The organism is Cellulomonas sp., from assembly GCF_036279715.1.
Classification (GTDB): domain Bacteria; phylum Actinomycetota; class Actinomycetes; order Actinomycetales; family Cellulomonadaceae; genus Cellulomonas_A.
On sequence record NZ_DASUIR010000051.1, the window covers coordinates 1 to 47,704 of the forward strand.

Consider the following 47,704-nt stretch of genomic DNA (forward strand, 5'->3'; position numbering starts at 1 on the left):
GTGCCGGAGATCCTGACGGCCCTGGCCGCGCGCGGGACGGGCCGGGCGTGAGTCCGTCGCGCCCCCGGCAGCCGTTGCCGGGACGTCCTGCTCGACCGCGGCCGGCTCCGCCGCGTGTCGCGCCTCCCGCCGCCGACCCACCCCGCACCGGGGCGACTCCGGCGGCAGCCGGACGGGTTCCGCCGCCGGCTGTCGCGCCGCTGCGCGTCCCGAAGAGCAGCGAGGCAGCGCCGAGGACGGGAGCGACACCGGCAGCCGGGCGCTCCACGCCTGCGCCAGGGCATCGCAAGGCCGTCGCGAACGCACGCGGTGCTGCCCGCGGGGCAGGCCCGGGCCGGGACGTCGCCGCGCTGCTCGAGCCGTCGGTCACGACGTACGCGGCCGGACGCGGTGGTGGCGTCGTCCCGGTGCGTCCGTCGGTCGTGTCGACCGGTTCGGCAGCCCGGTTCGCTGAACGGGCGCGGGCGCGGCGCACCATCGCGCGTCGGCAGGTCCTCGGCGTCGGCGGCGGTGTGGTCGGGATCGCCGCGGTCGGCTGGCTCCTCTTCGTCTCACCGGTGCTGGCGCTCGATCCGCACGACCTCACGGTGACGGGGGCGGGCACGGTCGTGGCGGTCGACCAGGTGGCCGCCGTCGTGGCCGCGCGCGCGAACACCCCGTTGCCGCGACTGGACACGGTCGGCCTGCGCGACGCGGTCCTCGAGGTGCCTGGGGTGCGCGAGGCGCGCGTGACCCGCCACTGGCCGCACGGCATCGTCGTCGAGCTGGTCGCGCGCGAGCCGGTCGCGGCCGTCCCGGAGACGGCGCTCGCCGACGCGGCGGCACCGGCCGCGGGGTTTGCGCTGCTCGACATGGACGGGGTGCAGGTCGGTCGCGTCGACGCGGCGCCCGCCGGACTGCCGGTCGTCGACGTGCCGGTCGGGGACAAGCACGCGCTCGCGGCGGTGCTCTCGGTGCTCGAGGCCCTGCCGGCCGACCTCCTCGCGGAGGTCGGGCAGGTCTCGGCGCAGACCCAGGACACCGTGACGATGCAGCTCCGGGACGGTGCGAAGGTCGAGTGGGGGAGCGCCCAGCAGGCTCCCCTCAAGATCGCGGTGCTCCAGGCGCTGCGCAAGGCTCCGTCGAGCGCGGGAGCGCACGTCTACGACGTGTCGGCGCCGACGCTCCCGGTCACGAGATGACACGAACCGCCGCGCTGGGGTCTCGCGACACGCCCGGCGCGCAAGGATCTCGCCGACACGCGCGGCGCGGTCGTTGCTCCTGGGCCCTGGCGCACCTAGCGTCACGCAGTGACACCATCTGACATAACTATAACCCTCTAGTTGAGGGTGAAGGTTCCACCGGCCGGCACGGCGTGTCGAGCACGGCCCCGGCAGCACCTGGCGAAGAACGAGAGGCACCCATCGTGGCAGCTCCGCAGAACTACTTGGCGGTCATCAAGGTCGTCGGCATCGGCGGTGGCGGGGTCAACGCCGTCAACCGGATGATCGAGGTCGGGCTCAAGGGTGTCGAGTTCATCGCGATCAACACCGATGCCCAGGCGCTCCTCATGTCCGACGCGGACGTCAAGCTCGACGTCGGTCGCGAGCTGACGCGCGGGCTCGGCGCGGGCGCCGACCCCGAGGTCGGGAAGCGCGCCGCCGAGGACCACACCGACGAGATCGAGGACGTCCTGCGCGGGGCCGACATGGTCTTCGTCACGGCCGGCGAGGGCGGCGGCACCGGGACCGGCGGCGCGCCCGTCGTCGCGCGGATCGCCCGCTCGCTCGGTGCTCTGACGATCGGTGTCGTCACGCGTCCGTTCACGTTCGAGGGTCGGCGCCGCTCGGTCCAGGCCGACACCGGCATCGAGTCGCTGCGCGCCGAGGTCGACACGCTCATCGTGATCCCGAACGACCGGCTGCTGTCGATCTCCGACCGGTCGGTGTCGGTGCTCGACGCGTTCCACTCGGCCGACCAGGTGCTCCTCTCGGGGGTCCAGGGCATCACGGACCTCATCACGACGCCGGGCCTGATCAACCTCGACTTCGCCGACGTCAAGTCCGTCATGCAGGGCGCCGGGTCGGCACTCATGGGTATCGGCTCGGCCCGCGGCGAGGACCGTGCGGTCCAGGCTGCCGAGCTCGCGATCTCCTCCCCGCTCCTCGAGGCGAGCATCGACGGCGCGCACGGCGTGCTGCTCTCGATCCAGGGTGGCTCGGACCTCGGCCTGTTCGAGATCAACGAGGCCGCGCGCCTGGTCCAGGAGGCCGCCCACCCCGAGGCCAACATCATCTTCGGTGCGGTCATCGACGACGCGCTCGGCGACGAGGTCCGCGTCACGGTCATCGCCGCCGGGTTCGACGGCGGCGCGCCGCTCACCCGCCGTGAGGGACGTGGCCTCGGCCAGGTCAGCGGCTCGACGTCGGTCCCGCGCCAGGCGACCGCGCCGTCGGTCCCCTCGCACGCGGTCTCGCAGCCGCGCCCGGTCGACCCCGACGACGACCTCGTGCGGGTCGGTTCGGCGGCGTCGAACGGTGCCACGTCGCACCCGGGCTACAGCGGTGGCGTCCCGGCGTTCCTGTCGAGCGACCCGGAGGCCGCCCCGGAGACGGGTCAGCTCGAGGTGCCCCGCGTCGTCGACGCGGACCCGTCCGCGCGTCGCGTGAGCGACGACCTGGACATCCCCGACTTCCTCAAGTAGCCGTGCCGGGGGCCCCGGGCGCGCTGCCCGTCGTCGAGGTCGACCTCGGGCCAGGGGTCCGTGCGGGGTTCACGACCCGGTCGGGCGGCGGCAGCGTGCCGCCCTGGGATGCGCTCAACCTCGGGCTCGAGGTCGGCGATGCCACCAGGTCCGTCCTCGCCAACCGTGAGCTCGTCGAGCGCTGGGTCGGCGCCCGTGTCGCGTTCGCCTCGCAGGTGCACGGCGCGGACGCCCGGGTGCTGGCCGGTCCACCTGCACCCTCGGCCACGTCCGTCGGGCTCTACGACGCGCTCGTCTCGACCTCGTCGTCGGTCGCCGTCGCCGTCCTGGTGGCCGACTGCGTCCCGATCCTGCTGGCGGACGTCGAGGCAGGAGTCGTCGGTGCCGTCCACGCGGGGCGACGCGGGCTCCTGGCGGGCGTCGTCCAGTCCGCCGTCGAGGCGCTCGTGGGCGCCGGGGCGCGGCGTGACCGGCTGCGTGCGGTCGTCGGTCCGTCGATCAGCGGCGCCGCCTACGAGGTGCCCGAGGCCATGCGTGACGAGGTCGCAGCCGAGCTGCCCGAGACCTGGGCGACGACGGCGTGGGGCACACCCGCCCTCGACCTCCCGGCCGGGGTCACGGCAGTGCTCGCGCGCGCGGGCGTCGAGGACGTCAGGTGCCTGGGCATCTGCACGACGACGGACGACAGGTTCTACTCTCACCGCCTGGCCCAACGCCACGCCGGCACGACGGGCCGGTTCGCCGGGGTCGTTCGCCTGGAGGGGTGAACTCGACGCAATCCGGACTGCCCGTGCGTGTCGCGACAGGTGTGCCGACCGGCGTTGCTAGCGTGATTTCGCTGGGAGTATCTGTACGGGATGGGGAGACCGCGATGGCCGGAGCACTGCGCAAGACGATGCTGTACCTCGGCCTTGCCGACGACCGGGGCGAGCACGACGAGTACGTGGACGAGTACGACGACCAGGAGGCAACGGTGCCGCACGAGTTCGAGGCTCAGGTCACGCCGCTGCACCGGCCGGTCGCGCGGGTTGCGGACCCGGCGCCCATGACCGGTGAGCTGCGGCGGATCACGACGATCCACCCCCGTTCGTACAACGACGCACGCAAGATCGGCGAGGCGTTCCGTGAGGGCACGCCGGTCATCATGAACCTCTCGGACATGGACGACGCGGACGCCAAGCGTCTCGTCGACTTCTCGGCCGGTCTGATCTTCGGTCTGCACGGCGCGATCGAGCGGGTCACCAACAAGGTGTTCCTGCTCTCGCCGTCGCACGTCGAGATCATCGGCGAGGAGCCCCCGCCGGCTGCCGAGCCGGCACGCCCCGGATTCTTCAACCAGAGCTGACACGTGCGCCTGATCATCGAGATCCTGCGCCTGGTCGTCCTGGCGTTCTTCTTGCTGCTGCTCGTGCGGCTCGTGCTGGACTGGGTGCAGTTCTTCGTCCGAGACTGGCGGCCGAGCGGGCCTGTCCTGGTCGTCGCCGAGGCGACGTACACGGTGACCGACCCGCCGTTGCGGTTCCTGCGCAGGCTGCTGCCGCCGCTCGCGATCGGCAACGTGCGCCTTGACCTGGCGTTCCTCGTCCTGATGCTGCTCTGCTCGTTGCTGCTGTCCGTTCTGGCCTGATTCGCCCCCAGATGCACACCTGGTCGAGCGGCCAGACGTGCGCGTGAGGCAGGTCCGAGAGATGCGAATGTCCTGGCGGGTCGCGTGCGAGACCGCCAATGTCCGCTACCGTGAGCCGAGGCGGTCGGTGACTGCCCACCGGCTTGACCAAGCTCGACCGAAGAGGTGACGACGATGGCACTGCTGACCGCAGACGACGTCCTGAACAAAAAGTTCCAGGCGACGAAGTTCCGCGAGGGTTACGACCAGGACGAGGTCGACGACTTCCTCGACGAGGTCGTCAACACTCTGCGATCCGTTCAGGGTGAGAACGACGACCTCAAGACGAAGCTCGCCGCGGCGGAGCGGCGCATCGCCGAGCTCAGCCGGGCGGGTGCCCAGCAGGCGGCCCCGGCCGCCAAGCCGGAGCCCGTGCATGAGCCCGAGCGCGTCGTGTCTCCGGCGGTCGTCGCGCCGGCGCCCGTCGTGGTCGCCCCCGTCGCTCCGCAGCGGACCAACGAGCCGGAGTCGGCCACGGGGATGCTGGCACTCGCGCAGAAGCTGCACGACGACTACGTCCGCAGCGGCCAGGAGGAGAGCGACCGGCTCATCTCCGAGGCCAAGTCGCAGGGTGCGCGCATCGTCCGCGAGGCCGAGGAGACGTCGGCCCGCACACTCGGTCAGCTCGAGCAGGAGCGGTCGCTCCTCGAGCGCAAGATCGACGAGCTGCGCGTCTTCGAGCGCGACTACCGGACGCGCCTGAAGAGCTACCTCGAGAACCTTCTCGGCGACCTCGACAACCGCGGCAGTGCGCTCCCGCCGCGCAGCGGGCAGAACGCGCAGCCGTCCGGTGACGGCGCGCGGATCTGATCGACCGACCGACCAGCAGTCACCTCACGACACACCACGCAGGTTCGTCCTGCGTGGTGTGTTGTGTCATGTCACCGGGTCACCTACCCTCACGTGACTCCCACAGAGAGGGTGCTCGTGACCATCAACGACTCGCTCAGCGCTGAGCCAGGCGCTTTCGACCTGCCGGACCTCGCCAAGGCGGTCCGTCAGTTCCCGGTCCGTGACGGCGAGAAGCCATGGACCGCCCGGGAGGTCCGGGCGATCGCCGACGAGCTCATCGGGCATGTGCGCCGACTCGGCTCCGAGCTCGCGTCCGCCGACGCCGACCTCTCCGAGCTCCTGCGCAACTCCGGCGACGGGGCGGGCGACGATCAGGCCGACTCGGGTTCGAGCGCGCTCGAGCGCGAGCAGGAGCTCACGCTCGTCAACAACACGCGCGACCTTCTCGTGCAGTCCGAGCACGCGCTGACGCGCATCGCCGCGGGGACCTTCGGGACCTGCGAGTCGTGCGGCAAGGCGATCGGCAAGGCGCGCGTCCAGGCGTTCCCTCGCGCGATCCTCTGCGTCGAGTGCAAGCAGCGCGAAGAGCGTCGCTGACGCGCCCGTAGACTTCTCCTCGATGTCGTCCATGCCAACAACTGAGCTGACCGTTGCCCCGAGGCGGGACGGTCCACGTCGTCGACTGGTCGTGCTGGTCGTCGTGCTCACTGCGGGTGTGCTCCTGGTCGACCAGGCGACCAAGGTGTGGGCGTTGGCGAACCTCCTCGAGACGGTCCGCCGCCCGTTGCTGGGCGACCTGCTCGGGCTGAGGCTCGTGTTCAACCCCGGCGCGGCGCTGTCGATCGCTACGGGCATGACGTGGGTCCTCACGCTCATCGCGTGCGCGGTCGTCGTGGTCGTCGTGCGGGTGTCGCGGCGCCTGGGCTCGACCGGCTGGGCCATCGCCCTCGGGCTGCTGCTGGGCGGCGCGCTCGGCAACCTCGTCGACCGCCTGACCCGGGAGCCCGGCATCGCTCGCGGTCACGTCATCGACTTCATCGCCTACGCCAACGTCTTCGTCGGGAACGTCGCGGACATCGCCATCGTCACGGCCGCAGGTCTGGTCGTGATCCAGGCGCTGCGCGGCGTGCGGCTCGACGGGACCCGTGAGCACGCCGAGCCCAAGCCCGAGGCGCCCGGAGCCGATGGCTGACACGCGATCGCTGCCCGTGCCGGACGGCCTCGCGGGGGAGCGCGTCGATGCCGGCCTGGCACGCCTCCTCGGCCTGTCGCGCACGGCGGCGGCGGAGCTGGCCGCCGCCGGAGCCGTCCGGGTCGACGGGCGCGAGCTGGGCAAGTCCGACCGGCTCGTCGCCGGCGCGTGGCTCGAGGTCGACCTGCCCGACCCGGCGGACCGCGCACCGGCTGTCGTTCCCGAGCCGGTCCCCGGGATGCGCATCGTGCACGACGACGAGGACGTGGTCGTGGTCGACAAGCCCGTCGGCGTCGCAGCGCACCCGTCGCCGGGCTGGACCGGTCCGACGGTGGTCGGCGCGCTCGCCGCAGCCGGCTACCGGATCTCGACGTCGGGGTCTGCGGAGCGGCAGGGCATCGTGCACAGACTCGACGCGGGCACGTCCGGGCTCATGGCCGTCGCGAAGAGCGAGCACGCGTACACGGTGCTGAAGCGTGCCTTCAAGGAGCGCACGGTCGAGAAGGTCTACCACGCGCTCGTGCAGGGCCACCCGGAGCCGACGACGGGCACGATCGACGCGCCGATCGGGCGGCACCCGAGCTCGGACTGGAAGTTCGCGGTCGTCGCGGACGGCAAGCCGTCGGTGACCCACTACGAGGTGCTGGAGATGCTCCCGGCGGCGTCGCTCGTCGAGGTCCACCTCGAGACCGGCCGTACGCACCAGATCAGGGTGCACTTCGCGGCGCTGCGCCACCCGTGCGTCGGCGACCTGATGTACGGCGCGGACCCGGCCCTCGCGGCTCGCGTGGGCCTGTCCCGGCAGTGGTTGCACGCGATGCGGCTGGGGTTCACCCATCCGTCGACGGGGTCCTGGATCGAGCTGACCAGCCAGTACCCGGACGATCTCGCCACGGCCCTCGAGACGTTGCGCGACGGGTACCGGTAGGCCGGCGCCGGCGGCAGACATGTCGGCGGGGCGACCTAGACTGGCCCGCATGGCACCGGCTGGAGGATCCGACTTCGTTCACCTCCACACGCATACCGAGTACTCGATGCTCGACGGCGCCGCCCGCATCGAGGACCTGCTGACCGAGGCCGAGCGGATCGGCCAGAAGTCGCTCGCGATCACCGACCACGGCTACCTGTTCGGCGCCTTCGACTTCTGGTCGCGTGCCCGCGCGCACGGCATCAAGCCGATCATCGGCATCGAGGCGTACGTCACGCCGGGCACGAGCCGCTTCGACCAGACGCGCATCAAGTGGGGCGAGGCGCACCAGGCGTCCGACGACGTGTCGGCGCGCGGTGCGTACACGCACATGACGCTGCTGTCGCGGACGACCGAGGGCATGCACAACCTGTTCCGGATGTCGTCGCTGGCCTCGCTCGAGGGTCAGATGGGCAAGTGGCCGCGCATGGACCGCGAGCTGCTCAGCCGCTACTCGGCCGGGCTCATCGCGTCGACGGGCTGCCCGTCCGGCGAGGTGCAGGTGCGGCTGAGGCTGGGCCAGTTCGACGAGGCCGTGCGCGCTGCGGGCGAGCTCCAGGACATCTTCGGCAAGGAGTTCTTCTACGTCGAGCTCATGGACCACGGCCTCGACATCGAGAAGCGCGTCATCAAGGACCTGCGCCGGGTCGCCGAGGTCATCGGCGCCCCGCTCGTCGCGACGAACGATCTGCACTACACGCGCCACGAGGACTCGAAGGCCCACGAGGTGCTGCTGTGCGTGCAGTCGGGCTCGACCCTGGCCGACCCGGACCGGTTCAAGTTCGACACCGACCAGTTCTACCTGAAGACGTCCGAGGAGATGCGGCGCACGTGGGCCGAGGTCCCCGAGGCGTGCGACAACACCCTGCTGATCGCCGAGCAGTGCGACGTCGAGTTCAACACCGACGCCAACTTCATGCCACGGTTCCCGGTCCCGGCCGGGGAGGACGAGGACTCCTGGTTCGTCAAGGAGGTCGAGACCGGCCTGCGCCGCCGCTACACGTCGGGCATCCCGGAGCCGGTGCGGGTCCAGGCGGACTACGAGGCCGGGGTCATCACCCAGCTCGGGTTCTCGGGGTACTTCCTCGTCGTCGCGGACTTCATCAACTGGGCCAAGGCGCAGGGCATCCGCGTCGGTCCGGGGCGCGGGTCGGCGGCCGGATCGATGGCGTCGTACGCGATGGGCATCACCGAGCTCGACCCTCTCGAGCACGGCCTGATCTTCGAGCGCTTCCTCAACCCCGAGCGCATCTCCTGGCCCGACGTCGACGTCGACTTCGACGAGCGTCGACGCGGTGAGGTCATCCGGTACGTCACGGACAAGTACGGCGAGGACCGCGTCGCACAGATCGTCACGTACGGAACGATCAAGGCGAAGCAGGCGCTCAAGGACGCCTCGCGCGTGCTCGGCTTCCCGTTCGCCATGGGCGAGAAGCTCACGAAGGCGATGCCGCCGCCCGTCATGGGCAAGGACATCACCCTCGCCGGCATCTACAACCCGGACGACTCCCGCTACGCCGAGGCGGAGACGTTTCGTCAGGTCGTGCAGGCCGATCCCGACGCGCAGCGCGTGCTCGAGACCGCGCGCGGCCTCGAGAACCTCAAGCGGCAGTGGGGCGTGCACGCCGCAGGCGTCATCATGTCGAGCGAGCCGCTCATCGACATCCTGCCGATCATGCGCAGGCCGCAGGACGGCGCGATCATCACGCAGTTCGACCAGCCGGGCGCCGAGGCCCTCGGGCTGATCAAGATGGACTTCCTCGGCCTGCGCAACCTCACGATCCTCGATGACGCGCTCGAGAACATCGAGATGAACGGCAAGCCGGCCATCCGCATCGAGGACGTCGCGCTCGACGACGCCGCGACCTATGAGCTGCTGAGCCGCGGCGACACGCTGGGCGTCTTCCAGCTCGACGGTGGGCCGATGCGGTCGCTGCTGCGCCAGATGCGCCCCGACAGCTTCGAGGACATCTCGGCCGTCATCGCGCTGTACCGTCCGGGCCCGATGGGCATGAACTCGCACATCAACTACGCGCTGCGCAAGAACGGCCTGCAGAAGGTCGAGCCGATCCACCCCGAGCTCGAAGCGGCGCTCGAGGACGTCGTCGGCATCACGCACGGCCTGATCGTCTACCAGGAGCAGGTGCAGCGCGCCGCGCAGAAGCTCGCGGGGTACACCCTGGGCCAGGCTGACCTGCTGCGCCGGGCGATGGGCAAGAAGAAGCAGTCGATCCTCGACAAGGAGTTCGTGCCGTTCCAGGCCGGCTGCCGCGAGCGCGGCTACTCCGACGGGGCGATCCAGGCGGTCTGGGACGTGCTGGTCCCGTTCGCGGGCTACGCGTTCAACAAGGCCCACTCGGCGGCCTACGGCGTCGTCTCGTACTGGACGGCCTTCCTCAAGGCGAACTACCCGACCGAGTACATGGCCGGCCTGCTCACGTCCGTGCGCGACGACAAGGACAAGTCGGCGCTCTACCTCGGCGAGTGCCGGCACATGGGCATCACGGTGCTGCCGCCCGACGTCAACTCGTCGTCCGCGAACTTCCGAGCCGTCGGTCACGACATCCGGTTCGGCCTCACCGCGGTGCGCAACGTGGGCGCGAACGTCGTCGACGCGATCGTGCGGACCCGCGAGGCCAAGGGCGAGTTCACGTCGTTCACCGACTTCCTCGACAAGGTCCCCGCCGTCGTCTGCAACAAGCGCACGATCGAGTCGCTCATCAAGGCCGGGGCCTTCGACTCCCTCGGGCACGGACGGCGCGCGCTGCTGCTCGTACACGAGCAGGCCGTCGACTCCGTCATCGGCGTCAAGCGCAAGGAGGCCGAAGGTCAGTTCGACCTGTTCGCGGACCTGCTGGGCGACGACGACGCGTCCGGGGGCTTCTCGGTGACGATCCCCGACCTGCCCGACTGGGACAAGAAGCAGAGGCTCGCGTTCGAGCGCGAGATGCTCGGACTGTACGTTTCGGACCACCCGCTCTCGGGCCTCGAGCACGTGCTGTCGGCCGCGGCCGACGTCTCCATCGCAGCCCTCCTGGCCGACGAGGCGCGGCCCGACGGTTCGACCGTCGTCGTCGCCGGGCTCATCACGTCGCTGCAGCGCAAGATGTCCAAGCAGGGCAACCCGTGGGCCGCGGTCACGATCGAGGACATGGAGGGCTCGGTCGAGATCATGTTCTTCGGCGAGACCTACCTCGCCTACTCGACGGTGCTCGCCGAGGATGCCGTGGTCGTCGTCCGAGGTCGGGTCCGGCGGCGCGACGAGACGATGCAGCTGCAGGCGATGGAGGTGTCTCTGCCGGACATCACCGCGGTCGCGGATGCCCCGATCACCGTCTCCATGCCCGTGTCGCGATGCACCCCACCGGTCGTCGAGCGACTCCGTGAGGTGCTGTCGACGCACCCCGGGGTGACCGAGGTGCACCTGCGCCTCACGAGCCCCGGCCGCGCGACGATCATGCGGCTCGATGAGGGTCTGCGCGTCGAGCGCTCACCTTCCCTGTTCGGGGACCTCAAGGCGCTGCTCGGCGCCGGCTGTCTCCAGGCGGGCTGACGTGCCCGGTCGGACCGAGCGGACCTGGGCTCCCTCGTGCTTGCGCTGACCGCCGACCAGCTGGTCTTCGTCGAGGATCGCCACCTCGCGACGCTCACGACGCTGCGCGCGGACGGCTCGCCCCATGTGGTCCCTGTCGCGTTCACGTGGGACGCCGTGGCGGGCCGTGCCCGCATCACGACGAAGGGCACCTCGACCAAGGCCCGCAACGTCGAACGTGCCGCGGCCGGCGGGGAGACCGCACGGGCCGCCCTGTGCCAGTTCGACGGCCGACGGTGGCTGACCCTCGAGGGGAGCATCACGCTGTCGCGAGACCCGGCGGACGTCTCCGAGGCGGTCGACGCGTACGCGGTTCGCTACCGCCGGCTCGAGTTCCAGCCCGAACGGATCGTGCTGCACCTCGGGGTCGACCGGGTGATGGGCACGGTCCGGTAGTCCTCAGCCGACGACCGACCGGACTGGCCCGTTCGGCTGGTCCACGACCACGACGTCCCCGCGCCGCAGCTGGCGCCCGCGCCGGAACTCCGCCTCACCGTTGACGCTCACGACCCCGTCGTCCAGCAGCTCGCGCGCCTGCGCTCCCGACTCGGCGAGACCCGCGAGCTTGAGGAACTGGCCGAGTCGGATCGACTCGTCGGAGATCGACGTGACGTCGTCGGGCAAGGGAGAAGGTGTGCTCATGAGCACAGTGTCGCGGACGGCAGGCCGTGGCGTCGGCCTGGGTCATGTCGCGGCGTCCATGAGCCCGCACAGGGCCGAGGGTCGGTCGGTAGACTGGGGCCCGTGATCTCTCGGATCGACCTGCGCGGTCGCACCCTGTCCCGCCGCGAGCTGCTCGCGGCCCTCCCGCGCGCCGAGGTGGACGTCGAGGCCGCCACCGCGACGGTCGCGCCGATCCTCGCCGACGTGCGCGCACGCGGCGCTGCGGCGCTGCGGGACCTCGCCGAGCGGTTCGACGGCGTCCGGCCCGAGCACCTTCGCGTGCCCACGCAGGCGATCACCGCAGCTGTGGATGCGCTTGACCCGCACGTGCGCGAGGCCCTCGAGGAGACGATCCTGCGGGTGCGGACCGTCCACGCGGCGCAGCGCCCGGCACCCTTCACGGTCGACCTCGCGCCCGGTGCGCAGGTCCGACAGCGCTGGATCCCGGTCCGCAGGGTCGGGCTGTACGTGCCCGGCGGCCTCGCGGTCTACCCGTCGTCGGTCGTGATGAACGTCGTCGCCGCCCAGGAGGCCGGCGTCGGCTCGCTCGCCGTCGCGTCGCCCCCGCAGAAGTCCGCCGGCGGGCTGCCCGACCCGGTCGTGCTCGCGACGTGCGCGCTGCTCGGGATCGACGAGGTGTACGCGGTGGGCGGTGCGCAGGCCGTTGCGATGTTCGCCTACGGTGCCGCAGGCAGCGACGACATCGACGGCGAGACGCTGTGCGAGCCGGTCGACGTCATCACGGGCCCCGGGAACGTGTGGGTGGCGGCGGCCAAGCGGCTCGTGCGCGGTGTCGTGGGCATCGACGCCGAGGCCGGGCCGACGGAGATCGCGATCCTGGCCGACGGTGGCGCCGATGCCGGCCACGTCGCGTCCGACCTCGTCTCGCAGGCCGAGCACGACCCGCTTGCGGCAGCGGTGCTCGTCACGCCGTCCGTCGAGCTCGCGGAGGCGGTCGAGGCGAAGCTCGCCGACCGCGCCGCGGCGACGCGCCACTCAGCGCGCGTCCAGACCGCACTGTCCGGGACCCAGTCGGCGATCGTGCTGGTCGACGACCTGGAGGCCGGCCTTGAGGTCGTCAACGCGTACGGGGCGGAGCACCTCGAGATCCAGACCGCCGATGCGGCGGCCCTCGCGGAGCGCGTCACGAGCGCGGGCGCCATCTTCGTCGGGCCCTACTCGCCCGTGTCCCTCGGGGACTACATGGCCGGGTCGAACCACGTGCTGCCGACGGGCGGCTGTGCGCACTTCGCGAGCGGCCTCGGCGTGCACTCGTTCGTCCGGGCCGTCCAGGTCATCGAGTACGACGCCGCCGCCCTCAAGGAGGTCACGGACCGGATCGTCGCGTTCGCCGACGCCGAGGGTCTGCCGGCGCACGGCGAGGCCGTCCTCGCCCGGTTCTGACGACTGGCCGCCACGCCGTCAGGGCCAGGGTTCGGGACACGACGAGCGTCAGCCGACGCCGAGCACGAACGGGTGCACGGCGGACGCCCCCGCACCCCGCAGGAGCCTCGCCGCGACCGTCAGGGTCCACCCGGAGTCGGTGCGGTCGTCGACCAGCACCACGGAACGGCCGGGGAGCCCGGCCGCGGCCGCGGGGGCCAGGTCGAGCTCGAGCCGTTGCGTGACGCCCGCCAGTCGTTGCGCGGAGTTGACGTCGTGCCGACCCGGCGCGGACCCGGGCGCGGGGCGCACCGAGCCGACGACGGGCACCCCGAGCTGGCGCGCGACCCCCTCGGCCAGGTGGCGCACGAGGCCCGGTCGCGTCGTCGACTCGACGACGACCACGCCGGCGGGCGCGGGCATCGGGTTCCAGGCGGCCAGCACGTCGAGCACGGGCTGACGCAGCGCGACGGGCAGCTCGTCGACCTGCGCGTCGGGGCTGCCGGTCGGCGCGAACAGGTCGCGCAGCAGCCCTCCCCAGCCGATCCCGTCGAGACGTGCGACGGCGCGTCCGCTGGACGCCGCCTCGTCGGAGGCGATCCGGCCACGGAGCTCCACCCCGAGCGTCGCCATCCCTGACGGCCACATCGTGCGCGTCGTGACCTCGAGGCCCGGCACCGCGAGGCGCTCTCGGGCCGCCGTGACCTCGCGCTCGTCGGGTACCGCACCCGCGGTCGCACCGCCGCAGCGGTCGCATCGCCCGCACCGCCACGCGACGCCGCCGGGGCCCTCGAGCTCGGGGTCGTCGAGCGCGTGGCGCAGGAAGGCCATCCGGCAGTCGTCGCCGCGCACGTAGTCGACCATCGCCTGCTGCTCGGCCTGGCGCGCGGCGGCGACGCGCTCGTAGCGGTCCGTGTCGTACTGCCATGGCTCGCCGGTCGACTGCCAGCCGCCCTTGACGCGGTGGACCGCGCCGTCGACGTCGAGCACCTTGAGCATGAGCTCGAGTCGGTTGCGGCGCAGGCTGACGTGTGTCTCGAGAGCGGCCGTCGAGAGCGTGCCGTGGGCGTCGAGCGCGGCGATCGCGGCACGCACCTCGGTCTGCGGTGGGAAGGCCATCGACGCGAAGTAGTCCCAGATCGCACGGTCCTCGCGGCCGGGGAGCAGGACGACCTCGGCGCGCTCGGTCGCGCGACCGGCCCGCCCGACCTGCTGGTAGTAGGCGATGGGCGACGGCGGCGCGCCAAGGTGCACGACGAACGCGAGGTCGCCCTTGTCGAAGCCCATCCCGAGCGCCGAGGTCGCGACGAGGGCCTTGACACGGTTCGCGAGCAGGTCCGCCTCGGCGGCCTCGCGCTCGGCCGGGTCGGTCTGCCCGGTGTACGCGCGGACGTCGAGCCCGACGCCTCGCAGGTGCTCGGTGACCTGCTGGGCCGCGGCGACCGTGAGGCAGTACACGATGCCCGAGCCGTCGATGCGGGGCAGGTTGTGCGCGAGCCAGGCGAGCTGGGCCGACGTGTCCGGCAGCTGGGCGACCGACAGGTGCAGGCTCTCGCGGTCGAGGGTGCCGCGCAGCACGAGGACGTCCTCGAGGCCCGCCCCGGCCGTCCCGTCGGCCCGGTGCGCGGTGACGGCCAGCTGCTCGGCCACGTCTGCCGTCACGCGCGCGTTCGCAGTCGCCGTGGTGGCCAGCACCGGGATGCCGTCGGGCAGGTCAGCCAGGAGTGTGCGGATGCGCCGGTAGTCCGGGCGGAAGTCGTGCCCCCAGTCCGAGATGCAGTGCGCCTCGTCGATCACCACGAGGCCGGCGTCGGCCGCGAGACGCGGCAGCACCTCGTCGCGGAAGCCGGGGTTGTTGAGCCGCTCCGGGGAGACGAGCAGCACGTCGACCTCTCCCGCGGCCACGCGCGCGTGCACACCGTCCCAGTCCGTGACGTTCGCCGAGTTGATCGTCTCCGCGCGGATGCCGGCGCGCGCCGCGGCTGCCACCTGGTTGCGCATGAGGGCGAGCAGCGGCGAGATGATCACCGTCGGTCCCGACGGCGGCCCGCCCGCGGCCCCGGCGCGCAGCAGTGCGGTCGCGACGAAGTACACCGCCGACTTGCCCCATCCCGTCCGCTGCACGACGAGCGCACGGCGGCGGTCGGCCACGAGCGCCTCGACCGCGAGCCACTGGTCCTCGCGCAGCTCGGCGTCGTCGCGACCGACGAGCGCGCGCAGCGCGACCTCGGCCTGTGCGCGCAGGGCCGTCCGGTCAACCGCCACGCCGGTGGGCGCGACGGCGTCGAGCGAGGGAGGGGTCATCCGTCGATCGTAGGCGCGGCGCCGTTGACTACGATCGGGGCGTGACCGTTCCCCCAGCCCGCCCGGCGCTGCCCCTGCGCGACGAGCTCGTCGGCATCGAGCCCTACGGCGCGCCTCAGCTCGACGTGCCATATGCGCTCAACGTCAACGAGAACCCGTACGCGCCCAGCCCCGAGGTGGTCGCGGACATCGCTCACGACGTCGCTGCCGCGGCCGCGGGCCTCAACCGTTACCCCGACCGGGACTTCCTCGCCCTGCGCCAGGATCTGGCGGCCTACCTGCGGGTCGAGTCGGGCGTCGAGCTGGCGCCGGGGCAGCTCTGGGCCGCGAACGGATCCAACGAGGTCATGCTGCACCTGCTGCAGGCGTTCGGTGGCCCCGGGCGGACCGCCCTGTCGTTCGCCCCGACGTACTCGATGTACCCCGAGTACGCACGCGACACCTTCACCGGGTGGGTCGCGGGGCGCCGCGACGAGGACTTCGGCCTCGACCCGGACGTCGCGGTCGCGACGATCGCCGCGACCGCGCCGACTGTGGTGCTGCTCGCGAGCCCGAACAACCCGACGGGGACCGCGCTGGCGCTCGCCACGGTGAAGGTCGTGCTCGACGCCGCGGCGGCCGTCCCCGGCGGGTGCGTCGTGGTGGTCGACGAGGCGTACGGCGAGTTCCGCCGCGCCGGCACTCCCTCGGCCCTCGAGCTGCTGGCGGACCACCCGCACCTCGCCGTGAGCCGCACGATGTCCAAGGCCTTCGGCCTCGCGGGCGCCCGGGTCGGCTACCTCGCCGCGGCGACCGAGCTCATCGACGCGCTGCGGGTCGTGCGGCTGCCGTACCACCTGTCGGCGGTCACCCAGGCGGTGGCCCGCGCCGCGCTGCGCCACGCGCCCGCCCTGATGGCCCAGATCGGCTCGCTCCGGGCCGAGCGCGACGCGCTCGTCACCTGGTTGCGGGAGCGCGGGCTACGGGTCGCCGACTCCGACGCGAACTTTGTGCTGTTCGGCATGTTCGACGACCGGCACGGGATCTGGCAGGGTCTGCTCGACCGGGGTGTCCTCATCCGAGAGACCGGCCCGGACGGATGGCTGCGCGTGTCGGTCGGCACGCCGCAGGAGACGGCGGCGTTCAAGGACGCCCTGGTGGAGGTGGCAGGGCTGTGACCACAGGCACGCGGACCGCGCGCATCGAGCGGACGACAAGCGAGTCGAGCGTCCTCGTCGAGCTCGACCTCGACGGGACCGGCGTCACCGACATCTCCACGACGGTCGGTTTCTACGACCACATGCTCACGGCCTTCGGCAAGCACTCGCTCATCGACCTCACGGTCCGGGCGACCGGAGACACGCACATCGACGTGCACCACACCGTCGAGGACGTCGCGATCGCGATCGGTGAGGCGCTGCGTCAGGCGCTGGGCGACAAGAAGGGCATCTCGCGGTTCGGCGACGCGCTCGTGCCGCTCGACGAGGCGCTCGCCCAGGCCGTCGTCGACGTGTCGGGCCGGCCGTACCTCGTCCACTCGGGCGAGCCCGCGGGCCAGGAGCACCACCTGATCGGCGGGCACTTCACCGGCTCGCTGACACGACACGTCTTCGAGTCGATCGCGTACCACGCCGGCATCTGCCTCCACGTGCGCGTGCTCGCGGGCCGCGACCCGCACCACATCGTCGAGGCGCAGTTCAAGGCGCTCGCGCGCGCGCTGCGGAGCGCGATCGAGCTCGACCCCCGTGTCCAGGGGATCCCGAGCACCAAGGGCACCTTGTGAGCGGGGGCACGGAGGGCTCACAGCCCGACGACGCGCTCCCGGACGACCCGGCACGGGCGGCCGACGGGTTCGGCGACGACCTGACGATCCCGGACGACCTGTCCTCGCTGACCGAGTCGCCCGAGCCCGCCAGCACGGAACCTGACGGCGAGGTGACGATCCCGGACGACCTGTCCTCGCTCACCGAGTCGGCCGACGACCCGGTGACAGTCGCGCTCGTCGTCACGCAGGTCGCTGCGGCGGGCCCCCTCGCGGCCGCGTGCTCGCTGGCCAAGGTCGACGTCGACGTCGTGCCGTCGCCCGTGGGTGCCCTTGCCCTCCTGCGCGACCCGCGCACGGCCGCCGCGGGCGCAGCGGCGATCTCGAAGCTGCTCAAGGCCGTCCCGGTCGTGCTGCTCGAGCGGCGGGCGAGCCAGATCACCGCGACCCGGTGGACGGCCGGTGAGCAGGGGGACGAGCTGCCGGCCGGCCTCGTGCTCTCGGACGCGCCCGCGGTCCTCGAAGACCTGCTCCTCGGTGGCGTGAGCGTCGGCGACCTCGACGGTGTCGTCACGAGCGTCGGGCTGTCCCGCTGGAAGGCGATGCGGATGCTCGCGTCGTCGACCCGCGGGCCGCGCCGGTAGCCTGGACCCGTGCCCAGCCAGCCCCGCGTCGTCGTCCTCGACTACGGCTTCGGCAACGTCCGGTCGGCGGTCCGGTCTCTCGAGCGCGTCGGCGCGGTCGTCGAGCTGACAGCCGACGCGCAGGCTGCAGCCGAGGCCGACGGCCTCGTCGTCCCGGGCGTCGGCGCGTTCGCCGCAGTGATGGCCGGGCTGCGCGGCGTGCGCGGCGACCAGATCATCGACCGGCGGCTCGCCGGCGGTCGGCCGGTCCTCGGCATCTGCGTCGGGATGCAGGTCATGTTCGCTGCCGGTGACGAGCACGGCGTGCACACCGAGGGGCTGGGGGAGTGGCCGGGCCTCGTCGACCGGCTCGAGGCACCTGTCGTCCCGCACATGGGCTGGGCGACCGTGGACGCCGCGGAGGGTTCGGAGCTCTTCGCGGGCGTCGAGGACCAGCGCTTCTACTTCGTGCACTCCTACGCGGCCCGCTCGTTCCCGTTGTCCGAGACGGTCGACCGCGAGCGGTTCGGGGCGCCTCTCGTGACGTGGGCCGACCACGGCGGCCCGTTCGTCGCGGCGGTCGAGAACGGCCCGCTCGCAGCGACCCAGTTCCACCCCGAGAAGTCCGGCGACGCCGGCGCCCAGCTCCTGACCAACTGGGTGGCGTCGTTGCGCTGACGACGCTGCATCGCACGCACCCCGCACGACCCGACCACCACAGATCGGCGCAGGGCACGATCACGGCCCGCGCGAGCGGCGACGACTGGTACGTCGCCCGGAGAGAGGACGTCATGACCCACCGCCTCGAGCTGTTGCCCGCTGTCGACGTCGCGGGCGGGCAGGCTGTCCGCCTCGTCCAGGGCGAGGCCGGGTCGGAGACCGGCTACGGTGACCCGCTCGCCGCCGCCCTCGACTGGCAGCTCGGCGGTGCCGAGTGGATCCACCTCGTCGACCTCGACGCGGCGTTCGGTCGCGGGTCGAACGCGCCGCTCCTCGCGGAGGTGGCGGCCGAGCTCGCCGGCAAGGGCGTCAAGGTCGAGCTGTCGGGCGGCATCCGCGACGACGCGTCGCTCGAACGGGCGCTCGCGACCGGAGCCACGCGCGTCAACCTGGGGACAGCCGCGCTCGAGGACCCGCTGTGGACCGCCAAGGTCATCGCGAGCCACGGCGCCGCGATCGCCGTCGGGCTCGACGTGCGGGGGACGACGCTCGCCGCGCGCGGCTGGACGCAGGAGGGTGGGGACCTCTGGGAGGTGCTCGCTCGCCTCGACGAGGCCGGCTGCGCTCGCTACGTCGTGACCGACGTGACCAAGGACGGCACGCTGCGCGGACCCAACCTGGACCTGCTGCGCGAGGTCTGCGCCCGGACGCAGGCGCCCGTCGTCGCGTCGGGAGGCATCTCGAGCCTCGCCGACCTCGAGGCGCTGCGCACCCTCGTGCCGCTGGGCGTCGAGGGTGCGATCGTCGGCAAGGCCCTCTACGCGGGTGCGTTCACTCTCCCGCAGGCCCTGGACGTCGCCGGGCGGCCGTGAGCGTGGCGGGTCGGGAGCTTCCGGCGTCGTCGCCGTTCGCGGGGGACGACGGCTCGTGCGACCCGCGGCTCGCCGCTGCGCTCGACGCGTTTGGCCGAGGTGATGGCTCGCTGGCCCAGGTGGTGACGGCGCTCGCGGGCACGCGCGTCCTCGTGCCCGTCCTGGCCGAGCTGGAGACGGCCGACGTGGTCGAGGTGGGTGAGCATCGGCACACCATCGACAAGGAGGCGTCGGCGGGGATCGTCGCGCTCCGCGCCCCCGACGGCCGCACGGCGCTGCCCGTGTTCTCGTCGGTCGCGAGCATGGCCGCCTGGCGGTCCGACGCCCGGCCTGTGCCCTCGGATGTCGCCCGCGCTGCCCTGTCTGCGGTCACCGAGCAGTGGGAGCTCATCGTTCTCGACCCGGGCGGTCCCACGACGGTGCTCGTCCCGCGGCCCGCGGTCTGGGCCCTGGCGCAGCAGCAGGAGTGGCAGCCCGCGGTCATCAGGACCGCGGGCGTCGACGCGGTCGATCCGCGCATCCGGTCGGCGATCGGCCGGGCGATCGGCGCCGTGGCAGGGGTGCTCGCTGTGGACACGGTCCCGGGTCGACGCGCCGAGGTCGCCGCGGTGCTGACGCTCGTGCCCGGGCTGGACCGCGCGCGGCTCGATGATGTCCTGGGCCACGTCAACGCGGCCCTCGCGGCGGACGAGGCCGTCACCGCGTCCGTCGACTCGCTCGAGCTGCGGGTGCTCGCGGGCCCCTGACCCGCTCGGTCAGCGACGCTTGCGGAGCACGTGCGCGACGGCGAGGACCACGAGTGCGCCGAGCACCTGACCGCCGAGGATCACGCGGTTCAGGTCGAGTGCAGGACGCCAGTGCACCCCCTGCGAGTCGACGACGTAGACCCCGACCGGCCGGACGTGGACGCCGAGCCCGCTGCCGCCGCCCGAGCCTGTCGCGGGCGTCTGCCGGACGGCGCCCACCTCGGCGTCGTCACTCGAGGTCTCGCTCGTGCCGGCGGCGTCGGTCGCGTCATGCGGAGCGAGCGGGCCCACGCCCTGCCCGCCGCCGCCCGAGCCCCCCATGACCTTCGCGACGGGGATGATCGTGACGCCGTCGCGCTCGATCGGCTCTCCGAACACGCGCTTGACCGACAGGACGTCGCTCGCGATTCGGACGACGGTCGCAGGGTCGAACGGGACGTCTCTCATGGCAGCTCCTGACTCAAGCGGGTGCATGCGTCCACTCTGGCAGAGCAGGGTCAGCGCCGGGCAGTGACCCGGCGCGGGTTTGTGCGTCCCCAGGACCTACTTGGTGCAGGAGGGCGACGGCGCGAAGCCCGTCTCGTCGGCGAGCAGGGTGCGCAGCGTGCTGACCGGCAGGATGAAGCTCTGACCAGTGGTGTTCTTCGCGTAGACGACACCGACGACCCGGCCTGCGGAGTCGAGCGCGGCCGAGCCGGAGCTGCCCGGCTCGACTGCGGCGTCGGTGACGAGCACCTCCCCGAAGCTCTCGTTGAGCGGGTCCGTCGTCTCGCCGATGACGTGACCGCTGGTGACCGTGAGCTGTCCGCCCAGCGGATATCCGACGACCGTCACCGCGTCCCCGGCGACGGGGTCGGTGTCCGCGAGGACCGGCGCCGCAGGCAACGGCTCGGCGGTGCGCACGATCGCCAGGTCGGCGAGCGCCGCAGTCGTGGCCGCGGTCACGGCGACGTCCCGCCCGTCATAGGTGCTGATCTGCAGGTCCGCCGAGTCGGCCACGACATGCCGATTCGTGATCAGGGTCGTGGAGTCGAGCGCGAAGCCCGACCCGGTCGACAGCGACGAGCACCCGACGTTGCGGATCCGCACGGTCATCCGTCGCGCGGCGTCGAAGCCGTCCGGGGACAGGTTCCCGGCCTCTGTCGTGACCGGGCTCGGCACCGCGACCGAGGACGGGACGTAGTCGGTCGGCATCGGGCCCGGCATGGTCGGCAGGGAGCCGCACCCGACGACGAGCGCCAGGGTCGCCGCCGCGACGAGGCCGCGCGTGCTCGAGCGCAGCAGGGTCACTTCTTGAGCTCGCGCTGCAGGGCCGCGTTCGCATCCGTGGCTGCCCCGCAGACGGTCTGGACGTCCGTGCGGAACCGCGCCAGGTCGGCCTGGTCGTACGCACTCGGGTTCTCGAGGTACCCGATCAGCTTGTACTGGCCGTCGATGCAGCTGTTCAGCGCCGTGGCGACGTTCCCCGCGGCCGCGGAGATCCGCTGCTGGTAGTCGACCAGCTGGCGCTGGACCGCCCGGTCGTCCCCGAGCTGCGCCTTCTCGTCGGCGAGCTCGACGATCCGCGCCTGTGCGGTCGCCAGCTGGTCGCGCGTCGCCGCAAGGTCGCTGGTCGTCGCCTCGAGGTCGGCGCGCGCCTGCGTGAGGTCCGACCCCGTCGTGCGGGCCGCCGCCTCCCACTCGGCGCTGCGGCGCTCGTACGCGCGAGTCGTCAGCAGCAGGTACGTGGCGAGACCCAGGGTCAGCGCCAGCAGGATCGACAGCACGAGCAGGGCCCACGGCTGGCGACGGTGGCGTGGCACCGAGGGGGCGGGCGGCTCGTAGGGGATGACAGGCCCGGCGACCGGGACGGCGTGGACCGGCGCCGTGGCGGGCAGCCACATCGGGAGCGTGGCGCCGACCGCGCCGAGGTCCGTGGTCTTCCCCGGGTCGAGGGCCTCGTCCGGCTCGGCCGCCTGCGCAACGGGCTCGGGGGCTGCGGCGGCATCGCTCGTCGGCCCTGCCTCGGCTGCCTGCCCGAGGAGCGGGTCCTCGTCGACCTTGCCGATCGCGTCGGGATGCTCGACGTCGGGCTGCTCGACCTCGGGCTGCACGCCTGGCGGCTGCTCAACCGCGGGCTGCTCGGCGTCCGCCTGCTGGACGCTGGGTTGCTCGGCTTCCGGCTCCTGAACGTCGGTCTGCTCGGGCTCGGGCTCGTACGGCTCGGCGTCCGGGCCAGTCGTCGGCCCAGCGAGCGGCGCCGCGAGCAGGTCGAACCGCGCGTCGTCGGCCACGTCATCGGGCACGGCGACGCGCGGCTCGGCAGCCTGGTCGTCCCTCACGCCGGACAGAATAGGCAGTTTCGGGCACGGGCCGCTCCGACGGGCCGAAAAGGTGGCGCATCGCCGGGCGCGTCCGCGAGAGGATCACCGTCGTGTCCCTCGCCCCCTACGCCGAGCTGCTGCGCCGTCCCGGCGTGCTCCGGCTCGTCCTGGTCGCCCTCGTCGCGCGCATCCCGCACGCCGCGACCGGCGTCGTCGTCACGCTCCACGTCGTCGGTCCGCTCGGCAAGGGGTACGCCCAGGCGGGCCTCGTCGCCGCCTCGATGACGGTCGGCATGGCGATCGGCGCGCCGTGGCGTGGCCGCCGCGTCGATGTTCTGGGAGTGCGCCGGGCGCTGCTTCCGTCCGTGGTCGTCGAGGCCGCCGTCTGGGTGGTCGCTCCGTTCCTCGGCTACGAGGCGCTCCTCGGGGCCGCCTTCGTCGCGGGAGTGTTCCTCGTGCCGGTGTTCTCGGTCGTGCGCCAGTCGCTCGGCGTGCTCGTGCCGCTCAGCGGGCAGCGCACCGCGTACGCGCTCGACTCGGTGGGTACCGAGCTGACGTTCATGCTCGCGCCCGCCCTCGGGGTGCTCGTCGCCACGCAGGCCTCGACGACCGCCGCCCTGGTGACGGTCGGGATCGCGACGGTCGGCTCGGGCGCGCTGCTCATGTGGTTCGACCCGCCGACGCGCAGCCATCAGCTCCTCGGTGCGGGGGACGCAGGTTCGACGCGCGCCGCCCCTGCGGCTGCACGCGCGGAGCTGGCGAGCGCGCGAGTGCTGACGCCCGCGCTGGTCGCCGTGCTCGCGACCTCGGTGGCCGCGTCGCTCGTGCTGAACGGCACCGATGTCTCGATCGTCGCGTCGCTCAAGGGCTGGGGGCAGGCGTCCTCGCTCGGTTGGATGATGGCGCTCTGGGCGGGGGGCTCGGTGCTCGGCGGGATCGTCTACGGCGCCGGGCGCCGGGCTGTGCACCCGCTCGCCCTCGCCCTGATGCTGGCCGTGCTGACGGTTCCGGCGGCCTTCGTCCACTCGACGCTGCTCCTTGCTGTCGCGGTGTTCGTCGCGGGACTGCCGTGCGCGCCCGCGCTGGCGTCGATCACGGCCGCGCTCGCGCGGCTCGTCCCCGAGGAGCGTCGGGGGGAGGCCATGGGGTGGCAGGGCACCGCGATGACCATCGGCGGGTCGCTCGGCGCGCCGTTGTGCGGCTGGATGATCGACGCCCGCGGTCCTGGTGCGGGCTTCCTCACCGCTGGCGTCGTCGGCGGTCTTCTGGCGGCGAGCGGTCTCGTCGCCCTGCGGGTGTCCCGCGCCAGGTCCGTCGTGGCCGATGTGCCGGAGACCGCCGCGGTCAGCTGACCGGTCCGGTGAGCTTCTCGCCCGGGCCGTCTCCGAGCGCGTCGGGGTAGGGCGAGGCCTCCCGGAAGGCGAGCTGCAGCGACCGGAGACCGTCGCGCAACGAGCGCGCGTGCTGGCTGCCGAGGTCGGGGGCGGACGCGGTCACGAGCGCGGCGAGGGCCGTGATGAGCTTGCGGGCCTCGTCGAGGTCGAGGTAGGCGGAACCGGGCACGCCGTCGACGTCCTCGCTCAGCCCGCACTTCACGGCCGCCGCGCTCATGAGGTGGACCGCGGCCGTCGTGATCACCTCGACTGCGGCGACGTCGGCGATGTCCCGAGTCGCGCCCGGGACGGTGCTGCTGGACGTGTTCTGCGGCTGCTCGGACATGGCGTCGATACTCTCACCGGAACCGCGAGGGCCCTGCACCGGCCGGTACAGAGCCCTCGCGTGTGCGTCGTCCGAGCGGCGCGGGTGTTCGGTCGGTCGTCAGGCGACCGGGATGCTCGAGGTCGCCGGCTCGCCGGTCTCGATCGGGGCTGAGCCCGCAGCTGCTGGAAGCTCGTGCCGACGCGGTAGCGGTGCGCGTCGGCGTACGAGTAGATCCGCGCGAGGAGCATCTTGTCGGGGCTGGCCGCGATGCCTGGCACGAAGCTGCTCGGCGCGAACGCCGCCTCCTCGATCTGGGCGAAGTAGCTCGTGGGGTTGCGGTTGAGCTCGAGGGTGCCGACCTTGATCAGCGGGTAGTCCGCGTGCGGCCACACCTTGGTGAGGTCGAACGGGTTGAAACGGTAGGTCGCAGCGTCCTCGTAGGCCATGACCTGGACCGACAGGGTCCAGGACGGGAGCTCGCCGCGCTCGACCGCGTCGTGCAGGGTGGCACACGGCTGAGGGGCCGCGGGAGAGCGTCTGACGGGTGGCTCGTGTGCGGTTCAGCTGGCGCGGCAGCGGGGGCACAGGCCCCAGAACGTGACCTCGGCGGACTCGATCGTGAAACCGGAGGTCGAGCTCGGCACCAGGCACGGCGCGTGCCCGACGGCGCAGTCGACGTCCTCGATCGCGCCGCAGCCCCGGCACGCGACGTGGTGGTGGTTGTCGGCGACGCGCCGCTCGTAGCGGGCGGGGTGCCCGGCAGGCTCGATCCGCCGGAGCAGGCCGACGTCGGCGAGGGCGCGCAGCACGTCGTACACGGCCTGGACAGAGACCCGGGGGAGGGTCGCGCGCACGGCCTGCAGCAAAGTGTCGGCATCGGCGTGCGGGTGGTGCCTGACGGCGTCCAGAACGGCGAGCCTCGGCTGCGTCACGCGCAGACCGAGCTTGCGCAGCGTCTCGGCGTCGGTCACGGGTCGACTCAACCACGTAATCTGGAATCGCTCAAGTATTCGGGCTTGGCGCGATGGAGGGCGAGCGGGCGGCTGCCCTCTCCGTGCTAGCCTTGCTCATTGACCGACCGGTGTCGGGCGTCCGTGCATGCTCATGTGTCGTCGTCCTTGCGTGTTCGTGCGTGTCACCGGTGCACAAGTGGAGCTGATCCCACCCGAGCTTCGACCGCTCGTCGGGCCGCGCAAGCGATCCGTACGACAACAGAGGCCGGGTTCCGGTCCGAGGTGTGACACGTGCTTGCCGCGTGCGCACCGGTGGCGTGCGTTTGCTCGCGCGACACCTCGGACTCGTGAGGCCCCCACCTGTGTTCCAGGGCGGGGGCCTTCCTCGTTCTGGGTGGTCCCTGCGACGAGTTCAAGGAGCACCCACATCACCGAGCCCCGCATCAACGATCGGATCCGCGTTGCCGAGGTCCGCCTGGTCGGCCCCAACGGCGAGCAGGTCGGCATCGTCCGCGTGGAGGACGCACTGCGCCTGGCCCAGGACGCCGACCTCGACCTCGTCGAGGTCGCCCCGGAGGCGCGCCCGCCCGTCTGCAAGATCATGGACTACGGCAAGTTCAAGTACGAAGCCGACATGAAGGCGCGCGAGGCCCGGCGCAACCAGACGAACACGGTCCTCAAGGAGATCCGCTTCCGGCTCAAGATCGACCCGCACGACTACGGCACCAAGAAGGGCCACGTCGAGCGGTTCCTCAAGGCCGGCGACAAGGTCAAGGTCATGATCATGTTCCGCGGCCGCGAGCAGTCGCGCCCGGAGATGGGCATCCGCCTGCTCCAGCGGCTCGCCGGGGACGTCGCCGAGCTCGGCTTCATCGAGAGCTCGCCGAAGCAGGACGGCCGCAACATGATCATGGTGCTGGGCCCGGTCAAGAAGAAGGCCGAGCAGAAGAGCGAGCAGCGCCGCGCCGCCCAGGTGCAGGCGCCGATCGACTTCGATCCCGACCTGTCCGCCTTGGCCGCCGAGGCGTCGACCGAGGCCCCCGTCGCACCGCCAGAGCCGGCCGTCGTGGCTGCGCCTGCCGCTGAGGTCGAGGTCGCCGTCGCCGATGCCGAGTCATCGCCGGTCGAGGTGGCTCCGGTCGCGAGCGTGGCCCCGAGGCCCGTCGCCGCGCCGCGTCCGCCGGTTGCCCGGCCCGCCGCTGCTCGCCCCGCTGCTGTGCGGCCTGCCGCGACCGGTCGACCCGCGCCGGCCGCGAGGCCGACCACGGCGACACGGGCACCTGCAGCCCCGCGTACCGCTGCCGCGCCGACCGCTCCCGCCCCTGTGGTGGCAGCCACGCCCGCGGGCAGCACGCCCGCGAGCACCACGACGGCAACCCCGGCCGTGGACGCCAAGCCCGCGGCAGCACGTCCGGCCGCGAAGCCGGTGCCACGTCCGGCACCGGCCCCTGCCAAGCCGACGGCGAAGCCTTCGTCGTCCGGCCGCACTGCCGCCTCGGTCCCCTCCGAGGACGCTCAAGCCTGACCCGCACGACGAACGAGGGACCGCGTTCGGCCCCCCGCACGAACGAGCCGCGTGAACCTGCGCGACGCGACGAGAAGGAGACAACGGCGACCATGCCGAAGAACAAGACGCACTCCGGTGCCAAGAAGCGCTTCCGGGTGACCGGCAGCGGCAAGATCATGCGCGAGCAGGCCGGCAGCCGTCACCTCCTTGAGCACAAGTCCAGCCGCCGCACGCGGCGCCTCGCCGGTGACCTCGTCGTCTCCGCCGCTGACACCCCCCGGATCAAGAAGCTGCTCGGCAAGTGACCGGCGTGGGCGCACCCGCGCCCGGCCTCACTTGTGAGCCCCAACAGGCAAGGAGCATCACGTGGCACGCGTGAAGCGGGCAGTCAATGCCCACAAGAAGCGTCGTTCGACCCTCGACCGCGCTGCGGGTTACCGCGGCCAGCGCTCGAGGCTGTACCGCAAGGCGAAGGAGCAGGTCACTCACTCCCTCGTCTACGCCTACCGCGACCGCAAGAAGCGCAAGGGCGACTTCCGTCGGCTGTGGATCCAGCGCATCAACGCGGCAGCGCGTGAGCAGGGCATGACGTACAACCGCCTCATCCAGGGCCTCAAGCTCGCGGGTGTCGAGGTCGACCGTCGTGTCCTTGCGGACATGGCTGTCAATGACGCCCCGGCGTTCAACGCGATCGTCCAGCTCGCCAAGGACGCGATGCCGGCCGACGTCAACGCGCCGTCCGCGGCCTGACTCGTCAGCCGCACCACGCACACTGCAGCACAGCACCTCAAGGACGCCCGGTCCATGCCCGAGCTGACGAACCCCCGCGCTGAACGGGTGGCGTCAGTCAGGGCGTTGGCCGGGCGTTCGGCGCGCGCACGCAGCGGCCGATACCTGGTCGAGGGCCCCCAAGGGGTCCGCGAGGCTCTCCGCTACGCCCCCGAGCACGTCAGGGACGTGTACGTGACCGTGGCGGCGGCGGAGCGGTACACCGAGATCGTGGCCGACGCGATCGCGGCTCGCGTACGCGTGCACACCGCCGCCCAGGACGTCCTCGAGGCGATGTCGGGCGATGCGCAGGGAGTCCTGGCGGTCCTCGATGCCGCGGCGACGACACTGGCGGCCGTGCTCGCCACGGGGCCGCGGCTCGTGGCGGTGCTCGCGCGCGTGCGTGACCCCGGCAACGCCGGCGCTGTCATCCGGGCCGCCGACGCCGCAGGGGCGGACGCGGTCCTGCTGACCGAGGCGAGCGTCGACGTCCACAATCCCAAGGTCGTCCGCTCGACGGCCGGTTCGCTGTTCCACCTCCCGGTCGTGACCGGGCTGTCGCTCGAGGACGCAGTGTCCGCCCTGCGCTCCGCCGGGCTCGCGATCCTTGCGGCGGACGGGGCCGGTGACCAGGACCTCGACGACCTGCTCGACGTCGCCGGGCCGGGCATGCCCCACCGGCCGCCGGGTGTGCCGGACCTGTCGCACGCCACCGCGTGGGTGTTCGGCAACGAGGCCTGGGGTCTGCCGGAGCAGGACAGGGCACTGGCCGACGCCGTCGTCCGTGTCCCGATCCGCGGCCGGGCCGAGTCCCTCAACCTCGCGACAGCAGCGACGGTGTGCCTGTACGCGAGCGCCCGCGCGCAGCGGTGAGGGCCGTGCTGGGATGCTGATCGGATGCGCCTCTTCGTCGCCGTCCGGCCACCCGAGCCCGTGCTGCACCATCTCGACCGTGCGCTGCGAACGGTCGCGACCGGTGTCGACACGGGTAATCGTTCGTCGCCGGTGCGGTGGACCGAGGCCGAGAACCGGCACCTGACCGCGGCGTTCTTCGGTGACGTCGTCGAGGCCTTCGTCGGCGAGCTGGGCGACGCGGTGGATGCCGCCGTGGCGGGGGTCGAGCCCTTCGAGCTGCACCTGCGGGGTGCCGGGGTGTTCGCCCACCGCACGCTCTGGGTCGGTGTGGGCGGAGACGTCGACGGGATGCGGAGGTTGTCGGACGCGGTCCGCGCCGCGGGGGCCGACGTGGTGGCACGGTCGGACGACCGGGTCCGCTCACGCCCGCACCTCACGGTCGGACGGGTCGATCCGTCGCTTCGTCGGTCGCGATCCAGGTGGAGCGCGCAGTCGCAGGGTGAGGACCCGGCCGACGTGCTCGTGCGGGCGCTCGCCGTGTACGACGGGCCGAGCTGGCTGGTCCAGGACGTGCAGCTGCTGGCCTCGCAGCCGGGGGCGGGGCGCGGCGGCGGACCGCTGTACACGCCCGTCCGCACCTACCGCCTCGCCGCAGCGTGAGGGCCCGGCACGGTCGGCGCGAGAACCCGCACGGCGCGCGCCAGTAGACTCCCGTGCTGGCCGGTGCCTCGTCGGGTCGGCCGGCCAACCCGCCGCCTGGAAGGTCCGCATGCCCACGTCACCTCTGTCCCCGCTCGACGCCGACGGCATCGAGACGGCGCTCGCGCAGGCCTTTGCGGCGCTCGCGGCGGCCGCCGACCTTGACGAGCTGAAGACCGCGCGACTCGAGCACGTCGGCGAGCGCAGCCCGCTCGCGCTCGCGAACCGCGAGATCGGTCAGCTCGCGCCGGCCGACAAGGCGGTCGCGGGCAAACTCCTCGGGTCGGCCCGCGGGCGGCTCAACGCGGCCCTGGCCGACCGGCAGGCCGAGCTCGAGCTCGAGCGGGACGCGCGCGTGCTCGTCGACGAGGCGGTCGACGTCACCCTCCCGGTCGACCGGGCACCCCGCGGGGCGCGGCACCCGATCGAGACCGTGCAGGAGCGCATCGGCGACATCTTCGTGGCCATGGGCTGGGAGATCGCCGACGGTCCCGAGGTCGAGGCCGAGTGGTTCAACTTCGACGCGCTGAACTTCGGCGTCGACCATCCGGCGCGGCAGATGCAGGACACCTTCTTCGTCGAGGGACCGGACGGCGCGGCCTCCGGGCTCGTCCTACGGACGCACACGTCTCCCGTGCAGGCCCGGACGATGCTCGAGCGCGACGTGCCGATCTACGTCGTCTGCCCGGGCAAGGTGTTCCGCACGGACGAGCTCGATGCGACTCATACTCCGGTGTTCCACCAGGTCGAGGGGCTCGCGGTCGACAAGGGCCTGACGATGGCGCACCTCAAGGGCACGCTCGACCACTTTGCGCGGGCGATGTTCGGCGACGAGGCGCGCACCCGGCTGCGACCGTCGTTCTTCCCGTTCACCGAGCCCAGCGCCGAGATGGACCTGTGGTTCCCGCAGAAGAAGGGCGGGGCCGGCTGGATCGAGTGGGGGGGCTGCGGCATGGTCAACCCGCTCGTGCTGCGCGCCGCGGGGATCGACCCCGATGTCTACGCCGGCTTCGCGTTCGGGATGGGCATCGAGCGGACCCTGATGCTGAGGCATGGGATCGCGGACATGCACGACATGGTGGAGGGCGACGTCCGCTTCTCCCAGCAGTTCGGGACGGAGATCTGATGCCGCGCATCCCTCTGACGTGGCTCGCCGAGCACGTTGACGTGCCCGCGGGCACCACAGCCGCGCAGCTCGCGGCCGATCTCGTCCGGGTCGGCCTCGAGGAGGAGGCGATCCACCCGGCCGCCGTCTCCGGTCCGCTGGTCGTCGGGGAGGTCGTCGAGCTGACGGCCGAGCCGCAGAAGAACGGCAAGACGGTCAACTGGTGCCGTGTCGACGTCGGTGCGCTCAACGAGGTCGCCGAGGACGGGTCGTTGCGTCCGCGCGGAATCGTCTGCGGCGCCCACAACTTCGTCGTCGGCGACCGCGTCGTCGTCGCGCTGCCCGGAGCCGTGCTGCCCGGTCCGTTCCCGATCGCGTCGCGCAAGACCTACGGGCACGTGTCCGACGGCATGATCTGCTCGGCGCGCGAGCTGGGTCTCGGCGACGACCACACCGGCATCCTCGTGCTCTCTCCTCTCGACGTCGACGCCGAGCCGGGCACCGACGCGCGTGCGCTGCTCGGGCTGGGCGAGGAGGTGCTCGAGATCAACGTCACGCCCGACCGCGGGTACTGCTTCTCCATGCGGGGCGTGGCCCGCGAGTACGCGCACTCGACGGGCGCGACGTTCACCGATCACGGCCTGGCGACGGCTGCCGAGCTGGCTCCTGCCGGCGGCGGTTTCGCCGTCGAGCTCGCCGACGACGCCCCGATCCATGGCGTCGCCGGCGTGGACCGCTTCGTCGCACAGGTCGTGCGGGGGGTGGCTGCATCTGGCCCGTCGCCGGCGTGGATGCAGCGCCGACTGAGCCAGGCCGGCATGCGTCCCATCTCGCTCGCGGTCGACGTCACCAACTACGTCATGCTCGACCTCGGTCAGCCCCTGCACGCCTACGACCTCGCGCAGGTTGCCGAGCCGATCGTCGTGCGTCGGGCCCAGCCGGGGGAGAAGCTCACAACGCTGGACGGTGTCGTGCGCGCGCTCGACACCGAGGACCTGCTCATCACCGACAGCCCCGACGGCGAGAGGTCAGGACGCGTCCTCGGCCTCGCGGGCGTCATGGGTGGTGCCACCAGCGAGGTCACGTCCGCGACGACCGACCTGCTCCTCGAGGCGGCCCACTTCGACCCGATCTCGATCGCCCGGACTGCGCGCCGGCACAAGCTGCCGAGCGAGGCCGCACGACGGTTCGAGCGCGGCGTCGACCCCCAGCTGCCGCGCGTCGCGGTCGCGCGGGCGGCGGCGCTCCTCGTCGAGCACGGAGGCGGCACGATCGACGACACGATCACGGACGTCGACAGCACCCACGCACCCGTGTCGATCCGCCTGCCGCTCGCGATGCCCGGCCGGCTCGTCGGCGTCGACTACACCCCTGCCGAGGTCCGCGAGACCCTTGTCGAGATCGGCGCGGTCCTCACCGAGGCGCCCGATGGCGCCGTGGACGTGCTGCCGCCGACCTGGCGACCCGACCTCGCAGCCCCGGTCGACCTCGTCGAGGAGATCGCGCGGCTGCGCGGCTACGACGCGATCCCGTCGGTCCTGCCGACCGCCCCCGCGGGCCGCGGGCTGACCGATGCGCAGCGGACGCGCCGCTCGGTCGCGCGGGCCCTCGCCGACGCGGGGCTCACCGAGGTCTTGAGCTACCCGTTCGTGGGCGGCGATCAGCACGACGCCCTTGCCCTTCCGCCCGACGACGAGCGGCGTCGCGCGCTGCGGCTCGCCAACCCGTTGTCGGACGCGCAGCCGGAGCTGCGCACCAACCTGCTCGTCACCCTGCTCGACACGGCTCGCCGCAACGTCAGCCGCGGCATGTCTGACGTCGCGATCTTCGAGCTGGGTCTCGTCACCCGTCCGGAGGCCGGTGCGCGCGTCGCGCCGCGGCTGCCCGGTGGCGTCCGTCCGACCCAGGCGGAGCTCGACGCGCTGCACGCAGCCGTGCCCCCGCAGCCGCGTCGCGTCGCCGGTGTCCTCGCAGGTGCTCGCGAGCGTTCCGGATGGTGGGGTGCCGGGCGTCGCGTCGATCACACGGACGCGATCGCGAGCGCGCTGCTCGTCGCCCGCACCGTGGGCGTCGAGCTCGTCGCCCTGTCCGACGCCGGCCACGCGCCGTGGCACCCCGGACGGTGCGCGCGCCTCGAGACGGTCGGCGGCGCGCTCGTCGGGCACGCCGGCGAGCTGCACCCCAAGGTGGTCGCCGCGCTCGACCTGCCGGCGCGTGCGGTCGCGTTCGAGGTCGACCTGGACGTGCTCCTCGATGCCGCGTCGACCGGTCCGCTCCAGGCGCGCGAGGTCTCGACGTTCCCGGTCGCGAAGGAGGACATCGCGCTGGTCGTCGACGCGGGTGTCCCGGCCGCCGACCTGGAGGCCGCGGTGCGGTTCGGGGCGGACGCGAGCCCTGCGGGCGAGGTGCTCGAGGAGCTGCGGCTGTTCGACGTCTACAGAGGCGCACAGGTCGGCGACGGCCGGAAGTCGCTCGCGTTCTCGTTGCGCCTGCGTGCGGCCGACCGGACGCTCACCGCTGAGGAGGCCGCGGGCGTGCGAGACGCCGTGGTCGCCGAGGCGCACCGACGGTTCGGCGCCGAGCTGCGCGCGTAGCACCGCTCGAGGTCGCCCTCGCGCCGATCAGGTGACGGCGCGAGGGGACGTCGGGGCGACGGAGCGGCGGCCCGACCACGCGTGCTGCGCGGTCAGATCCCGCACGAGTCGTCGACGCACGCACCCGCGGCCTCGTCCGCGCCGGCGAGGGTCGTGAGCGGGTTCGCCTCCTGCCAGGCCGCCTCGAGGAGTCGGCCGAAGACCTCGACGGGCTGCGCACCCGAGACGGCGATCCGCCGACCTGCGACGAAGAACGGCACGCCGGTCACGCCGAGTGCGCGCGCCTCGGCCTCGTCGTGGCGCACCGCGTCGGCGGCGTCGTCGCCGGCGAGGACTGCCAGGACCGCGTCGTCGTCGAGCCCCGCGGCCGCGAACCCTGCCTCGGCGGCGATCTCGGCCAGGACCGACGGCGTTCCGAGGTCACCGCCCTGCGTGAACTGCGCGGCGAAGAGGGCCTCGAGCGTGCGCTCGGCGAGGGCCGCCCCACCGTGCTCGCGCGCGACGTGCACCAGGCGGTGCGCGTCGAACGTGTTGGCGGCGACGGCTCGGTCGAAGTCGTACACGAGCCCGTCACCCGCGGCGACCGCGGTGACGTGCGCGAACATCTCCCGGATCCGCTCCTCGGGTGCGTGCATGCGTGCCGACAGCGCGGCGATCTCGGGGAGGCCCGGGCCGGTGGGCGTCTCGGGGGACAGCTCGTAGGAGCGCCAGACGACCTCGACCTGGTCGCGGTGAGCGAACGCGTGCAGCGCTGCGGCGAACCGTCGCTTGCCGATGTAGCACCACGGGCAGGCGATGTCGGACCAGATCTCGACGAGCACCGTCGGAGCGTCGGAGTGGCCCGTGAGATCGGCAGCGGTCGGGAGCGTGGTTGCTGAGGACGGGGTCACGGGAGCAGCAGGACCTTCCCGGTCGTCGCGCGCCCCTCGAGGGCGCGATGAGCCTCGGCCGCGTCGGCCAAGGGGAACGTCGCACCGATGCGGACGTCGAGCGAGCCTGCTGCGACCGCGGCGAACAGCTCGCCCGAGCGGAGCAGCAGCTCGGCGCGCGTCGCGATGTAGTGGCCGATGGTGGGCCTGGTCAGGTAGACCGACCCGGCTGAGTTGAGCCGCTGAGGGTCGAACGGTGGGACGGGCCCGGAGGCGGCGCCGAACAGGGCGAGCCCGCCGCGAGGTCGCAGCGAGGCGAGCGACGCGTCGAACGTCGCTCGTCCGACGCCGTCGAACACGGTGTGGACCCCGGCGCCGTCCGTGAGCGCCCGGACGGCGATCGGCAGGTCGCGCGTGAGGTCCTCGAACTCGTCGTAGCGGATGACGTGCGTCGCACCCGCGGCGCGCGAGAGCTCAGCCTTGGCCTCGGTCGAGACGGTCGAGATGACGCACGCCCCGCGCGCGACCGCGAGCTGCGTGAGCAGCAGCCCGACCCCGCCGGCGCCGGCATGCACAAGCAGGTTCTGCCCTGCACTCACCGGGAAGGTCGACGTGACGAGGTAGTGGGCGGTCATGCCCTGCAGCAGCAAGGCCGCAGCGGTGTTCAGGTCGACCTCGTCCGGTACCGGCACCGCCGTGTCGGCGCGGACGGTCACGACGGTCGCGTACGAGCCCGAGGCGCCGGACGCCCACGCGACGCGGTCGCCCACGGCGAGCTCGGTGACGCCCGGTCCCACCGCGAGGACGGACCCCGCCCCCTCACCGCCCACGACGTGCGGGAATGGCATCGCGTAGATGCCTTCCCGCTTGTATGTGTCGATGAAGTTGACGCCCGCCGCAGCGACCGCGACGGTCACCTCACCCGGTCCCGGGGTGGGATCGGGGAGCTCCACGAGCTCGAGGACGTCGGGTCCGCCGGGGGCGGTTGCTTGGATGGCGCGCACGCCTGGACCAACACCACCGTGGGCCGCATTCATCCCGTCGCCTTCGAGCCGCCTACGTGGGTGCCGCGCACGTCGGTCGGGCTGCGTCGTCTCACGATGTGTTCGGGGAGTCGCGGGTGGCCGCGCGGGTCGCACGATGGTGCTGCTCGGCAGGGACCGGCACCGCGCCGGACCACCAGGCGGAGGAGCCGCACGATGAACGTTGCAGCAGACACGACGTCCGACAAGAACGCGCAGTACGCGCACCCGGAGCGGCTCGTCACGACGCAGTGGCTCGCGGACCACCTGGGGACCCCGGGGCTCGTCGTGGTCGAGTCCGACGAGGACGTGCTGCTGTACGAGACGGGTCACATCCCCGGCGCCGTCAAGATCGACTGGCACACGGACCTCAACGACCCGGACGTCCGCGACTACATCGACGGCGCGCGCTTCGCCCGGCTGCTCGGGTCCAAGGGCATCGCGCGGGACACGACGGTGGTCGTGTACGGCGACAAGGGCAACTGGTGGGCGGCGTACACGCTGTGGGTGCTGTCGCTGTTCGGTCATGAGGACGTCCGCCTGCTCGACGGCGGTCGCAGCCTGTGGATCGCCGAGGGGCGCGCGACGACCACGGACGCGGCACGGCCGACCGCTGTCGAGTACCCCGTCGTCGAGCGTGACGACTCGACGTTGCGCGCGTTCAAGGACGACGTGCTGGCGCACCTGGGCAACCCGATCGTCGACATCCGTTCGCCGCGGGAGTACAACGGCGAGCTCGCGCACATGCCCGACTACCCGAACGAGGGTGCGCTGCGCACGGGCCACATCCCGACCGCACGCAATGTGCCGTGGGCGACCGCGGTCGCCGAGGACGGCACGTACCGGTCGAGGGCCGAGCTCGAGGCGATCTACCAGTCGGGCGGCCTCGGCCTCACGGCCGACGACTCGGTCATCACGTACTGCCGTATCGGCGAGCGCTCGAGCCACACGTGGTTCGCCCTCAAGCACCTGCTCGGCATCGAGCGGGTCCGCAACTACGACGGCTCCTGGACCGAGTGGGGCAACTCCGTGCGCGCCCCGATCGTCAAGGGCGACGAGCCCGGCCAGCTGCCCGGCTGACGACGCACGACCACCGGTGGCGCACCTCGCCACGGGGGATGGGAGGATCCCCGCATGGCCGATGACCGCGCAGACGACGTCCCCGAGACCTTCGCGCGGATCCGCGACGAGTTCCTCGAGCTCTCCCAGGAGGACCGGCTGCTGCTCCTGCTGGACTTCTCGCGCGAGCTGCCCGAGCTGCCCGAGCGGTTCGCGAGCGCGCCAGAGCTGCTCGAGCGCGTCGAGGAGTGCCAGGCGCCCGTGCGCGCGTTCACCGAGGTCGACGGTGCCGGGATCGTGCACTTCTATGCGTCGGCCCCGCCCGAGGCGCCGACAACCCGCGGGTTCGCCGCCATCCTGGCGGAGGGCATGGCCGGCCTGACTGCCCAGCAGGTCCTGGCGCTGCCCGACGACTACCCGTTCACGCTCGGGCTGACCGAGGCGGTCAGCCTGCTGCGGCTGCGGGGGATGAGCGGCATGCTGACGCGTACGAAGCGCCAGGTCAGCGAGCAGCTGGCGATATAGCGATTACATGAACGTGCATCAGAGTGTATATTCATACGCATGACCTTCACCGTGGCTGTCGCCGGCGCGAGCGGGTATGCGGGTGGCGAGATGCTCCGGCTGCTGCTCGCGCATCCCGACGCCGAGATCGGTGCCGTCACGGCGCACGCGAACGCCGGAAGCCTTCTGGGTGAGCACCAGCCGCACCTGCGTGCACTCGCAGGTCGCGTGCTCGCCCCCACGTCCGTGGCCGAGCTGGCCGGCCACGACGTCGTCGTGCTCGCCCTTCCGCACGGGGCGTCGGGTGCGGTCGCGGCCGAGCTGGGAGAGTCGTCCATCGTCCTCGACCTCGGGGCCGACCACCGGCTCGTCGACCCGGCCGCGTGGGAGCAGTTCTACCGCAGCCCGCACGCGGGCACCTGGCCGTACGGACTGCCCGAGCTGCTCCACGCCGGCGAGCGGACGGCCGCCGCGCAGCGCGCGGTGCTCGCGGGAGCCCGTCGGATCGCCGTTCCCGGCTGCAACGTGACAGCCGTGACGCTCGGCCTCGCCCCCGGCGTGGCCGCGGGTGTCATCGACGCGACCGACCTCGTCGCGGTCCTCGCCAACGGCTACTCGGGGGCGGGCAGATCGCTCGCGACACACCTGCTCGCGAGCGAGGCGCTGGGCTCGGCCCAGCCGTACGCGGTGGGCGGGAGCCACCGCCACATCCCGGAGATCGAGCAGAACCTCTCGGTCGCGGGTGCGGCTCGCGTGCGCATCTCGTTCACGCCGACGCTCGTCCCGATGTCCCGGGGGATCCTCGCGACAGCGACCGCGCGGCTCGCCGAGGGCGTCGGCCCCGGCGAGGTGCGGGAGGCCTGGGAGACGGCCTACGCCGACGAGCCGTTCGTCCGCCTGCTCCCCGAGGGGCAGTGGCCGACGACCGCCGCGACGCTCGGTGCGAACACCGCGCTCGTGCAGGTCGCCGTCGACCAGCGCGCCGGGCGCGTCGTGACGGTCACCGCGATCGACAACCTGGTCAAGGGCACCGCGGGCGGAGCCCTCCAGTCCCTCAACCTCGCACTCGGCCTGCCCGAGACGACCGGTCTTCCGGTGAACGGAGTTGCACCATGAGCGTCACCAGCCCGGCCGGGTTCCGCGCTGCGGGGGTGACCGCCGGCCTCAAGTCGTCCGGTCGGCCGGACCTCGCCCTCGTCATCAACGACGGCCCGCTGCAGGTCGCCGCGGGCGTGTTCACGTCCAACCGTGTCGTCGCCGCCCCCGTCGTGTGGTCGCGCCAGGCCGTCTCGGACGGCCTCGCCTCGGCGGTGGTGCTCAACTCGGGCGGGGCGAACGCGTGCACGGGGCCCGACGGGTTCGCGGACACGCACCGGACCGCAGAGCATGTTGCGACGGTGCTCGGGGTCTCGGCGGGCGACGTGCTCGTGTGCTCGACCGGCCTGATCGGCGAGCGACTGCCGATGGGCACCTTGCTCGCGGGCGTCGACGCCGCGGCAGCAGGCTTGAGCGCCACAGGCGGCCCCGAGGCTGCCGTCGCGATCATGACGACAGACACGGTGGCCAAGACCGTGCTCGTCGAAGGCGCCGGCTGGTCGGTGGGCGGCATGGCCAAGGGGGCCGGGATGCTCGCACCGGGGCTGGCCACGATGCTCGTCGTGCTGACCACGGATGCGTTCGTGACGGCCGAGCAGGCGGATGCCGCACTGCGTGCTGCGACCCGCACGACGTTCGATCGGGTGGACTCCGACGGCTGCATGTCCACCAACGACACCGTGCTGCTCCTGGCTTCGGGTGCGTCGGGCGTGACGGCGACCGAGGCCGAGCTGACCGAGGCCGTCACGCAGGCCGCCGCGCAGCTGGCCCGCCAGCTCGTCGCGGACGCCGAGGGTGCGAGCCACGACATCGCCGTGACCGTGACGAACGCCGAGACGGAGGCCGCCGCGGTCGCCGTGGCGCGCGCCGTCACCCGCTCGAACCTGTTCAAGGCCGCGGTCTTCGGCAACGACCCCAACTGGGGTCGTGTGCTCGCCGCCGTCGGCACGGTCCCGGTGGAGGTCGCGGCGTTCGACGCCGGCGCGCTCGATGTCACGATCAACGGCATCCAGGTGTGCCGGGCCGGCGGTGTCGGCGACGACCGTGCCCTGGTCGACCTTGCCGCCGCCCGGGAGGTCCACGTGCTCATCGACCTGCACGCGGGCGGCGCGACGGCCACGGTGTGGACCAACGACCTCACGCACGACTACGTCCACGAGAACAGCGCGTACTCCACATGACCGACGAGAGCCAGGACTTCGTGTTCAACACCCGCACCGACCTGCGCGCCGACCAGAAGGCCGAGGTCCTCATCGAGGCCCTGCCCTGGCTGCAGCGCTTCTCCGGCGCGCTCGTCGTCGTGAAGTACGGCGGGAACGCGATGATCGACGAGGACCTCAAGCGCGCGTTCGCGCAGGACATGGTCTTCCTGCGGCAGGTCGGGCTGCGTCCCGTCGTCGTGCACGGTGGCGGCCCGCAGATCAGCTCGATGCTCGACCGCCTCGGCATCGCGAGCGAGTTCCGCGGTGGCCTGCGGGTCACGACGCCCGAGACGATGGATGTCGTCCGCATGGTGCTGACAGGGCAGGTCTCGCGCGAGCTCGTCGGGCTGATCAATGCGCACGGTCCGCACGCGGTCGGCCTGTCCGGCGAGGACGGCGGGCTGCTCCGCGCACGCAAGCGCAAGGCAGTGATCCAGGGCGAACAGGTCGACATCGGTCTCGTGGGCGACGTCGTCGAGGTCAACCCGTCGGCCGTCCTCGACCTGCTCGACGCCGGCCGCATCCCCGTCGTCTCGACGGTCGCCCCCGACATCGACGACCCGACCCAGGTGCTCAACGTCAACGCGGACAGCGCAGCTGCCGCGCTCGCGATCGCGCTCGGTGCCCGCAAGCTCATCGTCCTGACCGACGTCGAAGGCCTCTACCGCGACTGGCCGGACACGGCGTCGCTGGTCCGCCGGATCCGTTCGAGCGAGCTCGCCGAGCTCCTGCCGAGCCTCGACTCAGGGATGCGGCCGAAGATGGAGGCCTGTCGGCGTGCTGTCGACGGTGGCGTGGGACGCGCGCACGTCATCGACGGTCGTCTCCCGCACTCGATCCTCGTCGAGGTCTTCACCTCGGACGGCATCGGCACCATGGTGCTGCCCGACGACGAGCCGGTCCCGTCCCCGTTCACCGGGCAGCTGCCCGTCGTGGACGCGCACACTCCCGTCGGGGGGCACGCATGAGCGACGACGAGCTGACCCTGACGACGTCGTCCCTCGTCGCGCCGGACTCGGGTGCGCACTGGACGCAGCGGTATTCCGCGGCGCTCATGAACACGTTCGGACCACCGCAGCGCGTGCTCGTGCGCGGGGAGGGTCCCTACGTGTGGGACGCCGACGGCACGCGCTACCTGGACCTGCTCGGCGGGATCGCTGTCAACTCGCTCGGGCACGCCCATCCGACGCTGACCGCCGCGGTGTCCGCGCAGCTCGGAACGCTCGGCCACGTCTCGAACTTCTTCGCCTCGCCGGTGCAGATCGCGCTCGCTGAGCGGCTGCTCCACCTGGCCGGCGCGCCCGATGGCTCCCGGGTCTTCTTCGCCAACTCGGGCACCGAGGCCAACGAGGCGCTGTTCAAGATGGCCCGTCGCACCGGACGTTCTCGCATCATCGCGCTCGAGGGGTCGTTCCATGGCCGAACGATGGGCGCGCTCGCCATGACCTCGAAGGCGGCCTACCGCGAGCCCTTCGCGCCCCTCCCCGGGGGCGTCGAGTTCGTGCCGTTCGGCGACTCCGCAGCGCTCGAGGCCGTGTTCGCCGACGGCGGGGAGGACGTCGCGGCCGTCGTCGTCGAGACGATCCAGGGCGAGGCCGGCGTGCGTCCGTTGCCGCCCGGTTACCTCGCGCTCGCGCGTGAGCTGACGACCCGGGCCGGTGCGCTGCTGGCTGTCGACGAGGTGCAGACGGGGATGGGTCGTACGGGCGCGTGGTTCGCACACCACCACCCGTACCTGGGCGGCGGCATCGTGCCCGACGTGGTCACGCTCGCCAAGGGCCTGGGCGGCGGCATCCCGATCGGCGCACTCATCGCGTACGGCGAGCATGCGGCGGGCCTCCTGGGTCGCGGCCAGCACGGCACGACGTTCGGCGGCAACCCGGTCGCGTCGGCCGCAGCCCTCGCGACGATCGGCGTCATCGAACGCGACGGCCTGCTCGCTCACGTGCGCGACGTCGGGGCGGGGCTGCGTGCAGCGGTCGTCGCGCTCGGGCACCCGCTCGTGGTCGAGGCCCGCGGTGAGGGTCTGCTGATCGCGATCGAGCTGGCCCGTCCGGTCGCGGCCCGGGTCGCGACGCTCGCGCTCGATGCCGGCTTCATCGTCAACCCCTGCACGCCGAGCGTCCTGCGCCTTGCGCCGCCCTTCATCCTCACCGTCGACCAGGCGGCCACGTTCACGGCATTCCTCGCGGACCTGCCGCACGACCTCGAACCGGAGAGCTGAGATGGTGCGCCACTTCCTGCGTGACGACGAGCTGACCCCGCGTGAGCAGCGCGAGGTCCTCGAGCTGGCGCTCGCCTTCCGCGACGACCGGTTCATCCGCACACCGCTCGCGGGTCCGCGGGCCGTCGCGGTCATCTTCGACAAGCCGACGCTGCGCACCCAGGTGTCGTTCACGGCGGGCGTCGCCGAGCTCGGTGGGTTCCCGTTGGTCGTCGACGGCAACCTGGCGAAGATCGGCGTGCGCGAGTCGATCACGGACACGGCGCGCGTCCTGGGCCGTCAGGTCGCGGCGATCGTCTGGCGCACCCATGCCCAGGCTCGCCTCGAGGAGATGGCCCGCGAGGCCGGCGTGCCCGTGGTGAACGCCCTGACCGACGAGTTCCACCCCTGCCAGGTGCTGGCCGACCTGCTCACGATCGCGCAGCACCGCGGCGGTGTCAGCGCTCTCCCCGGGCAGACGCTCGCCTTCGTGGGCGACGGTGCCAGCAACATGGCGCACTCGTACCTGCTGGGCGGCGCGACGGCGGGGCTGCACGTGCGGATCGGAACGCCCGCGAGCTACCTGCCGGACGCCGCTGTCCTTGCCGATGCGACCCGCATCGCGCTGAGCACCGGAGGTTCGGTCCTGGTCACGAACGACCTCGCGGCAGCCGTGACGGGTGCCGACGCGGTCGCGACCGACACGTGGGTGTCGATGGGGCAGGAGCACGAGGCCGAGGCGCGCGAGCTGCCGTTCGTCCCGTTCCGGCTCGACTCCGCGGCGCTCGCGCTCGCCGCACCGGACGCCATCGTGCTGCACTGCCTACCGGCCTACCGCGGCAAGGAGATCACCGCCGACGTGATCGACGGCCCCCAGTCGGTCGTCTGGGACGAGGCGGAGAACCGGCTGCACGCGCAGAAGGCTCTGCTCACGTGGGTCCTGGAGAAGGCATGAGCATCGACAGCGCCGTAGGCGGCCAGGGGCCGTCGTCGACCCCCAGCACCGTGCCACCGACCAAGGCCGCGCGGCATGCGCTCATCACCTCGGTCCTCGTCCGCCAACCCGTCCACTCGCAGTCCGAGCTCGCCGACGCACTGGCGCAGGAGGGCGTGTCTGTGACCCAGGCGACCCTGTCGCGCGATCTCGTCGAGCTGCGCGCCGTCAAGATCCGGACCGCCGGGGGAGCGCTCGCGTACGCCGTGCCGGCCGAGGGTGGCAGCCGGGCGCCTGCGCATGCGGCCGACGCCGAGGTGCTCGCGGCCCGGCTCGCACGCCTGTGCGCGGAGCTGCTCGTGACCGCCGACGCCTCCGGCAACCTCGTCGTGCTCCGCACGCCGCCTGGAGCCGCACAGTTCCTCGCGTCGGCGATCGACCACTCGGTCCTGCCGGGAGTTCTCGGCACGATCGCGGGCGACGACACCGTCCTCGTGATCGCCCGCGAGACAGAGGACGGCGGCGGAGCATCGGGCGGCGCTGCCGTCGCAGCCCGCTTCCTGGCCCTCGCCGCCGACGGTTGACCTGCACCACCTGCGACCCGCGACCGGATGGGCCCACCGTCCGCCGCTGACACACCTGAACCGCACCTTCGTTGAGAGAAGAGAACAGTCATGACTGAACGCGTCGTCCTTGCCTACTCGGGCGGTCTGGACACCTCTGTCGGCATCGGTTGGATCGCCGAGGCGACCGGGGCCGAGGTCATCGCCGTGGCGGTCGACGTCGGCCAGGGCGGGGAAGACCTCGAGGTCATCCGTCAGCGCGCGCTCGACTGCGGTGCCGTGGAGGCGTACGTCGCCGACGCGCGCGACGAGTTCGCATCCGAGTACTGCATGCCGACCCTGCAGGCGAATGCGCTCTACCTGGACCGCTACCCGCTCGTCTCCGCGATCTCCCGACCGGTCATCGTCAAGCACCTCGTCCGGGCGGCGCGCCAGTTCGGCGCGGGGACGGTCGCGCACGGCTGCACCGGCAAGGGCAACGACCAGGTCCGCTTCGAGGTGGGCATCACGTCGCTCGCCCCGGACCTCAAGTGCCTCGCGCCGGTCCGGGACCTGGCCCTCACGCGCGACAAGGCCATCGAGTATGCGACGAGCCACGCCCTGCCGATCGCGACGACCAAGCACAACCCGTTCTCGATCGACCAGAACGTCTGGGGCCGCGCCGTCGAGACGGGCTTCCTCGAGGACATCTGGAACGCGCCGACCAAGGACGTCTACACCTACACCGACGACCCGACCTTCCCTCCGGTCGCGGACGAGGTCGTCATCACGTTCGAGCAGGGCGTGCCGGTCGCTCTCGACGGGGTGCCGGTCACGCCGCTGCAGGCGATCCAGGAGATGAACCGCCGCGCGGGCGCACAGGGCGTCGGACGGATCGACATGGTCGAGGACCGTCTCGTCGGCATCAAGTCGCGCGAGGTCTACGAGGCGCCCGGCGCCGTGGCTCTGATCGCGGCGCACCAGGAGCTCGAGAACGTCACGGTCGAGCGCGAGCAGGCGCGGTTCAAGCGGACCGTCAGCCAGCGCTGGACCGAGCTGGTCTACGACGGCCAGTGGTTCTCGCCGCTGAAGAAGTCCCTCGACGTCTTCATCGCCGACACGCAGCGCTACGTCTCGGGCGACGTCAGGATCGTGCTGCACGGTGGTCGGGCGACAGTGACCGGTCGGCGCAGCGACTCGAGCCTGTACGACTTCAACCTCGCGACGTACGACACCGGCGACACGTTCGACCAGTCGGCCGCGCGCGGGTTCATCGAGATCTACGGCCTGACCTCGAAGCTCTCGGCAGCGCGGGACGTGCGGTTCGGCCACGCCGAGGACCTCGGCCACGCCGGTGGGATCGTCGGTGCCTGAGTCGGCGGGAGCGGTTCCGGCGGACGCCGGACGCGTCAGCCTGTGGGGCGGCCGGTTCGCGGGGGGACCGGCCGACGCTCTCGCTGCGCTGTCGAAGTCGACGCACTTCGACTGGCGCCTCGCGGGCCACGACATCGCCGGCTCGATCGCGCACGCGCACGTCCTGCACGGTGCCGGTCTGCTCGACGACGGCGAGCTGGCCGGGATGGTCGACGCGCTCGAGCGGTTGCGGACCGACGTCGCCTCGGGTGCCTTCACCCCGGCGCCCGACGACGAGGACGTCCACACCGCCCTCGAGCGCGGCCTCATCGAGCGTGCCGGCGGCGACCTCGGCGGCAAGCTGCGCGCGGGCCGCTCGCGCAACGACCAGATCGCGACGCTGGTGCGCATGTACCTACGGGAGCAGTCGCGCTCGCTCGGCGGGCTCGTGCTCGACGTCGTGGACGCGTTCATCGGGCAGGCCGCGGCCGCCGGTGAGGCGCCGATGCCGGGCCGTACTCACATGCAGCACGCCCAGCCCGTGCTGCTCGCGCACCATCTGCTCGCCCACGCGTGGCCGCTGCTGCGCGACGTCGAGCGGTGGGTCGACTGGGACTCCCGCGCCGCTCGCTCGCCGTACGGCTCCGGGGCGCTCGCAGGTTCGTCGCTCGGCCTCGACCCCGCGGCCGTGGCTGCCGAGCTGGGCTTCGACGGCCCGGTCGAGAACTCGATCGACGGGACCGCGTCGCGTGACGTGGTCGCCGAGTTCGCCTTCGTCGCCGCCATGACGGGCATCGACCTCTCGCGGTTCGCCGAGGAGGTCGTCCTGTGGGCGACCAAGGAGTTCGGCTTCGTCCGGCTCGACGACGCGTACTCGACCGGCTCGAGCATCATGCCGCAGAAGAAGAACCCGGACGTCGCGGAGCTGGCCCGCGGCAAGGCCGGGCGGATGATCGGGGACCTGACCGGGCTCCTCGCGACGCTCAAGGGCCTTCCGCTCGCCTACAACCGCGACCTGCAGGAGGACAAGGAGCCGGTGTTCGACCAGGTCGACACGCTCTCGGTCCTCCTGCCGGCGTTCGCCGGCATGGTCGCGACGCTGACCTTCGACACGGACCGGCTCGCCGAGCTCGCTCCCCAGGGCTTCTCGCTCGCGACCGACATCGCCGAGTGGCTCGTGCGCGAGGGCGTGCCGTTCCGGGTGGCGCACGAGGTCGCCGGTGCGTGCGTCCAGGCATGCGAGTCCCGCGGCATCGAGCTGTGGGACCTGTCCGACGACGACCTTGCGGCCATCTCCGGCTACCTGACCCCCGAGGTCCGTTCGGTGCTCACCGTGACGGGCTCGCTGGCGTCGCGGTCGGCGATCGGTGGCACTGCGCCGGCGCGCGTCGCCGAACAGCTGACGCGTGCCACCGCCCGTGCCGCTGAGCTGCGTCGCTGGACGTCCTGACTGTCGTGGCCGAGTGACCGTGGCGAGCGCCGGCGACGACGACGCGAGGCGCCAGGACGCCCACGATGCTGAGGCCCAGGATGCAGCGGCGGAGGTCGCGACGCGGGTCTTGGCCCAGGCCCCGCGACTCGGCCGGGTCCGTCTCGTGTGCATCGACGGGCCAGCGGGTTCGGGCAAGACGTCGTTCGCCGCCAGGCTGGCCGAGCGGCTTGCCGCAGACGCCGTCCGCGTGGGAACGGTGCACCTCGACGACCTGTACGAGGGCTGGTCGGGTCTCGAGGGAACCCTCTGGCAGCGCGTGACCGCCCAAGTCCTCGAGCCGCTGCGGGCGGGCATGCCGGGTCGCTACCAGCGCTACGACTGGGTCGCGGGCGCGTTCGCCGACTGGGTCGACGTCCCGGTCCCCGACGTCCTCGTGCTCGAGGGCTGCGGAGCCGCCCGGCGGGCTGCGGCGCCTGATGCCGTGCTGATGGTGTGGGTCGAGGCTCCCGCGGAGCTGCGGCTCGCCCGCGGCCTCGAGCGCGACGGCGAGGCGATGCGCGACGAGTGGACATCGTGGACGATGAGCGAGGCCGCCCACTTCGACCGGGAGCGGACGCGGGTGCGTGCCGACGTCCGGCTGGACGCGTACGGCAGGATGACGCCGTGAGCACCGGAGCAGGTGACATGGGGCGCGTCGGGGTGGTTCCCGCGCACGTCTGGTACGCCCGGAGCGCGCCAGCGGTGGCGGTCGACCTGCTCGGCGCCTGGATCACGACGCGGTCGCCCGAGGGCGACGTCACGGTCCGCATCACCGAGGTCGAGGCGTACGGCGGCGCGGACGACCCCGGCTCGCACGCGTTCCGAGGCCGCTCGGCACGCAACGACGCGATGTTCGCCGAGCCCGGTCGGCTCTACGTCTACCGGCATCTCGGCCTGCACTACTGCGTCAACATCGTGACGTCACCGACCGGGCAACCCTCAGCCGTGCTCCTGCGTGCCGGCGAGGTCGTCGACGGTGCCGGGCTCGCGTGGGCGCGGCGGGCGCGAGCGGGAGCGGTCGACAGCGACCGTCAGCTCGCCCGCGGGCCCGCACGGCTCGCGGTCGCCCTCGGGCTGGACCTGAGCGCCAACCGGGCGGACGTCACCGAGGCCGGGGGAGCCGTCGTCGTGCATCGCCGGGAGAACGCCACCCGTCCTGCGCTGGCTTCGGGTCCGCGCGTGGGCGTCGCCGGCGAGGGGGCCGACGGCGCCAGGTTCCCGTGGCGCCTGTGGCTCGTGGGGGAGCCCACGGTGTCGCCGTTCCGTCGCGCCTACCGGTCGTCGTCGCCGCGCAGCGGCCCAGCCAGCGGGACGACGGGCCCGTGAACCTCGCCGGGCACGGCAGACTGTCCCGAGCAACCTTCGAGGAGACCCCTGTGACGCACATCCTCGACGAGCTCGCCTGGCGCGGCCTCGTCGCTCAGACCACCGAACCCGCCGCACTCCGGGCTGCCCTCGACGCCGGCCCGACGAGCCTGTACTGCGGCTTCGACCCGACGGCCCCGAGCCTGCACATCGGAAACCTGGTCCAGATCCTCACCGTGCGCCGGCTGCAGCTCGCGGGCCACAAGCCCTACGCGCTCGTGGGTGGTGCGACCGGACTCATCGGCGACCCGAAGATGACCGGGGAGCGCACGCTCAACGACCCGGAGGTCGTCGCGGGGTGGGTGGACCGGATCCGCCGCCAGATCGAGCCGCTCCTCGACTTCGGCGGCCCGGCCGGCGCCACGATGGTGAACAACCTCGACTGGACGGCGTCGCTGTCGGCTATCGACTTCCTGCGCGGCGTCGGGAAGCACTACCGGCTGGGGACGATGCTCGCGAAGGACACCGTCGCGCGGCGTCTGAACAGCGACCAGGGCATCAGCTTCACGGAGTTCAGCTACCAGATCCTGCAGGGCATGGACTTTCTCGAGCTGCACCGCCGCTACGGCGTGAGCCTGCAGACGGGCGGCAACGACCAGTGGGGCAACCTGCTGTCGGGCGTGGAGCTCGTCCGCAAGGTCGAGGGGGTCGGCGTTCACGCGCTCGCGACCCCGCTCATCACGAAGGCCGACGGCACGAAGTTCGGCAAGACCGAGACCGGTACCGTGTGGCTCGACCCCGAGCTGACGAGCCCGTACGCCTTCTACCAGTTCTGGCTCAACGCCGAGGACGACGCGGTCCTGGGCCATCTCAAGGTGTTCACGTTCCGCACGCACGACGAGCTCGACGACCTCGCGCAGTCGACCGCCGAGCGTCCTGCCGCGCGCGAGGCTCAACGCACCCTCGCCTACGACGTGACCGCGCTGGTCCACGGCACCGACGCCGCCGACAAGGTGGTCGCCGCGAGCCAGGCCTTGTTCGGACGGGGCGACCTCCGTCTCCTCGACGAGTCGACGCTCGGCGCCGCGGTCGCGGAGCTGCCGTCGGCGCCGGCACGTGCGGGCGACCTCGTGGTGGACGTCCTCGCCGCGAGCGGAGTCGTCGCGAGCAAGGCCGCCGCTCGCCGTGCCATCGCCGAGGGTGGCGCGTCGGTCAACAACGTCAAGGTCGTCGACGAGGACGCGGTCCTGACCCCGGACGACCTCCTGCACGGCCGATGGGCCGTCCTGCGGCGCGGCAAGCGGACCCTCGCTGTGGCCGACGTTCGGGCCTGACGGTGACGTCGTAGCTCGTCGTCGCAGGTCAGCGCGCCTCCCTGACCGGGCACACCAGCCAGTACTACGCCGCGATTTGACGGTCTGGCCCGGCGCTGCGTAGTGTTCACGTTGTCGCCCGGCAGGGAGGAACGGACACCGAGAAGGACCAGTGATGGTCCGAGCGGTGGCTGGTCCCCGAAGGCGTCCAACCCCAGCAAGGACACCAGGCGCTTCTGGCGCCTGATGCGTCGTGTCGGGAGAGAGATCACTGGCCGCCCGCGAAGAGCGGAACCGGGCAGCGAATATCTCGGGTAGTATTGAACGGTTGCCTCCGGGCGGGTCGAAGGGCCTTGCGGGATGCGCGTCTGTTCCTTGAGAACTCAACAGTGTGCCAAGTAGTCGATGCCAAGATGGTTCATCGTCGTGTGGTTCTTGTCCCGTTCGGGGTGGGGGTCGTGTG

At 72.3% G+C, this 47,704-nt stretch carries 48 protein-coding genes and 1 pseudogene; 39 read left to right on the forward strand and 10 right to left on the reverse strand.

Going from position 1 to position 47,704, the window contains the following annotated elements; all coding sequences use genetic code 11:
• The first annotated feature begins 407 nt into the window (after positions 1-407).
• The 11 genes from VFW79_RS05570 (at position 408) to VFW79_RS05620 (ending at position 11,288) form a co-directional block, all read left to right on the forward strand.
• Complete coding sequence (locus VFW79_RS05570; RefSeq protein WP_329676328.1) at positions 408-1,181, forward strand: cell division protein FtsQ/DivIB; 774 nt, start codon at positions 408-410, stop codon at positions 1,179-1,181.
• Positions 1,182-1,405: 224 nt separating this feature from the next.
• On the forward strand, positions 1,406-2,683 hold the full coding sequence (gene ftsZ, locus VFW79_RS05575; protein ID WP_329676329.1) for a cell division protein FtsZ: 1,278 nt from the start codon (positions 1,406-1,408) through the stop codon (positions 2,681-2,683).
• 2 nt (positions 2,684-2,685) lie between these two features.
• Positions 2,686-3,450, forward strand: coding sequence for a polyphenol oxidase family protein (locus tag VFW79_RS05580; protein WP_329676330.1), 765 nt, complete (start codon positions 2,686-2,688; stop codon positions 3,448-3,450).
• Positions 3,451-3,554: 104 nt separating this feature from the next.
• Positions 3,555-4,028, forward strand: coding sequence for a cell division protein SepF (locus tag VFW79_RS05585; RefSeq protein WP_329676331.1), 474 nt, complete (start codon positions 3,555-3,557; stop codon positions 4,026-4,028).
• 3 nt (positions 4,029-4,031) lie between these two features.
• A complete protein-coding gene (locus VFW79_RS05590; protein ID WP_329676332.1) occupies positions 4,032-4,310 on the forward strand; it encodes a YggT family protein in 279 nt (92 codons plus the stop codon).
• 174 nt (positions 4,311-4,484) lie between these two features.
• On the forward strand, positions 4,485-5,159 hold the full coding sequence (locus tag VFW79_RS05595) for a DivIVA domain-containing protein (RefSeq protein WP_329676333.1): 675 nt from the start codon (positions 4,485-4,487) through the stop codon (positions 5,157-5,159).
• Between the two features lie 162 nt (positions 5,160-5,321).
• Complete coding sequence (locus VFW79_RS05600; RefSeq protein ID WP_414647888.1) at positions 5,322-5,738, forward strand: TraR/DksA family transcriptional regulator; 417 nt, start codon at positions 5,322-5,324, stop codon at positions 5,736-5,738.
• A 31-nt stretch (positions 5,739-5,769) separates the two neighbouring features.
• Positions 5,770-6,333, forward strand: coding sequence for a signal peptidase II (gene lspA / locus VFW79_RS05605; RefSeq protein ID WP_329676334.1), 564 nt, complete (start codon positions 5,770-5,772; stop codon positions 6,331-6,333).
• Complete coding sequence (locus tag VFW79_RS05610; RefSeq protein WP_329676335.1) at positions 6,326-7,261, forward strand: RluA family pseudouridine synthase; 936 nt, start codon at positions 6,326-6,328, stop codon at positions 7,259-7,261. Before lspA ends, VFW79_RS05610 begins: the two co-directional genes overlap by 8 nt.
• A 49-nt stretch (positions 7,262-7,310) precedes the next feature.
• The gene (dnaE, locus tag VFW79_RS05615; RefSeq protein WP_329676336.1) at positions 7,311-10,853 is read left to right on the forward strand and encodes a DNA polymerase III subunit alpha; all 3,543 of its coding nucleotides are present in this window, start codon (positions 7,311-7,313) and stop codon (positions 10,851-10,853) included.
• A 36-nt stretch (positions 10,854-10,889) separates the two neighbouring features.
• Positions 10,890-11,288 (forward strand): pyridoxamine 5'-phosphate oxidase family protein, encoded by a 399-nt coding sequence (locus VFW79_RS05620; RefSeq protein ID WP_329676337.1) that lies wholly within the window; start codon positions 10,890-10,892, stop codon positions 11,286-11,288.
• A gap of 3 nt (positions 11,289-11,291) precedes the next feature.
• Here VFW79_RS05620 and VFW79_RS05625 read toward each other — a convergent pair whose 3' ends face one another.
• The gene (locus VFW79_RS05625) at positions 11,292-11,534 is read right to left on the reverse strand and encodes an RNA-binding S4 domain-containing protein (protein WP_329676338.1); all 243 of its coding nucleotides are present in this window, start codon (positions 11,532-11,534) and stop codon (positions 11,292-11,294) included.
• 102 nt (positions 11,535-11,636) lie between these two features.
• On the opposite strand from VFW79_RS05625, the gene hisD reads away from it, so the two are divergent.
• On the forward strand, positions 11,637-12,959 hold the full coding sequence (gene hisD, locus VFW79_RS05630; RefSeq protein WP_329676339.1) for a histidinol dehydrogenase: 1,323 nt from the start codon (positions 11,637-11,639) through the stop codon (positions 12,957-12,959).
• A 48-nt stretch (positions 12,960-13,007) separates the two neighbouring features.
• Here the strand turns inward: hisD and VFW79_RS05635 are convergent, their stop codons facing one another.
• Entirely contained in the window at positions 13,008-15,242 is a 2,235-nt protein-coding gene (locus tag VFW79_RS05635; RefSeq protein WP_329676340.1) for a RecQ family ATP-dependent DNA helicase, read from the reverse strand.
• Between the two features lie 41 nt (positions 15,243-15,283).
• Between VFW79_RS05635 and VFW79_RS05640 the strand changes: the two genes are divergently transcribed.
• The 6 genes from VFW79_RS05640 (at position 15,284) to VFW79_RS05665 (ending at position 19,884) form a co-directional block, all read left to right on the forward strand.
• The gene (locus VFW79_RS05640) at positions 15,284-16,399 is read left to right on the forward strand and encodes a histidinol-phosphate transaminase (RefSeq protein WP_329676341.1); all 1,116 of its coding nucleotides are present in this window, start codon (positions 15,284-15,286) and stop codon (positions 16,397-16,399) included.
• Entirely contained in the window at positions 16,396-17,004 is a 609-nt protein-coding gene (gene hisB, locus VFW79_RS05645) for an imidazoleglycerol-phosphate dehydratase HisB (RefSeq protein ID WP_329676342.1), read from the forward strand. The genes VFW79_RS05640 and hisB overlap by 4 nt, the downstream gene beginning before the upstream one ends.
• Positions 17,001-17,627, forward strand: a complete 627-nt coding sequence (locus VFW79_RS05650) for a hypothetical protein (protein ID WP_329676343.1) — start codon at positions 17,001-17,003, stop codon at positions 17,625-17,627. The genes hisB and VFW79_RS05650 overlap by 4 nt, the downstream gene beginning before the upstream one ends.
• A 9-nt stretch (positions 17,628-17,636) precedes the next feature.
• Positions 17,637-18,284, forward strand: a complete 648-nt coding sequence (gene hisH, locus VFW79_RS05655) for an imidazole glycerol phosphate synthase subunit HisH (RefSeq protein ID WP_329676344.1) — start codon at positions 17,637-17,639, stop codon at positions 18,282-18,284.
• Between the two features lie 113 nt (positions 18,285-18,397).
• On the forward strand, positions 18,398-19,138 hold the full coding sequence (gene priA, locus VFW79_RS05660) for a bifunctional 1-(5-phosphoribosyl)-5-((5-phosphoribosylamino)methylideneamino)imidazole-4-carboxamide isomerase/phosphoribosylanthranilate isomerase PriA (protein WP_329676345.1): 741 nt from the start codon (positions 18,398-18,400) through the stop codon (positions 19,136-19,138).
• Positions 19,139-19,140: 2 nt separating this feature from the next.
• The gene (locus tag VFW79_RS05665) at positions 19,141-19,884 is read left to right on the forward strand and encodes an SseB family protein (RefSeq protein WP_414647889.1); all 744 of its coding nucleotides are present in this window, start codon (positions 19,141-19,143) and stop codon (positions 19,882-19,884) included.
• A gap of 9 nt (positions 19,885-19,893) precedes the next feature.
• Here the strand turns inward: VFW79_RS05665 and VFW79_RS05670 are convergent, their stop codons facing one another.
• The 3 genes from VFW79_RS05670 to VFW79_RS05680 form a co-directional block, all read right to left on the reverse strand.
• Positions 19,894-20,331 carry a spore germination protein GerW family protein gene (locus VFW79_RS05670; protein ID WP_329676347.1) on the reverse strand — a complete coding sequence of 146 codons (438 nt, stop codon included), beginning with the start codon at positions 20,329-20,331 and terminating at the stop codon, positions 19,894-19,896.
• A gap of 96 nt (positions 20,332-20,427) precedes the next feature.
• Complete coding sequence (locus tag VFW79_RS05675) at positions 20,428-21,174, reverse strand: serine protease (protein WP_329676348.1); 747 nt, start codon at positions 21,172-21,174, stop codon at positions 20,428-20,430.
• Positions 21,171-22,205, reverse strand: coding sequence for a hypothetical protein (locus VFW79_RS05680; protein ID WP_329676349.1), 1,035 nt, complete (start codon positions 22,203-22,205; stop codon positions 21,171-21,173). Before VFW79_RS05680 ends, VFW79_RS05675 begins: the two co-directional genes overlap by 4 nt.
• Positions 22,206-22,297: 92 nt before the next feature.
• On the opposite strand from VFW79_RS05680, the gene VFW79_RS05685 reads away from it, so the two are divergent.
• Positions 22,298-23,539 carry an MFS transporter gene (locus tag VFW79_RS05685; protein ID WP_329676350.1) on the forward strand — a complete coding sequence of 414 codons (1,242 nt, stop codon included), beginning with the start codon at positions 22,298-22,300 and terminating at the stop codon, positions 23,537-23,539.
• On the opposite strand, the gene VFW79_RS05690 is transcribed toward VFW79_RS05685, so the two are convergent.
• The 3 genes and pseudogenes from VFW79_RS05690 to VFW79_RS05700 form a co-directional block, all read right to left on the reverse strand.
• Positions 23,532-23,906 (reverse strand): DUF1844 domain-containing protein, encoded by a 375-nt coding sequence (locus VFW79_RS05690; protein ID WP_329676351.1) that lies wholly within the window; start codon positions 23,904-23,906, stop codon positions 23,532-23,534. The two genes, VFW79_RS05685 and VFW79_RS05690, sit on opposite strands and share 8 nt — an antisense overlap.
• A gap of 140 nt (positions 23,907-24,046) precedes the next feature.
• Positions 24,047-24,391: pseudogene (locus VFW79_RS05695) on the reverse strand (catalase); the annotation flags it as partial.
• 57 nt (positions 24,392-24,448) lie between these two features.
• The gene (locus VFW79_RS05700; protein ID WP_329676352.1) at positions 24,449-24,859 is read right to left on the reverse strand and encodes a Fur family transcriptional regulator; all 411 of its coding nucleotides are present in this window, start codon (positions 24,857-24,859) and stop codon (positions 24,449-24,451) included.
• A gap of 376 nt (positions 24,860-25,235) precedes the next feature.
• On the opposite strand from VFW79_RS05700, the gene infC reads away from it, so the two are divergent.
• The 7 genes from infC (at position 25,236) to pheT (ending at position 32,369) form a co-directional block, all read left to right on the forward strand.
• Complete coding sequence (gene infC / locus VFW79_RS16495; protein ID WP_414647886.1) at positions 25,236-26,366, forward strand: translation initiation factor IF-3; 1,131 nt, start codon at positions 25,236-25,238, stop codon at positions 26,364-26,366.
• A gap of 92 nt (positions 26,367-26,458) precedes the next feature.
• Entirely contained in the window at positions 26,459-26,653 is a 195-nt protein-coding gene (gene rpmI / locus VFW79_RS05710) for a 50S ribosomal protein L35 (protein WP_109132776.1), read from the forward strand.
• Positions 26,654-26,714: 61 nt separating this feature from the next.
• Positions 26,715-27,098, forward strand: coding sequence for a 50S ribosomal protein L20 (gene rplT, locus VFW79_RS05715; RefSeq protein WP_109132775.1), 384 nt, complete (start codon positions 26,715-26,717; stop codon positions 27,096-27,098).
• Between the two features lie 54 nt (positions 27,099-27,152).
• Positions 27,153-27,989 carry an RNA methyltransferase gene (locus VFW79_RS05720; protein WP_329676353.1) on the forward strand — a complete coding sequence of 279 codons (837 nt, stop codon included), beginning with the start codon at positions 27,153-27,155 and terminating at the stop codon, positions 27,987-27,989.
• Between the two features lie 24 nt (positions 27,990-28,013).
• Positions 28,014-28,631 carry an RNA 2',3'-cyclic phosphodiesterase gene (thpR, locus tag VFW79_RS05725; RefSeq protein WP_329676354.1) on the forward strand — a complete coding sequence of 206 codons (618 nt, stop codon included), beginning with the start codon at positions 28,014-28,016 and terminating at the stop codon, positions 28,629-28,631.
• 109 nt (positions 28,632-28,740) lie between these two features.
• A complete protein-coding gene (gene pheS / locus VFW79_RS05730) occupies positions 28,741-29,796 on the forward strand; it encodes a phenylalanine--tRNA ligase subunit alpha (protein ID WP_329676355.1) in 1,056 nt (351 codons plus the stop codon).
• Positions 29,796-32,369, forward strand: coding sequence for a phenylalanine--tRNA ligase subunit beta (gene pheT, locus VFW79_RS05735; RefSeq protein ID WP_329676356.1), 2,574 nt, complete (start codon positions 29,796-29,798; stop codon positions 32,367-32,369). Before pheS ends, pheT begins: the two co-directional genes overlap by 1 nt.
• A 92-nt stretch (positions 32,370-32,461) precedes the next feature.
• Here the strand turns inward: pheT and VFW79_RS05740 are convergent, their stop codons facing one another.
• Together VFW79_RS05740 and VFW79_RS05745 are read right to left on the reverse strand one after the other, a co-directional pair.
• Positions 32,462-33,259, reverse strand: coding sequence for a DsbA family oxidoreductase (locus tag VFW79_RS05740; RefSeq protein ID WP_329676357.1), 798 nt, complete (start codon positions 33,257-33,259; stop codon positions 32,462-32,464).
• Positions 33,256-34,242: a quinone oxidoreductase gene (locus tag VFW79_RS05745; protein WP_329676358.1), complete on the reverse strand. Its 987-nt coding sequence runs from the start codon at positions 34,240-34,242 to the stop codon at positions 33,256-33,258. Before VFW79_RS05745 ends, VFW79_RS05740 begins: the two co-directional genes overlap by 4 nt.
• 195 nt (positions 34,243-34,437) lie before the next feature.
• On the opposite strand from VFW79_RS05745, the gene VFW79_RS05750 reads away from it, so the two are divergent.
• From VFW79_RS05750 to tyrS, 13 genes are all read left to right on the forward strand, one after another.
• The gene (locus VFW79_RS05750; RefSeq protein WP_329676359.1) at positions 34,438-35,340 is read left to right on the forward strand and encodes a sulfurtransferase; all 903 of its coding nucleotides are present in this window, start codon (positions 34,438-34,440) and stop codon (positions 35,338-35,340) included.
• 54 nt (positions 35,341-35,394) lie between these two features.
• On the forward strand, positions 35,395-35,844 hold the full coding sequence (locus VFW79_RS05755) for a SufE family protein (RefSeq protein ID WP_329676360.1): 450 nt from the start codon (positions 35,395-35,397) through the stop codon (positions 35,842-35,844).
• Between the two features lie 39 nt (positions 35,845-35,883).
• On the forward strand, positions 35,884-36,939 hold the full coding sequence (gene argC / locus VFW79_RS05760) for an N-acetyl-gamma-glutamyl-phosphate reductase (protein WP_329676361.1): 1,056 nt from the start codon (positions 35,884-35,886) through the stop codon (positions 36,937-36,939).
• Entirely contained in the window at positions 36,936-38,099 is a 1,164-nt protein-coding gene (argJ, locus tag VFW79_RS05765) for a bifunctional glutamate N-acetyltransferase/amino-acid acetyltransferase ArgJ (protein WP_329676362.1), read from the forward strand. The genes argC and argJ overlap by 4 nt, the downstream gene beginning before the upstream one ends.
• Positions 38,096-39,088 carry an acetylglutamate kinase gene (gene argB / locus VFW79_RS05770; protein WP_329676363.1) on the forward strand — a complete coding sequence of 331 codons (993 nt, stop codon included), beginning with the start codon at positions 38,096-38,098 and terminating at the stop codon, positions 39,086-39,088. Before argJ ends, argB begins: the two co-directional genes overlap by 4 nt.
• Positions 39,085-40,344 (forward strand): acetylornithine transaminase, encoded by a 1,260-nt coding sequence (locus tag VFW79_RS05775; RefSeq protein ID WP_329676364.1) that lies wholly within the window; start codon positions 39,085-39,087, stop codon positions 40,342-40,344. Before argB ends, VFW79_RS05775 begins: the two co-directional genes overlap by 4 nt.
• A gap of 1 nt (position 40,345) precedes the next feature.
• Entirely contained in the window at positions 40,346-41,278 is a 933-nt protein-coding gene (gene argF / locus VFW79_RS05780; protein WP_329676365.1) for an ornithine carbamoyltransferase, read from the forward strand.
• Positions 41,275-41,841: an arginine repressor gene (locus VFW79_RS05785; protein WP_329676366.1), complete on the forward strand. Its 567-nt coding sequence runs from the start codon at positions 41,275-41,277 to the stop codon at positions 41,839-41,841. Before argF ends, VFW79_RS05785 begins: the two co-directional genes overlap by 4 nt.
• Before the next feature lie 90 nt (positions 41,842-41,931).
• On the forward strand, positions 41,932-43,173 hold the full coding sequence (locus tag VFW79_RS05790) for an argininosuccinate synthase (protein WP_329676367.1): 1,242 nt from the start codon (positions 41,932-41,934) through the stop codon (positions 43,171-43,173).
• Positions 43,166-44,602 (forward strand): argininosuccinate lyase, encoded by a 1,437-nt coding sequence (argH, locus tag VFW79_RS05795; protein ID WP_329676368.1) that lies wholly within the window; start codon positions 43,166-43,168, stop codon positions 44,600-44,602. Before VFW79_RS05790 ends, argH begins: the two co-directional genes overlap by 8 nt.
• 13 nt (positions 44,603-44,615) lie before the next feature.
• Positions 44,616-45,251 (forward strand): uridine kinase, encoded by a 636-nt coding sequence (locus VFW79_RS05800; RefSeq protein ID WP_329676369.1) that lies wholly within the window; start codon positions 44,616-44,618, stop codon positions 45,249-45,251.
• 17 nt (positions 45,252-45,268) lie between these two features.
• Entirely contained in the window at positions 45,269-45,949 is a 681-nt protein-coding gene (locus VFW79_RS05805; protein WP_329676372.1) for a DNA-3-methyladenine glycosylase, read from the forward strand.
• 50 nt (positions 45,950-45,999) lie between these two features.
• Positions 46,000-47,262, forward strand: a complete 1,263-nt coding sequence (gene tyrS, locus VFW79_RS05810) for a tyrosine--tRNA ligase (RefSeq protein WP_329676370.1) — start codon at positions 46,000-46,002, stop codon at positions 47,260-47,262.
• The last annotated feature ends 442 nt before the right edge of the window (positions 47,263-47,704 follow it).

Excerpts from the sequence above, each read along its gene's own strand:
- VFW79_RS05585 (WP_329676331.1), top strand. The coding sequence starts at position 3,555 with ATGGCCGGAGCACTGCGCAAGACGATGCTGTACCTCGGCCTTGCCGAC.
- VFW79_RS05595 (WP_329676333.1), top strand. The coding sequence starts at position 4,485 with ATGGCACTGCTGACCGCAGACGACGTCCTGAACAAAAAGTTCCAGGCG.
- lspA (WP_329676334.1), top strand. The coding sequence starts at position 5,770 with ATGCCAACAACTGAGCTGACCGTTGCCCCGAGGCGGGACGGTCCACGT.
- VFW79_RS05610 (WP_329676335.1), top strand. The coding sequence starts at position 6,326 with ATGGCTGACACGCGATCGCTGCCCGTGCCGGACGGCCTCGCGGGGGAG.
- dnaE (WP_329676336.1), top strand. The coding sequence starts at position 7,311 with ATGGCACCGGCTGGAGGATCCGACTTCGTTCACCTCCACACGCATACC.
- VFW79_RS05625 (WP_329676338.1), bottom strand. The coding sequence starts at position 11,534 with ATGAGCACACCTTCTCCCTTGCCCGACGACGTCACGTCGATCTCCGAC.
- VFW79_RS05635 (WP_329676340.1), bottom strand. The coding sequence starts at position 15,242 with ATGACCCCTCCCTCGCTCGACGCCGTCGCGCCCACCGGCGTGGCGGTT.
- priA (WP_329676345.1), top strand. The coding sequence starts at position 18,398 with ATGACCCACCGCCTCGAGCTGTTGCCCGCTGTCGACGTCGCGGGCGGG.
- VFW79_RS05670 (WP_329676347.1), bottom strand. The coding sequence starts at position 20,331 with ATGAGAGACGTCCCGTTCGACCCTGCGACCGTCGTCCGAATCGCGAGC.
- VFW79_RS05690 (WP_329676351.1), bottom strand. The coding sequence starts at position 23,906 with ATGTCCGAGCAGCCGCAGAACACGTCCAGCAGCACCGTCCCGGGCGCG.
- rpmI (WP_109132776.1), top strand. The coding sequence starts at position 26,459 with ATGCCGAAGAACAAGACGCACTCCGGTGCCAAGAAGCGCTTCCGGGTG.
- VFW79_RS05720 (WP_329676353.1), top strand. The coding sequence starts at position 27,153 with ATGCCCGAGCTGACGAACCCCCGCGCTGAACGGGTGGCGTCAGTCAGG.
- thpR (WP_329676354.1), top strand. The coding sequence starts at position 28,014 with ATGCGCCTCTTCGTCGCCGTCCGGCCACCCGAGCCCGTGCTGCACCAT.
- pheS (WP_329676355.1), top strand. The coding sequence starts at position 28,741 with ATGCCCACGTCACCTCTGTCCCCGCTCGACGCCGACGGCATCGAGACG.
- pheT (WP_329676356.1), top strand. The coding sequence starts at position 29,796 with ATGCCGCGCATCCCTCTGACGTGGCTCGCCGAGCACGTTGACGTGCCC.
- VFW79_RS05750 (WP_329676359.1), top strand. The coding sequence starts at position 34,438 with ATGAACGTTGCAGCAGACACGACGTCCGACAAGAACGCGCAGTACGCG.
- VFW79_RS05755 (WP_329676360.1), top strand. The coding sequence starts at position 35,395 with ATGGCCGATGACCGCGCAGACGACGTCCCCGAGACCTTCGCGCGGATC.
- argC (WP_329676361.1), top strand. The coding sequence starts at position 35,884 with ATGACCTTCACCGTGGCTGTCGCCGGCGCGAGCGGGTATGCGGGTGGC.
- argJ (WP_329676362.1), top strand. The coding sequence starts at position 36,936 with ATGAGCGTCACCAGCCCGGCCGGGTTCCGCGCTGCGGGGGTGACCGCC.
- argB (WP_329676363.1), top strand. The coding sequence starts at position 38,096 with ATGACCGACGAGAGCCAGGACTTCGTGTTCAACACCCGCACCGACCTG.
- VFW79_RS05775 (WP_329676364.1), top strand. The coding sequence starts at position 39,085 with ATGAGCGACGACGAGCTGACCCTGACGACGTCGTCCCTCGTCGCGCCG.
- argF (WP_329676365.1), top strand. The coding sequence starts at position 40,346 with ATGGTGCGCCACTTCCTGCGTGACGACGAGCTGACCCCGCGTGAGCAG.
- VFW79_RS05785 (WP_329676366.1), top strand. The coding sequence starts at position 41,275 with ATGAGCATCGACAGCGCCGTAGGCGGCCAGGGGCCGTCGTCGACCCCC.
- VFW79_RS05790 (WP_329676367.1), top strand. The coding sequence starts at position 41,932 with ATGACTGAACGCGTCGTCCTTGCCTACTCGGGCGGTCTGGACACCTCT.
- VFW79_RS05805 (WP_329676372.1), top strand. The coding sequence starts at position 45,269 with ATGGGGCGCGTCGGGGTGGTTCCCGCGCACGTCTGGTACGCCCGGAGC.